The sequence below is a fragment of the Caryophanon tenue genome (assembly GCF_001700315.1).
Classification (GTDB): Bacteria; Bacillota; Bacilli; order Bacillales_A; family Planococcaceae; genus Caryophanon; species Caryophanon tenue.
On sequence record NZ_MASJ01000034.1, the window covers coordinates 1 to 55,402 of the forward strand.

Sequence of the window (55,402 nt, forward strand, 5' to 3'; positions counted from 1 at the left end):
CAGGCTCGAGCCGTACCGCAGAAAAGCCTGCTCGAAAATTTACGACGACGAAAGCAGAAAAGTGTTAGGAGAAATGACGAGATTTCTCCTAACACTTTGTTTTGTCTCAGCCTCTTTATTGTTAATAACCTTGTTAGCAGCACGTTATTAACATGTGGATAACTTATTTATTGTACGGATTGAATTCATTTGTGTACATGTCTTTCACATTCACAGAACCTTCTTCAATCGTACCATTGGCCTCTAATGTTTCTAAGAAAATCGTGAAATCTTCGTCAACGAGTAAGCCACCTTCAGCAGCGATACCTGGTGATTCGTAAAAACGCGTATTTTCAACGGCCGCTTCTTCACCACGAGCTGTTAAAATTTCAGAATATAATTCGATAACTTCCTCGCGTGGTGTTGCCTTTAACCACTCTAATGCTTTCGCTGAACCTTCTACAAACTGACGTACTGTATCTGGATTCTCTTCAATATAGTCATCACTGAAGAATAATGGCCCTGCAATAAAATCGCGCCCATATACTTCAATGTCACTTGCAATCATTTTAATGCCGCCACGCTCTAATGCTAAGTCACGTGGTAAACCGTTCATAACAACTGCATCTACTTGACCGTTACGTAACATTTGCTCTGTATTCGCAAGCGGAATAATCACTGGTGCAATCTCTTTAATTTGTTCTTCACTTAATCCATTTTGACGTAAATAGTCATTTAAGAAAAATTCATAGTGCGCACCTAATGTATTAATTCCAATATCTTTACCGATTAAATCTTCTGCTGTTTCAATGCCACTATCCTCTAACACATATAAGCTTGTCGCTGTATATTTGTCACTGCCGTAGCCGCCCATTACCGACGTAATGTTTACACCTTTTGATTCAGATTTTAATACTGCACCTGTAAAGGCACGTCCATAGTCCGTTTGACCAGTAGCAACTAACTGGATACTTTCTGGACCACCGACATAATTGCCGACACTTTCTAATTCAATATCTTCAAAGTAACCAAGTGCTTGTGCCACTTCTGGTAAATGAACAACCCCTGCTTGTACTTGATATTGTAATACTTTATCTTGCTCATCTGCGCTTGCTGCTTCATTTTCACCATCACCACAAGCGGCTAAAATTGCTGTACTTAAAATTGCTGTTAATCCAAGTGCTTTCCATTTCTTCATCGTTGCTCTCCTTCAAGTCCTATCCATATTGGTTACTTATTTATTATTTTGCGTAAGGGTTAAATTCATTTGTATATACCGTTGAAACATCTAATGAGCCTTTTTCAATCGTCCCATCTGCTTCTAGTGCATCTAGCCAAATTGTAAAGTCCTCATCACTTAACTGTCCGCCAACCGCTGTAATACCCGGTGACTGATAAAAGCGTGTATTCTCGACTGCTGCTTCTTCACCGCGCTCACTTAAAATTTTGCTATAAATTTCGATAACCTCTTCACGTGGTGTTTCCTTTAACCACTCTAATGCTTTTGCGGAACCTTCTACAAACTGTGCTACTGTATCAGGATTTTTCGCAATATAATCATCACTAAAGAACATCGCACCTGCTGTAAAATCACGACCGTACACATCGATATCTGCTACCACTTCATCAATACCGCCGCGCTCAACAGCTAAGTCACGCGCTAAGTTCGTCATAATAACGGCATCAATTTGTTTATTGCGTAGCATTTGTTCGGCATTCGCTGCTGGAATAACGACTGGTGCTACTTCTTTAATTTGTGCCTCGGTTAAGCCACCCTCACGTAAATAGTCATAGAGGAAAAATTCATAGTGCGCACCTAATGTATTGACACCAATTTTTTTACCAATTAAGTCTTGCGCTGTCTCAATACCACTACCTTCTAACGCATATAAGCTTGTCGCTGTATGCTCATCACTTCCGTATGAAGCTATAACAGAGGTGATTGGCACATCCTTCGCTTCGGATTTTAAAATCGCACCAGAAAATGCCCATCCGTAATCGATTTGCCCCGTTGCTGTTAGCTGAATACTTTCCGGCCCACCAACAAAGTTTCCGACATTTTCTAACGTAATATCTTCAAAATACCCTAGCTCCTGGGCTAAATCTGGCAGTAGTACAACGCCTGCTTGACGTTGGTACTGAACAATTTTATCTTGCTCATCCGCATTTGCTGCTTCGTTTTCTGCTCCGCCACATGCTGCTAATAAGCTCGCTGCCAAAATTGCTGTTACACTAAATGCTCGCCACTTTTTCATCGCATTTCCCCCTAAATAATTACCTCTCTTTTTGATGGATGTTGTAATCCAAGATGCTCACGTAATGTACTACCACTATATTCTGTACGGAAAATTCCACGCTTTTGTAATTCTGGAATGACAAGCTCAATAAAGTCATCAAAGCCTTGTGGATAGGTTGGTGCTAAAATATTAAAGCCATCTGCTGCTTCGTTTTCAAACCAAGCTTGCATAATATCAGCGATTTGCTCCGGTGTCCCGACTACTTCATAGTGACCACGGCCACCTGAAATGCGTTGATATAATTGACGAATCGTTAAGTTTTCTTTTCGCGCCAAATCGACGATTAAATCATGGCGACTGCCAATGCCGTTTGTTTGTTCTTTCGGAATATTTGGTAGTGGCCCATCAATATCATAGCCAGATAAATCATAGCCAAAGTTATCTGATAAACGACGTACCCCCGCATCCACTGGAATTAAATCCAGCAATGCTTGATGCTTCGCTTTTGCTTCTTCCTCAGTGCGGCCAACAATCGGAAAAATACCGGGCATAATTTTTAAATCATTATGTGTGCGTCCATATTTCGCTAAACGCCCTTTTAAATCACGATAAAATGTTTGTGCATCTTCAAGCGACTGCCATGCTGTAAATACGACTTCCGCTGTACGTGCGGCAAGTTCTCGCCCTTCATCGGATTGACCTGCTTGAACAATGACAGTATGTCCTTGCTCAGAGCGCGGCACAGTTAATGGTCCTTGTACTTGAAACCACTTACCATTATGATTAACAGGTTTTACTTTGCTTGCATCATTAATACGCTCGTTTTTTTGGTCATATACAATCGCATCATCTTCCCATGCATTCCATAATTTTGTGACAACATCCACATATTCATGTGCACGTTCATAACGAATCGATGGATGTAAGCTTGTTACATCATTATTAAAGTTTGGCGCAGCTGCTGAAGAGCTTGTGACAACATTCCAGCCTGCGCGTCCTCTGCTCAAACGATCAAGTGAGGCGAATTGACGTGCGACATTGTAAGGTTCACTAAATGTGGTCGATACCGTACCAACAACGCCAATTTTCGATGTTACCGCTGCGATAGCAGATAATAATGTAAACGGCTCAAAATGTGTATACGATGTTTGCTCAAATGAATCTTCTTCTGGATTCACTGGATTCACATGGTCCGCTACAAATACTGTATCGAATTTTGCTGCTTCCGCCTTTTGTGCTTGCTCCCGCACAAAATCAAAATTCACATATTGGTCAGCCGTTGTTGACGGGTCTAGCCACGCTGCAATATGATGACCTGGAAACATAAAGAATGCACCTAAACTTAATTGTCGTTTTGTCATATGAATCGCCTCTACTTCCTTCAATCATTTATTTAACGTAATGGTTGCTGCCAGCGTGTAAAGTAACGCTCAAGCGCAAGTAAACCGTAGTTAATCCCTAAACCTAATAATGAAATCGTAATAATTCCTGCGTACATTTCTGGAATTAAGAAGTTATATTGTGAATACGTAATTAAATAACCTAAACCTGCTTTTGCGCCAACCATCTCTGCTGCAATTAATACTAAAATTGCTGATGCACCTGCCATGCGGACACCTGTAAAAATCATTGGTACTGAAGCGGGTAAAATGACTTTGTAAAACAGTTTGAACGGTGGAATATTCATCGAACGCGCACTTTTAATGAGTAGCGGGTCGACATTTTTTACCGCCGCAATTGTATTTAATAAAATCGGGAATGTACATGCGAATAACACAATCGCAATTTTTGATGTTTCACCAATCCCTAAAAATAAAATAAATACAGGTAATAATGCCAATGCTGCTGTGTTACGGAACACTTCTAAAATTGGGTTGAATAAATCGCTAATCGTTGGATACCAACCGATTAATAAACCTAATGGAATAGCAATAACAATGGCTAATGCAAAGCCAGCAACTGAGCGTAATATACTCGCGCTAAAATGTTCCCATAAGCTCCCCGAAACAAGTAAGTTCCACCAGGCGACAACGACTTCTGAAAACGCTGGGAAGAATGCTTTATCGACAAAACCTGTTTTCGGTAAAATCTCCCACCCAATAAAGAATAAAATTAATATGATTGATTGCTTAAATATTTTTACTAAACTCGGAAAAGCTGTGCCTTTACGCCCTTGTGGACTACTCGGCTGTTGAATTGTTTTATCTAAAGTAACCATGTATGTCCTCCTTAAATGTGCGCACCTTTATATTCTGCTTCATGCAATAAGCTCCATACTTCACGACGTGCTTCCATAAACTCTGGTGTCGAGCGAATATCAGCATCTACCAGACGATTTTTCAGTGGAATATCAACAATTTTCTTTACACTCCCTGGGTTTGGTGACAGCACGACAACGCGTTGCCCAAGATAAACCGCTTCGTCAATACCGTGTGTAATGAAAATAATCGTTTTCTTCGTCTTCTCCCAAATACGTAATAATTCAGCTTGTAATGTTTCACGTGTTTGTGCATCAAGTGCCGCAAATGGTTCGTCCATTAGTAAAACATCTGGATTAAATGCTAAACTACGCGCAATCGCTACACGCTGCTTCATGCCACCCGATAGCTCATGTGGATAACGCTCCGCAAATTTACTTAAACCGACTAAGTCTAAATAATAATCTGACTGCTCTTTCCACTCTTTTTTCGGAACTCCTTTTGCTTCTAAACCGAACTCAATATTGCCACGAGCGGTTTTCCACGGGAATAATGCATATTGTTGGAACACTGTGCCACGGTCTAAACCAGGACCCGTAATTTCGCGACCATCAATTAAAATGCGTCCCTTTGTTGGTGTTGATAAGCCACCTAGTAAATCAAGCATCGTTGATTTCCCACAACCACTTGGTCCTACTAATGTGACAAACTCGCCTTCATTTACATGAAAATCTAAATTCTCAACAGCTGTAAATTCTCGAGTGGCACCTTTTTGTTTCTCATCACGCACTGTAAATACTTTCGACACACGCTCTAAGCGAATTTTCTCTGCCATGCCAATCCCTCCATTACACTGTTTGTAGCACTTCAATTTGTGCGAGCTGTTCATCTAATCGCGCTTCAATTTGTGCGTCGATTGTAAAGCCTGTTTCTGTGCGTTCAATTTGTTGGTCAACGATGTACACGCCTTGTAATACATTCGTTGCACCAATTGCTGATAATACCGGTTTTAACGCGTAGTCAATGGCTAATAAATGGTGATATGACCCACCAACTGCGATTGGTAAAATTGTTTTGCCGACTAAACCTTTTTGTGGAATTAAATCTAAGTATGTTTTTAAAATGCCGCTATAAGCTGCTTTATATACAGGTGTTAATACAATGACTGTATCTGCTTTCGCCACTTGTTCATTTGCTTGCTGAATAATTTCCGATGTGTAGTCAGCTGTAATTAATGCTTCTGCTGGTAGCTGATGCACAATAATTTCCTCTACATTTTGTGCTGTCTGTTTAATATATTGTGCAACGCCGTTAATACGAGAGCTCGTGTTATTCGCGCCGTTAATAATTAAAATCGTCATATAAAAACCCCCATTTGCATAATCCTTATTTGTTTAGTAGTATTTAGCTTAAAAAAATAAAGCATCATTGCTTTTTAAAAATTGGTCTAAATGCTTGCGTAAATTGCCGTGTCCAAACTTCATATATTTCGTTGCTGATTCTGCTGTTTGCTGTTGCGCAGCTGTTAAAAACTTCAGCATAATATGGCGTCGTTGTTTTACCTTATCAAAACCGCGCTCATACAATTGACAATCAATCGTATGAAACACCCCTTTATTTACTTGAAAATGTTGTTCACAATGTTGAAAGAAAAGTAAATCGGGCAGCTGAATGATTCGTTGAACATCCTGTTTTTGTGCCTGCATATTTATCCCCCTTTAAAGGACAGAAAAAGCTCTCCACAAATAACGCGTTTCCACTCGCCACCAATGACGATGCGTAACACTTTGTAGAGAGCCTCTAGTTTTTCTAGTTAGCTTAATTCCTATTAACTTGATAGACTTAATTTAAATTATATTTTCTGAAAAGTCAACCTAATTTTACAAAATAATTTGTTTGCGATACTTTTTCAAAACCATTTTTCACGTAAAAAGACCAGGCTTGTTCGTTTTCAGATTCAACGTCCAATGTAATTGTTGCTACATTCTCCTTACATGCCTCATCTTTCACCAATGCGATAATATATGAACCAATTCCTTGCCCGCGCATCGTCTGCTCGACAGCTAACGCGGTAATATTTAGCTCATCTTCGTAAATCGTAGTCGTAATTGTACCAACTACTTCACCTTGCTGCTCCGCTACCCAAATCATCGTTTGCTGCTGCGCTGTATTGTATTCAAGTAATTGCTCTGACTCTTCTAATGTATCGCCAAACGCTTGCTCATATAGATTTGCAACACGTGCGAAATCTGCTGGTGCATATGGTCGTAGTGTTACAGCTACCGTCTCCTGTAAACTTGCTGATTGCGTCATAAATGTTGCTTCTGAGAAGTTATAACCATAGCCACATTTTTGTAAAAACGCTTCATTATATGGTGCATGTTCTTTCGCTAACATTAACGTACCTGCTGATTGGCGTACAGCAAGTGCTTGCTCTAAAGCTTCATGTATAGCTGTACCGACACCTATCGAGCGATATAACGGATGTACAACGAGCGAGCTTTCAAATGTATGAAAACCGATTTCATCAATGGCAGATGCGGCTGCTACTAAGCGGTCTTCGTCATCATCGTATGCTAATACATAAAAGCCACTAACTCCTGCTTCTGCTGATGCATATAGATGAAGCAGCTGTTCATATTGTAAGCCATCCGTTTCACCGGCTGTCTGCGCTAACTCTGCTACTTCTTCATATGTTAAACGGTCTACCGGATATGATGCTGTTAAAATAGAAATATTCATGTTTCGTTCCTCACCTTCTGTCATGCTTTTCATTGTATGTAAAACCGCGTGACAGTACAACTAAAAACGAGTGGTGTCACGCAAATGTGACTACCACTCGTTCATTTACACCGTTTGTAACATGCTTGCATACACGCCTTGCTGTTCGACTAATTCGTCACGAGATCCTCGTTCAACCAGTTCCCCTTTTTGCATGACAAAAATAACATCCGCTTTACGAATTGTATTTAAGCGATGTGCAATAACAAAACTTGTACGCCCCTTCATTAATTGCTCCAACGCTTCTTGAATATGCAACTCAGTTACGGTATCAACACTGCTCGTTGCCTCGTCTAATAATAAGATCGCTGGATTTGCGACGAACGCACGTGCGATTGATAGTAGCTGACGCTGCCCTTGAGATAACTCATCGCCATTCGCACTTAACTTCGTATCATAGCCATGCTCTAACTTCATAATAAACGTATGCGCATTCGCCTTTTTAGCTGCTGTGATAATTTCTTCATTTGTTGCATCAAGCTTACCGTAGCGAATATTGCTCGCAATCGTATCCTCAAATAAGAACGGGTCTTGTAGCACAAATGCCATTTGACTACGCAAACTTTCACGCGTATATTGGCGAACGTCTACCCCATCAAATAAAATACGCCCTTCTTGCGCATCGTAAAAACGTGCGACAAGTTGCATAATCGTTGTTTTCCCTGCACCTGTTGCACCAACTAACGCAACCATTTCATCAGGGTTCACATTGAACGAAATATTACGTAGTGTATATGCCTCTGCGCTCTGCTCATAGCGGAACGACACATCTTCAAATGTCACGCGTCCCTTTAATGAACGTGCCTCTACACCATTATCTTCATCTACTTTTTCATCCATAATCGCAAATACACGCTCCGCCCCAGCAACAGCCGAAAGCACCGTATTAAACTGGTTCGCTAAATCATTGAGCGGACGTGTAAATTGGCGTGAGTACTCCGTGAAAATAACAATCGTCCCAACTGAAATATGTCCTTTTACAGCTAACATTCCGCCCACTGCCGCAATCACAGTAAAGCTCATACTATTTAAAAAGTTCATGACCTTTGGAATGAAGCCCGAATACGTTAATGCCCAGAAACCATTTCGGCGCAGCACATTAGACTGTGTACGAAATTCCTCTAATACTTCTTGCTCCTTTGAAAAGGCTTTGACAATTTTTTGTCCTGAAATCGTTTCTTCAATCATACCGTTTAATGACCCAACTGCTTGCTGTTGCAACTTAAAAAGTTTACCGGTACGGCGGGTAATCCAGCGCATCGCATAAAACATAAATGGCACGATAATAACCGTTAATAATGTAAGTAACGGACTTAAATAAAGCATCACAGATAATGTACCAACAATCGTCAAAATACTTGAAAACACTTGGATTAACGATGTATTTAATGTCGAGCTAACCGTTTCAATATCATTTGTCACACGGCTCATTAATTCTCCGTGCTGACGACGATCAAAGAATGGGATCGGTAAGTGCTGTAAATGTTTAAATACGTTTGTACGCATTTTATAAATCGTTTCTTGCGCAATACCAATCATCCAATAGTTTTGTAAAAACGTCACAACGGATAACGCAATATAAATGACAGCTAAGCCAATAATAAATGATTCAAGCCCTGTAAATGTTTTCGGCACAACGAAATGGTCAATGATATAACCGATTAAAAATGGCCCAATTAACGATAACGCCGAACTGAAGAAAACCATGATAAACACAATGATTAATAACATACGTTGCTCTGCTAATAAGCGCCAAATACGGCGTAATGTTTGTTGCCAATTCGATGCTTTATCTACTTTTTTCTTGTGCTGTGCTTGCTTAATTTCTTCCTTTGTAATAACAGGCTTATAGCCGAATATTTTCATGCTGTAATCCCTCCCTGTTGCTGGGATTCATAAATTTTTTGGTACAATGGTACGTTTTCATGTAATTGTTCATGTGTTCCTTGTGCAATAATACGGCCATCTTCCATTACTAAAATTTTATCCATACGCTGTGCTGTGGAAATTTTTTGTGTTACAACAAGCATCGTCGTTTGCTGTCCATCAATAGCTTCCCATAAAGCTTGTTCTGTTTTAACATCAAGCGCACTCGTACTATCATCTAATATTAATAATTGAGGCTGACGGATTAATGCACGTGCAATTGCAATACGTTGCTTTTGCCCTCCTGATAAATTAACACCCTTTTGACCAACACGTGTTTGATAGCCGTCGGGGAAGCTCATAATCGACTCATGAATTTGTGCACGCTTTGCTGCTGCTTCCACATCTTCATCACTCGCCGCTTTATCTCCCCATCGAATATTGTCTGCAATCGTTCCTGTAAACAAAATAGACTGCTGTAAAACGATGCCCATATGTGCGCGTAAATCGGAATTGCTCCACGCAGTTATCGGCTTATCATTCACGAAAATTTGTCCGGCTGTCGCGTTGTAAAACTTCGGCACTAAACTTAAAAGGGTCGTTTTCCCTGAGCCAGTCGCACCAATAATCGCTATTTTTTCACGAGGCTGTGCCGTAAAGGATACATCATGTAATACCGGCTCACTGACATCATCATATGTAAACGATACATTGTCAAAACGTAGCGCAAGCGGTTGCTCTTGTATCACTGGCGACGCTTCGAATGATTCAATATCTCCTTTAACATCTAGCACTTCTTCAATACGCTTGGCACTTGCATACGCACGCGCAAACGCTGAAATAATAAATGCAAACATCGAGAACATCGCCGTCATACGTGTTGCATAGTTGATAATGGCGACTAAATCACCGACCTCTGTAGAGCCTTGCTGTACTTGCTGTGTGCCAAACCACAATACAGCAAGTAGCGCACCATTTAAGAACAGCCATAAAACTGGCAGTAAAATTTCCATAATACGAAGCGCTTTTGTCGTATCAATTTTCAATGAACCCGCAATTTCTTCAAATCGGCTCGCTTCATATTGCCCGCGCAAATATGCCTTTACTAAACGAATTGCTTGTAAGTTTTCTTGTAAAACGCGGTTTAGACGGTCTACACGCCCTTGTACTTTGCCGAAAAGCTTCGTGCCTCTGCGCACAACAACCCATAAAAATACGACGGCGATTGGTGTCACGATTAAAAAGTAAAACGTTAACTTCGCGTCGATAAACAGCATCATGATTAAACTACCCACAACATATAATGGTGCTCGTAACATAATACGTAAACACATAAAGAACACATTTTGTACTTGTGTTACGTCATTTGTCAGTCGTGTAATTAAACTCGCAGCTGGAAACTTTGTATAATGCGCCATCGTAAAGCGCTGAATCTTTTCAAATAACGCATTGCGTAGTTCAAATGAAAAGCTTTGTGCTGCATGCGATGAAAAATAAGAGTTTAAAATACCAAATAAAAACCCTATTAATGAAACCCCAACTAATACGCCACCCCATAATTGCACAGCCGCTAAATCATTTTGCATAATGCCTTCATTAATAATTTGCGCCATAATGAGCGGCTGAATTAAATCCACGCTCAATTCCAACAGCATAAATAGAAATGCTGCTAGTGCAATCCATTTATACGGGAGTGCATATGAAAATACTTTTTTCACAATATCCCCTCTTTTTCTTTCGATTAACGAAGAATCTTTAAAATGTATTATGACACAATTTTCAGTTATCATAAAAGCATTTTTGTTTTGTATGACAGTGCTATTTTATGATTATTTCGACTCAAAGCATGCTGTATTTTTTTAACACATCATAATATTTCCTTGTTTTTGTATTTCTGGACGCTTTCCCAAAGATTTATATTGTAAGAAAGAAGGACTATTAGCATCTTTTTTCTATTTTTTTCGACATTTTAGGTATATATATTTATCGTAATGGGTATAGAATCAAAGTATTAATATCCAGCGTTTAAAATATTGTGGGTATTTTTGCTACTACAACCCGCTCACTCCAGTCACCAATACGTTATTTTATTTTTCAATACATATGTAATTTTTATGTTGATCCAAACATTTTATTTATTCTCTTCATTCTTTCTTATTTTGGCTTTAATTTTGTCCAGGAGCCTATTTTCAAAACCATTTACTATATCATAAGGAATATATACACATATGAATAAATGACAAATAGGTATTTTATTACGTTATATTTTATATTTATTTATTTTTGTAAATCAGTTTATTAAAAATAGACTTTCAACTTTTTTACGAAATTTTATTTATAATCATATATAATTACACGATAAAATTAAAAACAAAGTAAATTGTGCCTAAAGGTTAAAAAATTATTCAAAATAGCATATACTAAAGATGACTAATTATTTCAAGAGACTATAACCTATAGTATAAATTTAATAAGAAGAGGAGCCGATAAAAGATGAATAAGTCCCTAAGAAATATCGAAATCGACATCCAATTCCTATCTCAATACCCAGAGCCTGCTTTTGTTCTTACAGAAGACGGCACAATTATTGAATGGAATACTGCGGCTGAAAAAACTTTTGGCTATGATCGTATAGATATGACTACTGCATCAAAGCATGCTTTCACAACGGCATTTTCAGAAACGCTTCAGAAAAAATTATCTGAAAACCCATTCCAGTTAAAGGAATTAACAGCGGTTTCAAACATGACGCTAACGAATGCATTTGGTCAACCAATTGCATGTACAGCTATGATTTCACCGGCTAAAAATCAGCAAAAAAATGCGATGACGGTGTTTATTCAAGTAGCGCAACAGCTTACGGATGACGGCTATAAAATGCAACATTTAGAAAGCATTACATCTAGCATCGAAAAATCGTTTATGCTGACATATTTAGATGAGGATGGCTTTATTATTCACTGTAACTCACTATTTTTAAAGGTGAGTCATTGGACACCGAAACGTGTGATTAACAAAACATTTTGGCAGCTGTTCCCTGATACGAATGCGAGCGTTAAATATGCCGATGCTATTTGGGAACAATTACAGCAAGGCAATATGTGGCAAGGGGAAGTCGAAAAGATTACAAAAGATGGTCAAAGCTACTGGACGTCTTTAATCGCTGTGCCAACCGTTGCGCCTGATTCGAATGCACGTATTTATGTGTTAATTGAACGTGATATTACGACACATCACTTATTACAAGAACAACTTGAAAAAATTGCTTATATCGATACAGAAACAGGTTTAATGAATACGCACCGTCTTGAAAAGGTCATTGCAGAAAAAATTGAAATTGGCCGCCACTTCTCATTCGTTTATTTAAGCCTAGATAAATTTTATACACTGAAAGATTTATACGGGGAAGAAACGAGCCATACGATTATTTTAGAGTTTACGAAACGTATGAAAATGTATTTCCAAGACAGTACAATGGCACGCATTAATGAAAGTGACTTCGTTATTTTAACGCCATTAAGCGACTGGTTTATTCAAGGGTTCTTAACATACTTACAACAAAACCCAATTTATAATAACCAAGTGGCTGTGCCAATTTCGGTGAGTGGTGGTATGACCCGCTTCCCTGAAGACCAAACAACCTTCTCGCAAATGATGAAAGCATCCGTTGCTACAATTGCGACAGTACGTGAGGCAGGTGGCGATAACATTGTGTCATTATCAAAAGCGACACATAAAGCGTTAAACCGTCGTTCAATTGTCGAGAAACGTTTACTGTTAGCACTGGACCAACGAAACTTAGATGTTTACTACCAGCCATTAATGGACGCGCATACGAATGAAATCATCGCGATGGAAGCGCTTGTACGTTGGCATGATGAAGAAATCGGCACAGTTACACCGGATGAATTAATCCCAATTGCTGAAGAAACAGGGCTGATTAATGAAATCGGTAAGTTTATGCTAGAGAAGGCTTGCCTACAAGCGGTTGAATGGCAAGCACAAGGTTACTCATTAAAAGTAAGTATTAACTCATCTGTTCGAGAATTCCGCGACAAAAATATGGCGCAATCGATTTTAGAAACAATTGCACGTACGGAATGTCCAGTGGAGTTAATTCAATTAGAAATTACAGAAAAATTTGCACTTGAAGCGGAAAGCGAAGCGTCGATCATGTCGCAAATGCGTAAGCTAGAACAAGAAGGCATCACATTCATTTTAGATGACTTCGGCACTGGTTATGCATCATTCCGTTATATGCAGCTATTACCAATGAATGTCTTAAAAATTGACCAAACATTTATTGCGTCGATGCTGAAGTCAGATAAATCGACGCAAATCGTGAATGGTATGGTACAGTTCGGCAAATCAATGGGCTTCATTGTCATTGCTGAAGGTGTCGAAAATGAAGATCAAGTAAATATGCTAAAACAATTCGGCTGTGATATTTTACAAGGTTACTATATTGGTAAACCGGCATTACCACGCGAATTATCATCACTGTTAAATGTATAAAATAAAAAAACGAGCAGCCAATATGGTTGCTCGTTTTTATTTTTGTAGCGCTTCTTTTTTAGTTGCCATCGTTCGTCGTACAAGTTGCATGATTACTTCTGCGAAAACTAATCCCATTGCGATAGCTCCGGCAATTAAAAATACACGCGCCGAGTATTGTACACCCATCATAAAATCATTTTCCATTAAACTGCGCATTGCATTATAAGATGCGCCTCCAGGTACGAGTGGGATAATGCCTGATACATTAAATACAATCATCGGTGTTCGTAAGCTTTTGGCAAGTAAATGTGCGCTAATACCGACTACTAAGGCACTCGCAAATGATGCATGTACAGCGTCAAAGCTCGCTAATGTCGTCAAACTATAATAAATCGTCCAACTGATTGAACCGACTAATCCGCAGTAAAGCAACTTACGATACGGTGCATTAAAAATAACTCCAAAACATGCACTCGCGATAAAGCTCATAATTGCCTGCACGATATAATCCATCTGTATCCCCTCCTTAAATGAGTGTTAATGCTAACGCGATACCTGAGCCAATTGCAAAGGCGGTTAACAACGCTTCAATGCCTCTTGCCATCCCTGATGTGAAATGCCCTGCCATTAAATCACGAATCGCAATCGTAATAATAACCCCTGGCACAAGCGGCATGACCGAGCCAATAATAATCGTGTCGAGCTGTTGTCCCACACCAAATCGAACAGCAAGCGCTGCTAAAATACCGACAGCTAATGACGCAATAAACTCCGAGAAAAACTTTACTTTCGTGACATCCGTTACAAGGAGCAATACCCAATAACCAACGCCGCCTGCAATCATCGCAGCCAAAATATCCGCCCCTACACCATCAAACATCATTAAAAATGCACCACTTGCCAATGCAGCTGCCAAAATTTGTATAGTGTTCGGTAACATATAGTTTTTTGCTTCAATTTGTTTCAATTCGTCATATGCTTCTTCCAATGTTATGATACTAGAAGTAAGTTTTCGCGAAATCGTATTTACTAATGAAATGCGATGTAAGTTCGTTGCTCGATTTGGGATGGAGGTAATTCTTGTTGGTTGCGTACGACCTAACGAAAATATAATGCCTGTTGGTGTGACATAGCTTTGTGCATTTACCATACCTTGCGAGTGTGCCATGCGTATCATCGTATCTTCCACACGGTATGTTTCAGCACCGCTTTCCATCATAATACGGCCTGCTAGTAAAAAGCAGTCAATCGCAAATTCCGTCCGTTCATTATAATCCATAAGGCAACCTCCTTTTTTCCATATAGTCAAAGCAATCTTAACGAACCTTCTCTATAAAACGCAATAAAAACTTTTTCATATATATAACATTGTGTGAAACATATACAATTGAAAGGCGTGAAATAAAATAATGTTACGACGCCCATTATCAACACGGCGCAAACTGCAACTTCAAGCTTTCGCGATTTTGTGTGTTTGTTCACTGTTCTTATTCGGCTGTTTTTTACTTTTCGGAGAGGATACACAGCAACGTACGTCTACTCAAACAGAAACACCGATATCTACAGCAACAACCACGGTTACACAGCACCCTGACTATCCAACACTGTATGATGTCGTCGAAACATCAGAACAGCCACAAATACCGTATACGCTTCACTATGTAAAAACAAAACATACAGCGATTAACGCTCGTATTGACGATTATATCGCATCATTAAAGGCATCTATATCGAACGAACAGCCTATAGAGTTACAAACAGCGATTGAGACATTTAACGAAACTACGATATCGTTACGCTTCACGTATCAACGATATAGAGAGCAACAAGTAATAGACGAACAAACGATGACGATTGTGTATGAAGAGCCTAGCGGAGAAATCATTACAATTGATGCACTGTTTCAGAACAATGAAAAGGCATTAAACACACTTCAGATGCTTATGCAGCAATACGCACCTATAGGCACAACTCCTGAAGGCTTTCCGCGTCATTGGAAAGACATTGCAAACTTTACGTTAACACCATATGCGCTCAACCTTTATATGGCTACCGAACAAGGACAAACAAATCATGTTGTGGCACTTCCAATTTTAACGGTCAATGAATGGCTTGCGAAACCGTATCAACAAGGGATTGCACCACCCTTTCACACGATTGATGACAACTATGTACGTGACACTTCAAAAATGCGTGTTGCCTTAACATTTGACGACGGGCCACACCCGACTGTCACGCCACAAATTTTAGATATCCTCCAAAAATACGATGTACAAGCAACGTTTTTTTTAGTCGGTCAACGTGTTCAGCAACATCCTGAAATTGTTCAACGTATCGTTGAAGAAGGTCATGAAATTGGCAATCATACATGGTCGCATCCAAACATCACAACATTACCAATTAACGGTGTTCAGCAAGAATTTATTAAGACAAATGAGGCGATTATTGCCGCGACCAACTATGCACCGACTGTTTTTAGACCGCCATACGGAGCAACGTCGGATACGTTAGAAAAGCTCTTGCCTATTCCAAGTGTGTTATGGTCGATTGATACGCTTGATTGGCGACATCGTGACCCACAACAAACGATTGCGATTGTGAATAAGCATCTCCACAATAATGCGATTATTTTAATGCATGATATTCATCAGCCTACTGCAGATGCGCTAGAAACAATCATTCTTAATTTGCAGCATGCAAATTATGACTGTGTCACTGCGTCTGAAATTCTTTTATACAAATAACGATAAAGAGGTTGAAACAAACAAAAATATCCTTCAGCAGTTGTCGTTGCTGAAGGATATTTTTGTGCTTTTGGTGCTACGCCATATAGCGGGCACGTTGTGCAGGCATGGCTTGAGGCAAATGCGATGTTTGTCAGAAATAAGGTTCTGTCTCGGACGCTTTTATTACCACTTCACAATGATCGACGATTGATGTATCGTTTCGCGAATATTAATACCGCGTTGTGCCATCGCATCAATATATACCGCACCAGGCACAGCAATTTCCGGTGGTCGTACGCCACGCTCACTAATCGTGCCATCTAAAATCATTTGAACAACACTCGAAGCAGTTGCGCCTGTTGTGCGCGACATAGCAGATGTTGCAGACATTGGCTCTTTTTTCACTACGAGTTCATACTCATATGTGACTTGTTCGTCTGCTTTTTCACCGCTTACGATAACGCGTAGTATCGTCGCATCCGCTTCATTACCGAGCGCTAATTTCTCCTTCAATACATCGCGTGTCACATCACGAACGGGCACGAGCTGTCCGTTTACAGACAGTTGATACGCCGCATCTAAAAAACCTAAATCCGTTAATAATTTAAATTTCTCTGCATGTCCTTTGTAGCGAATTGTTTTGTACGCAAGTGTGTGGACACCTGGGAATGTGCGATGCAACGTTGAAATGCCTCCCGCTGTATAGAAGCACTCTAAAATACCAAACCCTTCAACGTAAATCGGCTCAATACCACTTAAAGAAGGCTTTAGCTTTTCTTCACCGCGCTCCACTACCATCGTCGGCTTCGTATAATGGTCAAACATACCGTCTAACGAAAATACATGCGCATATTCAAGCGGCGGTTTCGGATGAATCGGAATACCACCTACATACAGTTTAATGCTTGTTACTTCGTCCAATTTAGACGCACCGTATCCGACAAGGACATTCGTCATCCCTGGCGCTAACCCCATGTCTGGAATCATGACAATATTTTTAGCTTTTGCCGCTTCATCTAGCGCTAAAATACGGTCTGTGACACCATCAATATGTCCACCTAAATCGACTAAATGAACGCCTGTTTCCAATGCCATTTGTGCGACGACTTCATTAAACTCATAAAAAAGAGCGTTTACAACAGCTTCTCCGCTCGCAATGACGCGACGTAATTGTCCTTCGTCACGTGCATCCATTTGTACAAACTGAATTTTAGGTGAATTCAATTGTTCTAATACATCGGCTGTCACCGGCTGCTGGTCTGCTAAAATTACACGCGTTACTTGACTGCTATTCACTAAATCACGAGCAATTTCTCTCCCCATTAATCCTGCACCTAATACGACAATTTTCATACATCATGCTCCTTTCTCCCTCATGTAGATTCAAAAGCAAAATAGAAAAAACATCGAAAATTCAAATAATTTGTACTCTATGTACATTTTCTCTTATATGCGTATATTTCGCAACTACAAGGCAATAAAAAAAGCGCACAGCGAATATTTTTCACTGTGCGTTCAGTATCTCGTTATGTGAGTCGGTTTTTCGGCTTATCATCAGCTAAAAATGTGAGCAATGCTTCTAAATTTGTTGCGAGCATCGCATGACGTGCTTTAACGCTCGCACTCGCAATATGCGGTAATGCGACAACATTTGGTAATGTTAACAGCGGATGATCAAGCGACACTGGTTCCTCTTGGAATACATCTAATCCTGCCGCCCAAATATCGCCGTTTTTCAACGCTTCATATAATGCATGCTCATCGACAATCCCACCGCGTGACACATTAATAAAAATAGCGCTCTCCTTCATTTGCTTAAGCTGCGGTGCCGAAATTAAATGATGTGTCTCCGACGTGTATGGTGTTAATACCATAACAAAATCAGACTCTGCTAATAATTCGTCCAACGCTCGGTACTGAAAACCATACATTTCCTCGTCCTCGTATTTACGATTTCGGTTATGATAGAGCACTTGCATATCAAAGCCTTTTGCGCGTCTGGCAACTGCTGAACCGATGCGTCCCATCCCAATAATACCTAATGTTGAACCGGACACTTCCATTCCAGTTAAGAGCATTGGTGACCAGTTTTTCCATTTACCTGCACGTAAATAATCCGCACTTTCAACAAGTCTACGGGCTGTCGCAATTAATAAGCCAAATGCTAAATCAGCCGTAGCGTTCGTTAATACATTCGGCGTGTTTGTTGCAATAATCCCCCGCTCTTTTATTGTAGAAATGGCCAAATTATTATACCCTACCGCTAAATTTGCGACCATTTGAAGCTTCGGTGCATGCATGAGTAACTCTTCATCAATTTTGTCCTCTAACGTACTCCAAATCACTTCCGCTTCGGCTGCTTCTGCTAAAAATTTGTCACGGGGCATTGCCGTTTCGATTTCCGTCCACTCGACGACATGTGCCACTTCTCGAAGCGGTGCTACAAATTGCTCTGGAAACTTGCGTGTAATTAATAGTTTTTTCATCGCTTTCCCACCCTCAGACGATTTATTCTTTATTATGTTCTCGTTATTTTGTAAAAACCCTTTAAATCCTCGTGAAAAAGAACATGAAAATGCTATTTGACCGTCATTGTGTCAAATAGCATCTCCTTAATATGCGGTTGGTAATGTAATCGTTACTTTAAATACATCACCGTCTACATCAATATCCATCATGCCGTCATGTAAATCAACAATGGATTGTGCAATCGCTAACCCTAGCCCTGAACCTTCCGTATGTCGTGAAGCGTCGCCACGTTTAAAACGTTCTAAAAGTTCATTCGGGTCTTCTGGTAATTCATAACGCGTAATATTTTTGACGGTAATTTCTGCATGTAAATTTTCCGTTTGGCGTAATGTCACATACACACGCGTATGTGGCAATGAATACTTCGCGGCATTCACCAGTAAATTATCTAGTACACGCCACCATTTTTGTCCGTCTATATACGTAATGACCGGCGCATTTGGCAATGTCAATCTACACTCAACAGCTGCAGCATCTAACATTTCTTGTTGTTCTGCGACCGCTTGCTGAAGCAACTGCGTTAAATCAACGCGCGTGCGCTCCAGCTCCACATTACCCGTTGCCATTTTTGATACTTCAAATAAATCTTCAATTAAATTTTTCAGGCGCTGTGATTTCTTTTCAAGTACGTCCACATATTGCATACGCTCCTCATCCGATAAATTCGGTAGCTTTAGTAAATCTGTGTACGTAATAATCGACGTTAACGGTGTTCGTAAATCATGGCTTACATTTGAAATAAGTTCCGTTTTTAAACGTTCACTTTTTTGTTGTGCTTGTTGCGAGCCTTGTAACCCTTCATGTAAATCATTTAAATGTTTCGCATGTTGTGCAAAAGCCGAATGACCACGCTCCGGTATTTTTTTAGATGACCCTTCTAACCAATCGCTCGTTTGTTTCATCATGCGGTTGAGATACCCCATACGCATAATAAATAGCCCCATTGACGGAACGCCGACTAAAAAGCTCAAGAAAAATAAGAAGAAGAAAAATTCACCACCGCGTACCATTAAACCAATAAATGCTGCACCGCTCATAAAAACACAAACCAGTAAAAGCATCGTTTGCATCGCGATTGAACGCTGTAAGAAGAAATCCCCACTATTCGCTAAAAAACGGTATAACAAGCTATGGTTAATTGTTTGGCGTAGGCGTTTTTCCGTTGAAATGCTTTGAAAAATCCAACCGCTTAACGCTAAAATAACACCCGTGAAAAATAGCAGTAAGGCACTTTCTAACACGAAGGCTGCAATAGTGCCGAAACGGCTTAAATTAAATGTATGCAGTAGATGGTCAAGTAGTAATGATGCCGTAATAAATACCGCATACACCGCAATGGCCAGTCCTACAAGTTGCACATCAATGGGCCAACGCTGAATAATTTCTCTTACATAGACTGGCTGTTGCCAATCTGAACGAACAGGTCGTGCAATCGTTAATAGCATTACGCCACTTATTAAGCCACCAATGACGATAAGCCATAATAATATTTTGCCACGTTGGAACTGTTGATAGTCTAACGCCGTAATACTATCTTCAATCGGGCTTTCTAAAATACGCCATGTACCGGTATATTGTTCCACTGTTTGCAAATTATTTGAAAATGTCATGTCCGTAGCATGTTGTGTGTATGTGCCCTTACCGACATAATAATGGTTTGTGCTAAATGGACGATGATTGCCGCCATAAGAAGCACTATAAATATCATCGACTTCTTCTGAACCAACGCTTTCAAAAATTTCGCCCGTTTGCACATGTTCAAAGGCGTACGCAAAATTCGCATACGTTGCTAAAAACTGCTGGCGCTCCTCATTAAAATCTTCCATATATAAACGGACAATTTCTTGTTTATCCGCTAATATTTTTTGACGTACGTGCTCATCATCTGCAAAGTTCGTTGTAATATCATCAATTTTTGCGTCACGCTCTGTTGTTAAGCGTTGTTTGACAACATCATTTGCTTCTGTTAATAAGTCTTCGTATTGTGCTTCGATGCTTTCAATTTGCGCTTCCATTGAGCCATAAAAATCACGGTGTTTATCGATTTCCTCATCGCTAACGGTCAAATTCCGCAACAGCACTTCTTCATTTGGTGGATGCAATATAAATTGAGATAACCCTTTTTCAAATTCATCTTTTGTCGCTAAAAATGATGGTGAATCAAAGTAAGACGACGTTAAATAACGTTCTTCTGTCAATAATGCATTCACAGAGAAGAATAAAAAGGCACAGCAAATTAATGTGACCCAAATGCGGACAGTATTCGACATCATCTTCCTCCTTTTGTTGTACTAAAAACGCCAACGAATTTGTTCAATGGTTGAAGCATATGTCGTCAACGTGGTAATCGATAATTGGACCAACTCAACAGCGCCGACCATCACACATCCGATGAGTATATATTGTAACAAGCGTTTATTTTTCAATTTTATACCCCACTCCCCAAACAACTTTTAAATAACGTGGATTTTTCGGGTCTTGCTCGATTTTCTCACGAATTTTACGAATGTGAACCGCCACAATATTTTCAGCATTGTACGCTTCTTCATTCCAGACACGCTCGTAAATTTCTTGAATGGAAAAGACGCGCCCAGCATTTTTCAGTAGTAATTCTGTAATTTTAAACTCAATAGGCGTTAGCTTTACCGATACACCATCTACCGTTACATCCTTCGCTTCACTATTCAGTACAAGTCCACCTACTGCAACTTGACTAGTCTGCTCCTCGTATGTGCCAAGCTGTACGTAACGACGTAGCTGTGACTTCACACGCGCTAACAGTTCCATCGGGTGAAATGGCTTTGTCACATAATCGTCTGCCCCAATCGATAAGCCATGAATTTTATCGGTATCTTCCGCTTTTGCACTGAGCATAATAATCGGGATATTACGTTCTGCACGAATTTTAAATGTCGCTGTAATGCCGTCCATTTGTGGCATCATAATATCTAAAATAATTAAATGTATCGTTTCTTGTTCTAATAGCTGTAGTGCCTCTAAGCCATTTGATGCTTTTAATACTCGATAGCCGTCATTTTTCAAATAAATTTCGATACCATCGCGAATATCTTGGTCATCGTCCGTTACTAAGATGGTTAGTTGTGTCATATCCATCACCTCTATTATTTATTGTAGTCAACAATTCTTAATGAATGTCATATGAAATTCTGAAGATTTCCTTAAGATTAGCGTAGCACTCCTTTTACGCAAAAACGACCTTTTCGTATATAATATAAAGAAGAACGCTATAACGCGTTACTACACATGACGAAGGAGGCAAAATCCGATGTATTACAAAACAGTTGAACAAACAGCCGAGGATTTAGGGATGCCGCAGTCGCAGGTGTTAAAGTATATTTATGAAGGTCGCATTCGTGCTGTTTTTGACGGAGAACAATTTGTCATTAATAGCGCACAGTTTGATACGTACTATGAACAGCTAGAACGTATCCGTGAAGAAATTGAAATTTGGCGAAATACGCCAATTCCTGAAGACATGGATGTCAAAGACGAAGATTAATAACATCATCACAAAAAAGGGTGTCCACCTACAAGTCATGTGGACTCCCTTTTATGCTCTTTATTTTCTGCGTGATGGAAAGATTGAAGGAGGAATACATAGATGTTTATCCAATCAGAAATTGTAACAGAGTGGCTACAGCGTTTAGACACGCATAAAGCGTTCTTTACCGAGCAAGCTGCGTATCGCGATGAAACACGTACCTTTCCTGCTGAGCAACTACACTGGCTCGCAGAACAAGGCTACAGTGCATTAACATTGCCAAAACAGTACGGTGGGCAAGGATTAACGGTAAGCGATATGGTAGTCCTCCAAGAAAAGCTTGCCACATTTGATGGCTCGACCGCTCTTGCAATTGGCTGGCAACTCGGCGTTGTTGGTGATTTATTCGAACAGCATACATGGGAGGATGCCACACTGATGGCATTAGCGACGAATATTAAAGAAGGCGCACTCATTAACCGCAATGCAAGCGAACGCGCTACCGGTAGCCCTATGCGTGGCGGTCGCCCTGAAACGACAGCACAAAAAGTCGGCGATACCTGGGTGTTAAACGGACATAAAGTATTCGCCACAACATCGCCCGTTTTACACTATTTTGTTGTGAGTGCATGGGTCGAAGAAAAACAGGCTATTTGTCATTTCCTTGTGCCACATGATTCAGAAGGTTTATCACTGCAACAAACATGGAACACAGTCGGCATGCGTGCGACAGCGAGTGATGACTTGCTGTTACAGAACGTTACATTACCGCTCCATGCGCTTGTAGAAGTACAACAAGTGCCACATACAGCACGGATTAACGGATGGCTTTTACATATTCCAGCTTGCTATTTAGGCATTGCCCAAGCAGCGCGTGATTATGCACTCCACTATGCGACCACGTACTCACCAAATAGTATTCAAGGGACGATTAGCGATTTACCGAATGTCAAAACACATATTGGTCATATGGAACAGGAATTGATGGAAATGCGTCACTTCCTTTACAGCGCAGCACGTCTTTATGATGATGTACACCAGCGTCCATTGTTAACAAATGAACTCAATGCCGCAAAAACAAAGGTGATGAACGGTGCGATTCAAGTGATTGATATTGCGATGCGTATTTGTGGTGCACATAGCTTACAAATGGATTGCCCATTACAGCGCTATTATCGCGATATTCGCGCAGGTTTACACAATCCACCGATGGAAGATATGGTCGTGTTAAAACTGGCAGAAACTGCGATTGCTAATGCAAAAAAATGAAACCATTTTAAAAAGTTTTACGTACATAAGCTATGACATGATGAGGAGGAACAATAATGATTACTTCTACAACAAGCACGTTACAAGGAAAAACAATCGATACATACCACGGGGTTGTAAGTGGTGAAGCTATTATGGGCGCAAATATCGTGCGTGATTTATTTGCATCGGTTACAGATGTTATTGGTGGCCGTTCAGCAGCATATGAAGATAAATTAGTCGAAAGCCGTGAAGTGGCGATGAAAGAAATGTTAGAGCGCGCGCAAGCAATGGGGGCAAATGCAGTTATCGGCATTAACCTAGATTTCGAAACAATCGGTCAAGGTATGATGATGTGTATCGCAACAGGTACAGCTGTCACATACCGCAACGCGTAATATAAAAAGCAGTTGGAGAATCAATTCTCCAACTGCTTTTCCATTAAATCGACACCGTAAATCCGGCACGTTTCCCAATAATTTCTGCGTAATCTTCCACCATTACACTTGCTGTCGGATACATCCCTGCCCCTGGACCCGTTACCGTTAATGTACCAATATAGTTTGTCTCCATTGCGACTGCGTTAAACACGTCGTCAATTGGATACAATGGATGCTCTGGGCCAACAAGAAGCGGTGCTACTTTCCCAACGATGTCACCTTGCTCATTCTGCTCAACCTCTGCCACGTGACGATAGCGAAGACCATTTGCCTTAGCTTGCTCTAAATCAGTCGCTGTTAATGTATCAATGCCAATCACTTCAACGTCATCCCAGTTTGGTTGTTCGCCAAATGCTAAATCCGATAACACCATCAGCTTTTTAAATGCATCTTGTCCAGATACGTCATTGAATGGGTCCGCTTCTGCATACCCTAAACGTTGTGCCTCTGCTAACGCTTCATCATACGTCCAATTTTCCTGACGCATCTTTGTTAACATATAGTTCGTTGTGCCGTTTAAAATCCCTTGAATACGATGTACATCATTTACAAGTAAAATATTTTTCATCGTTTTAATGACTGGCACACCACCTGCTACAGTCGCTTCATAGCCAACGTGGACACCTTTTGTTTTCGCTAGCGCTTGAAGTTCCATACCATGTTTCGCAAACATCACTTTATTTGCCGTTACAACATGGCAACGTTGCTCAATCGCTTTCTTTAAATATGTATAGGCAGGTTCTTCGTTTACAATTGCCTCAAATACAACTTGTAATCCCTCTACCGCTAATACATCCTCATATGAATCTGTTAATAAGTGCGCTGTCCCCTCAACACGTTCGTTATTCGGGTTGCGTACTAAAATTTTTGCAATCTCTAGCTCTACTCCTAGCTTTGCTTTTAGTTCTGCACGCTTTTCATTTACGATATGATAAATTCCTTGCCCTACTGTACCAAAGCCTAAGATAGCCGCCTTAATTGTCGCCATACGTTTTCTCCTCCAACATCTCTCATTCAAGTTCGAACAATTCAAAAAATTACTTAAAGAGAATTTTACATTACTTCTCTATCATATAGCAAGGAAAATCTTCCTTAGAAAAACAACTGTCTTTTCTAGAAAGTCAAAATTTATATTATTTTCTCACTTTTATACGATAAAGGTCCGAATATGTCCTTGCCATCATGATTTAATGGACGAAATTGGATAATATAGGAGGAACTATTATGTATAAAACAAAAAGTATTACAATGAAAACGAAAAAAACAGAAACAACGCCCTATGTGGTACCCGCAAAAGATGTCATCCAGCAGTTACCACCAGCTGTACAATTACTCTTAAGTGAATGGGTGGCGCAACTTTACGAAAACATCGATACGCTACAAGCGACATTCGCTGACGAGCCGTCGCTAATTCAAAGTTATTTAGTGTACAATTTACGCGGTTCTAGAAAGCAAAAACTGTCGCTAGATGATGACCTTATCGCATTCTTTTCAAAAGTAACCTTCTCAACCTTATTAGATGAAATGGCTACGTTTTATACACACTGTACATATACAGTAGATGACAAAACGATACATTTCGGTGTCGATAAAATTGCGATTAGTAAACTCGGTGTCACGATTGAGGGTACACAAAAGAAAGTGTCACTCTCTCACCAAGCCTTTTTCTTATTACGTGCTTTAGAGCTTGAGTTCAGCCAAAAAGCAACAATACATGCACTTGTTCCATATGCACAGCAAAAAGTAGACGACAATCCACTGGATGCGCATCGTAAAATACTAGAACACGATGATATGCGAAGCTACTATATGCAATATGAACCGACGACAGCAATACTTATTTATATGTTATTCTCACGCAAATTGTTCAATGTATGCGCAAACCACTATAAATTTGAGCCTGAGTTCACAATGCTCACGGACTTCCATTTACTTAAGACAAAAGTGGTTGTCGATGCACTTTACCGAAAATATAGCATCGCGAAACAAACAACGGCTGAACAACAAATAAAAGGCTTAAAAACAAAGCTCGATGAAGCAACTACAAAGCTCGACAAACAAAAAGAACTCACAAAAAAGAAACAAGAACAGCTCGATACTTTTAAAAAGGAACAACCGACAAAAGCGACACCGTTAAAAGCAGACCCGAAAATGAAGGAATTTGAGCAACAAATTACAGCACTAAAAGCGGATTTAACAACGAAAAATAGAGAATATGATTTGCATATGCGCATGAAACAAAGTGACATCGACCGTAAACAACAAGAACTTGATGAGGTAAAAAGAGAGCGCTCGACACTTCAACAGCAAGTACATGAACTAAAAGCAATACAACAGCAAATGACACAACAGCCGACTGTTTCAACCATTGATGAATGGCTATCAATTGGTCAAGAACTACTTCAGCAAACAACTGAACAACAGCATGATGCCATTACAGCCTTTTTTGCATCCTATGTAACGCTTGCTGAACAACGCTTCGCAAAACAGCAACCTAAAAGCTCAACAACCGATGTATTCGGCTATTATGAAGCAAAATTCGGTGGACACTACATTCATTTTTTGAATGGACAAGTAGAGCGCATTAAAAATTTGCCAAACAATGTTTATTTACGCGACCAACAGTTTGTGCGCGTCACTGAAAATTTCGAGTACGTGGAGCGCTACTATCATTACTTTTATGACGGACCAGTTGTCAATCCACAAGCGTTTAGTATTGTGACATATCATGATGACAAACCATATGTATATGATGCTGGACAAATGATGCCACTAAAATTAAAAAGTGATGAGCAAGCGCGTGAAGGTCAAATTGTCGCCTTCTCTAAAACCTATGACATGCTTCGTTATTATTTAGAGGCAAACGTCAATACGCTAGACCATTACGCTGCTTCTATTAACGCAAAAGGTCATGCATTTTATTACGTGCAACAGCTTATCGGTACAGGTGCAGTCGTTATCGAGCCATTCACGAATAAGGTAACCTATATGGAATTACCACAAGATCATAATGTCCAACAATATGAAGGCTTCACGTACAGTGATGGTGAAGTCGTGCATATCTTCGGTAAGCATGGATTTTATGAACGCTCTGACTTTTATACGAAGCGCGAGTTTGCAACAATTGAGGAACTAGCGGAGCAGTGCTTTATCCGTAAAACCAATCGTGAGCTAGTCATTTTACAATACGACCCAAAAAAGTTCACACCGGTCGTAGGGGAAGTTGTGGCGATTGACGAGCATCATCGTTATTTATATCGTGAAACAACTGAATCCACAGTGGCAGAAACGATTGAACAACGTAAGCTTGCTTATATCGACCCAGCACAGCCCAAAAAAGAACAGCCTGTTTATTCAGCCGTACCAAATAACAACAAGCCGTCAATTACCGTCGTTACGAATACCACCTATGCCAATAACTATAAAGTGCATTTAGAGCCGTATTTCAATGTACAACTTGTCGATGCATTTGAAGGCGAAGCAAAAGTGATGCAAGCTGCACGTAAAGCCGAATTAATTGTGCTATGTACACAGCATTTAAACCACCCTATTTCGAAAAAGATTCAAAAAGAATTTCCAGGACGCTATTTCTTAGACCATTCTGAAGGCGGCAACTTACTAGCATTGAACTTGCAAAATCATTTCCGTTTAGCGTAAAAGGAAATTCCCGACACGGAAGGAGTTCGTGTCGGGGATTTTTGCGTGTCTTTCATTAAACAGCTTGTGTCGCGAGTAAACGGTAGTGACGAATGACATTACGTACAATGCGTTCTTCATCTGCTGTAAATGCCGGTACCGCAAATGGGCGATACACAAGCTGGAATGTGCCATATGGTAAATCCCATTCTTTCGCAGGTGCTTCAATATGCTGCTCACCTAATTCAGCGTATGCGTCATAAACCGTTTTGACTGTGTAGTCGCATGATACAGCTACCTCTTCGGTAAACGCGGAATTTCCAAAATGCTTATGCCATGCTGCGTCGACATCGGCAAGCATATATTGTAACACCTCGTTATTAATAAACGACTTTAATTCATTCACTTCATAAATAAAATAAGCGGCGATATTTTGTGCACTGTACTTGTTCGTCATTCGTTTCAACTCCTTTACTCGGGATTTGGATTTGTTAGGGGGAACAAATCATTCTGCTAATTACTGATTAGTATAAACATCCTTTGCACCATTGTCAATAATGTTTATAAAATTACTAGGTTTTAAAAGCGTATATTTTCTGAATCTTCATTAGAGCGACAGTTCCTCATATGAGAGTGGCTGTCCTCGTTCATTCGCAAATGAGCAAAATCCTTATTACACCGGCATTTTCAGCTATTCAACTTTACCTTTTGTTCGCAAATGGGCGCCATAATTTTTTCAAATACAGATGAGTACTCTACACCGAATGAGGTTTGAAAATCGCAGCGAATGAGCTATCCCTTTCATTTTCTTATGGTTTTACTAGGTTTTAAAATCCAACGGTATACACTCAGGTCATCTTTCCTGAGAAGGATTTTTTCTCGCATGAGAGAAACAAAAAACCCTCTTCTGTATAAGAAGAGGGATGGTTGTCCTCCTCTTATCTTTCAAGCTCATATGAGAACTTGTAGGAATTAGCACCGTACTAATTCGTCATTAGTCGGTTGCTGGGTATCATCGGGCCTATTCCCTCCACCACTCTGGATAAGAGTTATTGAGTTGTACGTTTCGTTGTTGAGACTTAGTATAGACCACTCATTCTCTTTATGTCAACAGAAAAATCAGATAATTTTTTATTTACGACAAGCGGACGATATCAATGACTTGGCTCAATGTAGTTGTTTTCAATTTCTAGAAGAATATATTAAGATGAAACGTAGAGATATGCTCTCTACGTTTTTATTACATATTCAAGGGGGATTTCAAATGGTACGCGATTTATTACGCGCTCACGCATCCGTTCGTAAATATACAGGTGACGTGATTCCGAAAGAAACAGTAATTGACTTAATTGAAACAGCACAAATGGCAGCAAGCTCTCACTTTGTGCAAGCATATAGTGTCATTTGGGTAACGGATGAAGAGAAAAAACAAAAGCTTGGCGAGTTATCTAAAAATGACTTCCAGTTCAAAACAGCAGGCGCATCATTTTTATTTTGTGTAGATTTCCAACGTCTTTATCAAGCTGGGAAAAAACACGGTGTCGAAATTTCAGCAGACTCTGCTGAAAATGTACTTGTCGGCGTAGCGGACGTTAGTTTATTCGCGCAAAATTTCGTCATTGCAGCGGAAGCACAAGGCTACGGTATTTGCTACATCGGCGGCGCGCGCACAAACCCTGCTGAAATTAGCGAGCTGTTCAATTTACCAGGGTACGTGTTCCCATTATTTGCGATGACAATTGGTACACCGACAAAAGTAAATGAAACAAAACCTCGTTTACCAGTAGCGGCTGTTCTACATGAAAACAGCTATAATGTTGAACAATACGATACGGTATTAGACGAGTATGATCGCATTATGGAAGACTATTATGCTAGTCGTTCATCGAATCAAAAAATATCAAACTGGACGAAGCAAATGGCCGATTATTTAGTTGAGCAAAACCGCCCGTTCATCAAAGATTTCTTAGCAACAAAAGGCTTTACGTGGAAATAAACCATTAAAAAAAAGCGCTAGGCGAATGTCTCGTTTGACATGTTACCTAGCGCTTTTTTTGTTTATTTACAGTCCATCAATTTGTAATTGTTTGACTGGTAAGAACTGCTCACCAGTTTGTGCAAAAGTCATGGTTACTGTGTCGCCTACTTCTAAATAAATAGCAAGTGGCACTGTTTCTGAGCTTACAATATAGTTATTGCCATCTGCTGCTAAAAACGATACGAGTGTAAATTCGCCCGAACGTTCTTTATATACGCGCGTTACAGCAACTGTCGCTGTTGCTTCTTCAGCGTTTGATGTACCATCTACAGTCGCCCCACCTCTACTTAATGCAGTACGGTATAAGCGTAACGCTTCATTTGGCGTTGCAGCATACGCTGAAATTTCTGGATTTGATGCTGATACAACGAAGTAATTTTGTAGGAAGCCTTTTGAATCGAGCACAGCCGTTAACCAGCTTGCTTCCCCGTAGAAATTGTATAGAATCGGCATTTCACCTTGCCATTCTTTTTCAACGAATTGACGTTCTACAATATCAAGCGCACCGCGTGAATCCATATATGACTCTTCAACATTTCCTGTATAATACGTTGCTTCACCTGTTCGCGCATTCGTTAACGCGTAACCAAGCATTGAATCAACGCCCTCTTTTGGACTTGTGAAATCTGTGAAGTAATACATATCGCCCTCTTCGTTAAAAATTGGGCTTACATTGGCTTCCGTTCCTTCATCAGACGGCAATTTTACATCTTTCTTACCGAAACGACTATTCCAATAACCATGTACATAATTACCGTAGTAGCTGTTTTGTAAACTAACCGCTTCTGGTGACACTGCGCCATCAATAAACGCCGGCACATCGGCTAATGCATATTTTGTCGTTTCGCCTGTTGCCGCATCGACCATAATGATACCTTCTACATCAAAACCGTTACGCATCGAAATAAAATTACCATACGTACGAATATAATAAGGCTTGCCATCTTCATCTACTTCTAACTGTGGGTCGCCATAAAAAATTAATGTTGGATATTCAAGTCGCATATAACGCTCTAAATTTTTGTTTAAATATGCAGACGGCACATACGTCATTTCTGCTTGAATAAATTTCGGATTCGCTGATGAGTCTGTTGCGCTCATCGTGAAATAACCAGGTGTTGTATCCCCATTCCACCATTTGAAAAACCCTGAAAACTCAACCGGTGCAATGTATACATACGCATCATTTACCTTTTGAATTTGTAAATCACCTAGCTCATAAAAACTTGTGTTTGGTACTTGGCTAAATGCCTTTTTCATTTTATTTTCTGCATATTGTGGTGGTACACTTGCTGGCGTTTGCTTTTCATCAAATGCTTTTAACTCCACCTCTTCTTGCATGCTTGCAGATTCGAATTTATCGTTTGCATTCCATAACGGTGCTGAAAAAATCGCCGCTACTAATACAAGTGATGCAATAAATAAGATCCCTTTAATTAGTTGTTCTTTTCCTTTAGCAAATAAAGCACCAACTAATGTTCCGGCAACAATAACCGGCCAAAATGCATGCCAGTTGACGTCCATCTTCGTCACGTATGCAACGATAGCTGTAATGATAAAGCTCAGTACAAAAATAGTCGCTGCCGCTGTTGTTTGTTGCTTCACTGTAAAGCTCGCTGGTTTTCGTAACGGTACAATGAGCAGCGTTAACACAACAGCCGCAATCGCAGCGTACATAAATAAATTCCCCATAACGTTCACCCTTTCTTATAGTTGTTTTACGGAAACGTTTACAAAAAGGTTTCATCTTTCTGCATGCAAAAGGATTCCGCTTCTCATATGCCGAATATATTGCGGTATAAAGGAGTTGTTCTCTCATGCGTTTACCACTACTCGTTGCCGCTCTATTTGCCGTACTGTACACCTTTTTTAACGCCTTGATTCCGGCACATCTCGACGTATTCGTGAAAATCATACCGATGCTTCTACTTATGTATACAGTATGGCGTCAACATCCTGCAGACGTATCATTTCAACGTTGGCTTATCATTAGCTTATTCTTTTGTATGCTTGGTGATGCAACAATTGGCTTTCAGTTTTTAGTCGGTTTGCTTTGTTTTTTAATTGGTCATATTAGTTATATTTATACATTTCGTAAAGTGCGTGCACGTGTTGTCCCACGCTCGGTCACACTTGTTCTGATGCTTTACGGAGCCGTTATGTTGACGGTCTTTTTTACAACGCTCATACAAGCACAGGATTATGTATTGTTACTCGCCATTTGTGTGTATATTTGCGCAATTTTAGCGATGGGGCTTACCGCCTTTTCAACGATGAACCGTTATTTATATAGCGGGGCGATTTTATTTATTATCTCAGACAGTATACTTGCTGTTAATTTATTCGTTATGCCAATTCCATTGGCACATGAACTTGTGATGCTTACGTATTACAGCGCACAATTTTGCTTTAGCTATAGCGTGTGTGATTATTCCGAATTTCGAAATAAAGTGATACAATAATGATACGATTTTAAAGGAGGCTTTTTCTTATGAAAGAACAAGTAATTGAACGTTTAATACGTTACGTACAAGTCGATACACAATCAGACTTTAATTCAACAACAACACCATCAACACAAAAGCAATTTGATTTATTACACATGCTTGAAAAAGAGCTAGCAGACATCGGTTTAACAGATATTATACTTGATGAATACGGTTATTTATTTGCGACATTACCAAGCAATACCGATAAAGAGGTCCCAACAATTGGCTTTTTAGCACATGTCGATACGACAACAGATTTCTCAGGGACAAATGTAAAACCACAACGTATTGATCACTATGATGGTGGCGACATCGTGCTCAACGATTCACTAACAATGACAGTGGCGGATTTCCCTGAGCTTGCAGGCTACAAAGGACAAACGCTTATTACAACAGATGGTACAACACTACTTGGTGCAGATGATAAAGCTGGCATTGCAGAAATTATGACAGCGATGCACTATTTAGTACAAAATCCACATATTAAGCACGGTGACATTCGTGTAGCCTTTACACCGGACGAAGAAATCGGTCGTGGTCCCCATAAGTTTGACGTCGAAAAATTCAGTGCAGACTACGCTTATACGATGGATGGTGGCCCGCTTGGCGAGCTGCAATACGAGAGCTTTAATGCAGCTGGTGTCAAAGTTACAACACGTGGTACAAGCGTACACCCAGGCTCAGCAAAAAATAAAATGGTCAATGCTATCACAATGGCTATCCAATTCCAAAATGAAATGCCCAATGATGCTGTTCCTGAAAAAACGGAAGGGTATGAAGGTTTTATTCACTTAATGAGTTTTGATGGTCATATTGAAGAAGCGAAGATGAGCTATATTATTCGCGACCATGACCGCGAAAAATTCGAGGAGAAAAAGGAGCATATGCGCCGTACTGAAAAAATGATTCAAGCAATTTACGGTGACGACGCGATTACGGTTGAAATTGAAGACCAATACTACAATATGGGTGAGAAAATCACACCGGTATTTGAAATTGTCGATATCGTAAAAGAAGCATTTGCGACATTAAAGATTGAACCACTAATTCAACCAATCCGTGGCGGTACAGACGGCTCACAATTATCATTTATGGGCTTACCGACACCGAATATTTTTGCAGGCGGCGAAAATATGCACGGGAAATACGAATATGTATCTGCGGAAACGATGGAAAAAGCGACGCAAGTTATTATTGAAATCGTACAGTTATTCGAACAAAAAGCATAATCGAGACATAAAAACCCCCCTTAGCCAATATTTGTGCTAAAGGGGGTTTTCTGCGGGATACTACGTCACATCGCGAACCCGTTTCACGCTATTTTATTTAAATGCTTGGGCAGCTTTCACTGCTTTTTTCCAACCTGTGTATAATTGTTCACGGTTGTCCTCTTCCATTGCCACTTCGAAACGTTTGTCTAAGTTCCAGTTCGATTTAATATCGTCTAGTGACTTCCAGAAACCTACTGCTAAACCTGCTAAGTACGCTGCCCCTAAAGCTGTCGTCTCATTTACTTCTGGACGCTCAACCGGCACATTTAAAATATCTGATTGGAATTGCATTAAGAAGTCATTCTTAACCGCGCCACCATCAACACGTAATGTATTTAGCGGAATACCTGAATCAGCTTCCATTGCACTTAATACATCCTTCGTTTGATATGCTAGTGACTCTAATGTCGCACGTACGAAATGCTCTTTCGTTGTACCACGTGTTAAGCCAAATACTGAACCACGTACGTCTGAATCCCAGTATGGTGTACCTAGACCAACGAATGCTGGTACAACGTAAACACCTTCTGTTGAATCTACACGTGCTGCATATGCTTCGCTATCTGCCGCCGTTTTAAACATACGTAGACCGTCACGTAGCCATTGAATTGCAGAACCTGCAACGAAAATTGACCCTTCAAGTGCATATGTTACTTTACCGTCTAAGCCCCAAGCAATTGTTGTTAATAAACCATTTTCAGATTTCACCGCTTTTTCACCTGTGTTCATTAACATGAAGCAACCTGTACCGTATGTGTTTTTTGACATACCTTCTTCATAACAAGCTTGTCCGAATAACGCAGCTTGTTGGTCACCGGCAATCCCCGCAATCGGAACTTCTTTACCGAAGAAGTTATCCGGTGCTGTTTTACCATACACTTCAGATGATGGGCGTACTGTCGGTAACATTGATGCTGGGACTGTTAAAATATCAAGTAATTCTTCATCCCATTTTAAATCATAAATATTGAACATTAATGTACGAGAAGCATTTGAGTAATCTGTTACGTGTGCTTCACCATTCGTTAATTTCCAAATAATCCATGTATCAATCGTACCGAATAATAAATCGCCGTTTTCTGCCTTTTCACGAGCACCTTCGACATTATCTAAAATCCATTTTACTTTTGTACCTGAGAAATATGCATCAATTAGTAAGCCTGTTTTATCACGGAATAGATCATTGTAACCGTTTTCTTTCAATTCTTCACAAATTTCTGCTGTTTGACGTGATTGCCATACGATTGCATTATGCACTGGCTTGCCTGTTTTCTTATCCCATACTACTGTTGTTTCACGTTGATTCGTAATACCGATAGCTGAAATTTGCTCTGGTGCAATATTACGCTCTGACAATATTTTCGCGATACATGATAAAATTGAGCTCCAAATTTCTTCAGCATTATGCTCAACCCAACCTGATTGTGGGAAAATTTGACGGAATTCTTGCTGTGCTGTGTGTACGACATGACCGTTTTCGTCAAATAATATCGCGCGTGAGCTTGTTGTACCTTGGTCTAATGCCATAATATATTGTTTAGTCATAAATTTTTTCCTCCTACTCTTCTGCTTTTGAAATTGTCATTTGCGCTGTTACAAAAATCGCTAATACAATCACTGTGAAAATCCAGAACATCGTTGTGCTATCACCGTTCCATAAGAAATCGAAGAATACTGCACCGTAAATACCACCAATAATTGGACCTACAATTGGAACCCATGCATACCACCATACAGAATCACCTTTACCTGGAATCGGTAAAATTGCGTGTGCAATACGTGGACCTAAGTCACGAGCTGGGTTAATTGCATACCCTGTAGGACCACCTAGTGCCATACCGATAACGATAATTAATACACCGACTAAAAATGGATTTAAGCCGTCTGTTATAGGGTTTGTACCTAATGCTAAAATGCCTAATACTAATGCGAATGCACCCACCATCTCTGCGATAACATTAGATGGGATATGTTTAATTGCTGGTGTTGTTGCGAATACACCAAGCTTTGCACCCTTGTCTTCTGTACCCTTCCAATGTGGTAAGTACACTAAATATACAAGTACTGCTCCTAAAAATGCACCGATTAATTGTGCTACGATATACATTGGTACGTCCGCCCATGCGAAGTTTCCAATGGTTGCAAGAGCGATTGTTAATGCTGGGTTTAAATGTGCACCACTAATACCACCTACTGCATACGCGGCCATTGCTACTGCGAAGCCCCATGCGATTGTAATCACAACCCATCCACCGCCAAGACCTTTTGACTTGTGTAGTGATACACCTGCTACTACACCGCCACCAAATAAAATCAGAATCATTGTTCCGACTAATTCAGCTGTAAATGTCGACATATAAACTCCCCCTTTATGAAATATGATTATGGGTACAAAAAAGTCCACGTCTCAAAAACCTACAAATATATTTTTGAAATATATTCCCTGTAGATTTTAAGACGTGGACTCCAATACTCAACCACAAAATGTTAACTTATTGTCATTTTATTAATTTAATTCCAATAAGTCAACGTTTTATTGCAAATTTGCCCACAATTCTGTATTTGATGTTGTAATTGCGACAGCACCCGCTTGTAATGCTAATTGTGCTTCGTCATTTGAACGAATTAAGCCACCTGTAATAATCGGGATATTCGTCTTTGCATACACTTCCTGGATCATCGCTGGAATGATACCTGGCAGTAATTCAATATAATCTGGCTGCGTCTGTTCAATTAAAGAATAGCTCTTTTCAAGTGCAATTGTATCGATTAAAAACACACGTTGAATCGCGATGATGCCGCGAGCTTTCGCTTTTAAAATAATATTCGAGCGTGTCGAAATAATTGCTGCTGGGCGTACTTCATTACATAAATAATCTGCCCCGAAATTATCTGTTTTTAAGCCATGTATTAAATCCGCATGAATAATTAACTTTTTACCATGTCGCTCAGCTTCCTGCTTTAATGAACGTAATTGTCCGATATTAACCTCAAGAATAACAATGTATTCAAATGCACTGCTGAGTAACTTATCAAACTGCTTGACGGTTCTTGCTGCTGGAATTACTGCTTGACCTTTCAATGACATGTAGAAACCCCTTTAAATAATAAATGTAAGAGCGTGGGATATAACAAAGTGGTAGGAGACATATAAATATGTCTCCTGCCACTTTTATACTTTCGTCGCTAGTACGGATTCAAATTGTACTGCTGTCCCAATGCCTTCGTAATGTATTATAACAGCTTTTGTTATTATTTAGCAGTCGTTGCGCGTGTGATTTCTTTTTCTAATTCAAAAGCATATTGCGCTTTTTGCATATCTGTCCAACCGAATGTTAACGCCATCACTGTTAATACCGCTTCTTTATGCGCTTGTACACTTGCAATATTAAAGAACATGTTCCCTGTACGACGCACGAAGAAGTCCACTGGGTGCACAACCATTTCATGCTCAATACCGTACATTAACTGTGCATATACAGCTTTTGGTAATAATTGTTGTGACACTTGTGCATATTTAAATACTTTCGGTGCATTTGAACCGTAGTGCTGCGCAAAGTATTCACCTTCTTGTTGTGTTAAACCGTATGCTGTTGCTTTTCTGCCTTGCAGTTGAATGAACTGTTGTAAGTTATCAGAGCCACCGATGTCACCACCTGAAATTCTTAAGTCCTTCGTAATACATGGGCCTGATTTTACGCGATGTTCTGATTTTAATTGTGCTGTAATCGTATTTAATACACCTTCAGCCATTTTACGGTAGCCTGTTAATTTACCACCTGCAATTGTGAATAACCCCGATTTGGATTCCCACATTTCGTCATGACGAGAAATCTCAGATGGATTTTTGCCTTCTTCGTGAATTAACGGACGAACGCCTGCCCAGCTTGATTCGATATCTGCATCTGTTACATTTACTGTTGGGAACATATAATGAATGGCATCCATAATATAATCACGGTCCGCTTGCTCAATATCCATTTCACGTTGGTCGCCCTTATAGAATGTGTCTGTTGTCCCTACGTACGTTTTACCGTCACGTGGAATGGCGAACACCATACGTTTATCTGGTGTATCAAAATATACCGCTTGCTTTAACGGGAATTTCGACTCGTCAAATACAATGTGAACACCTTTTGATAAAATTAAATGTTTTCCTTTTGGCTTTTCTTCAATTGCACGTACATCGTCTACCCATGGACCTGCTGCATTAATTACTTTGCGCGCTTGAATGTTAAAACGTTTACCTGTTAACACATCTTCGGCTACAATGCCGACGATTTTTTTCTTTTTGTTATATAAAAACTCTACCGCTTTTGTATAGTTTGATAATACTGCGCCCTTTTCAATTGCCGCTTTTGCTACTTCAATTGTTAAACGTGCATCATCTGTACGATACTCTACGTATACACCGCCACCAAGTAACTCATCTGTCTTTACAAGTGGCTCTTTTTCAACAGTTTGGTCTTTTGTTAACATATAACGGCGCTCTGATTTTTTTACCCCTGCTAAAAAGTCATACGTACGTAAGCCAACTGATGTTGAGAATTTCCCGAACGTACCGCCTTTATGGAATGGTAATAACATCCAAACCGGTGTTGTTACATGTGGGCCATTTTCATAAACGATCGCGCGCTCTTTCCCTAACTCCGCTACTTCTTTCACTTCTAGTTGTTTTAAATAACGTAAACCACCGTGTACAAGTTTTGTAGAACGGCTTGATGTACCTGCTGCGAAATCTTGCATTTCTACAAGCGCTACTGATAATCCTCGTGTTGCTGCATCTAGTGATAAACCTGCACCCGTAATACCGCCACCAATTACTAATACATCAAATACGTTGTTTTCTAATTGTTCAAATGTCATTTGTCGTTGTAATGCTGAAGCTGTACTCATCGATAAATTCCTCCATTTTTTTCGTTTGTATATACAAAAAAGAGACCTTTAAAGACACGTATTTCTATTAGAAATACGCACTTTAAAGGTCTCTCAATCCTCAAACCGAATTATTAACTTACTGACAGTTTACCGCGTTTATTTCGAAAACGCAAGCAACTCAGTCTTTTCGCTCTTTTGTGTGTTTTCGACGGTTTATATTTCCCACAACAATTAAAATCGTCCCCATTATAAATGACAGTGCCCAATAATTTGAATCATTGACACTTAAATAAATTGCAAACAATAACAAAATCGTTCCTAATAAATATTGACGCATTACACCTGAATTCACATTTCTCACCTCATATTCTATTGTACAAAAAAATAACACAAAAGAAAAAACCTAGCGTTTGGAGAAGAACGCTAGGTCGGAGTTCACACTGCCTAAAATTATGAGGGGGGTTTCAGGCAACGATATAATGAGTAAAGCAAGCTTCTGGAGAAAAGCGCTACACTCATACCTTTCACAACTGTTTTTGTGAGAAGGTGTAATCCTTATAACTAAATGATAATGCCTCTCAATTAAAAAGTCAACACATTTTCTCAATTATTTTTTCTAATTGAGAATGATAAAATAAAAACACTACGTTTGGAGAAGAACGTAGTGGTGAAGAAAATGACACTGCCTAAAATTATGAGGGGGGTTTCAGGCGTGTAACATTTATTAGGATCAGCATACTTCTGGAGAAAAGCGCTACACCCTACCTTGTCACAACTGTTTTTGTGAGAAGGAATTACCTTATGTGATAATGATAATCTTTCTCATTGAGAAAGTCAACAACTAATTGAGAATATTTTTCACTATTATTTTATTTAGCTGTTGCACGTCGATGTTGCCACATCTTCAATTGGAAATGCAAAAAACAACCAATACAAAAACCACATAATGCAATCCCTGAAGCAATTGCGACCATTGCTGCAAAACTATAGCCCATCACTGCCCATCCTGCAAGAAAGCCAATGAATGATAAAGTTAAGCATGCGATGGCAATATACGAATTAAAACGTTGCTGCTCTACATCTTCTGGTATATACGATGATTTTGGTTTACGTAAACACATCGCAGCGATGCGCATAACCGGATTAAACCCTATTAAGCCAAGTAAATTAGCGACAAGTGGCAATACTAAAATCCACGCTTGCCCTGTTATAATTGTCAGAACGCTCATGCTAAAAATAAATGCTTGATTAGCGCGAACGACTGGTCTTGGAATTGAACGAATCACTATATCCAACCTTCCTTCTTGGTTTTTTAGTAGTATAGCTGAATAGACGGCAAAACACAATAAAATAGGCTATAATAGAAACATACAAAATACATGAAGTAATAGGTGATGATACAATGCCCGCTTTAACAATGGACCAAGTACGTACATTAAACTCATATAGTATTTATACGACCGAACCGAAACGTACATTATTTACACTCGACCATATTTTAAATCGCGAGTTTTTCCACGGTGATTTTGCGCAGCTAATGCTCGGCATTACAAATGCGGCAACAGAAACAGCTGCGGTGTCACATTTCACACGTCGCTACGGTATGTTTTTTGCGATGCAATTTTATATGCTTGCCGCTTATGACGAAGTATGGGACGGCAAAGTAACAGATTTATGCTTTGATGTCACACAAGAATATGGTGTGCATACGGTAAGTATGTTTGTAAATCCAAATGATTGGCGTTACGTTGAAGAGCACGAGCGCGAAATGGTCATTAGTGATATTTTATATAAACAAGGTGCTGAAGTCGTACGCCAAATTCGTAAAACCACAACGATTTCGCCACTGACAATTTGGGAAAACTTCTTTGGCTATATCGTGTGGCATTACCATACATTACTTAGTAATCCTGGCTTAGCAGACCAAGCAATGGAAGACTTAGAAATATTAGAAGACCCTAAAGTGTGGGCACGTTTTGCTGATAAATCACTTTTTTCGGAATATACAGGTGGCAAACACCCTTCAAGCTTAATTGATGTACCGATTCGCAAAAGTTGCTGCTTCTCAAAAGATGTTCCAGGCCTTCTTGCATGTGGACATTGTCCAACAGCGTAAAACAAAAAGTACCGTTCGCAGTTATGCTGAACGGTACTTTTTTACATCGTAGAACCTTTTGCAATAAAAATCGCACCACTAATGATCAGCAGAATGCCAATCCATTGATATGTAGTAATGGACTCCTTAAATACTAGCCACGCTAAAAACATCCCTAAAATATACGCTAAGCTTTGCAGTGGATATGCGACACTTAACGGTAATTTACTGAGCACAATTACGTAAAACACCGTACCGACACCGTACATCCCAACACCACTTAAAAACAATGGGTTTATCAATAATGTGATAACATCTTGCACACTGCTTAATGTTTTACCTTGCAGGGCAAGCTTCCAACACCACTGTCCACCTACTAATAACAAAATATTTATGAGCAATAATAGATATGGCAACATTAGCGCCCTTCCTCTCGTTCACTTTCAAGTAACGCTACTCTTTGTACTAACTTTATATGCTTCTTTTGCAAATCGTATAAACGAATCGTTAAATCAAAAATAAATAATAAGCACAAGAGCACTGCCATTAAAAATAATAATGACGGGGCATAGGCAACTTGAAGCTGCGTAGCTAGCCAATCCAGCCATGTATTTTGCCACACCATCACGCCCATTAAAACGCTTAATGTAATCCACAAAATCGAATCTCGTACACCTAATCGCCCTCGTTTTACGTTACGCCAAATTATGACGTATATAAATATCATCATCACAACAGAAAATAAATATATATTCATTTATCGAGACTCCTTACTTTGACCATTCTTTTACGACAGCTAGGCTAACTTTCATCATATAATACAGCGTTTTCCAAGAATGAATAGAAGACATGCCACCTTGACGTGGACGCATTTCAACACTAATTTCATCAATGTCCCATCCTCGGCGTTGTGCCGTTACCAATACTTCTGGTTCTGGATAATCGCTCGGATAGTCATCGGCAAACGATGCAATGACACGGCGGTTTTTAATGCGGAAGCCACTCGTCGGGTCCATAATTTTCTTCCCTGTAAAGGCATAAATAAAATACGTAAAAAAGGCAATACCGATGCGACGCGACATGGCACCTTTATAGGCTGTTTTTTCTTTAAAGCGAGAACCGATAATCATATCGTGATTCGATTCTTCAATGTAGCGATACATTTTCATTAATTCTTCTATCATATGCTGACCATCCGCATCTAGCTGAACAGCATATGCGTAGTCATAACGATGTGCATATTGATAACCTGTTTGCATCGCGCCACCAATCCCTAAATTATGTGCTAAATGAACCGTATAAATTTGTGGTGTATACGCATCCACTAGCTGCTTCGTCTTGTCTTGAGAGCCGTCATTGACAACAAGCACATCAAAAAATGGCTGTTTAGCACGGAACGCTAGTACACCATCTAATGTACTTTCAATAACTTGTTCTTCGTTATACGCTGGAATAATAACGAGTACTGGATTCCTCATCGTTACGCCCCCTTTTTAGCTTACGCACAATCATAGACACTAAGAACACTGTACCGATAATCCAAAGCATCACTAACGGATAGTTATAACGCGGGAACGCGAAATAATAACTATTCAGTGCGATATTAATCGCTACATAAATCGCAATTAATAGAAACTCCGCACGGTATTTCTTTGTAAATGCCATCGTCAACCACCCAAGAATGCCAAGTGCTAATAATACTCGGTACCATATGACGACGATACTTTCTGGAATATCATAAACCGGCTTCCAGTAAAACACTGACTCCAGATAGATTATGGGCTTTAACCATAAATAGCTCTTTAGCATACTTTGTGGGTCATCTTCCCACCACTCTGCCATTCGCTTTTTCGCTTCAATGCTACGTTCATGCATACGTGCGATAATATCCGTTTCATCAGCGACACGTGCATTGCCAATAGCTTTAAATTCATCATAGCTGCCACGTGGATACCCCTCGCCTTGGAATGTGCCAAGCAGTAGCGGGTCACCGGAACCAGCTGTTAACGGGATGAAATCATCAAACACAAGCGCATTGCGTATCCACCATGGTCCCATAACAATAAGTAACGCCACAACACTCATAACTAAATGACGGCGATATATTTTCCAAGGGTAACGCTTCACTATTAAATACACAAAGAGCGCAATCGGATACAGCGCAATATTCACACGGAAGTATAGTGCTAAAAAGTAGCTGGCCATCACAAAATATAGCCATTTATCTGTTTGGTGATGTGCAAGCTTAATCGAACCATAAATTAATAATAATGTCGCAAAGGTATATACACCTTCTGTTAAATATAAATTATCGACTTGAATAAACGGTGGGAAAATCGCCGCAATGATACCGACAAGCCAACTCCACCGCTGTCCTACCCAATGTGCAGCCAATTTCATCGCAACAAATATCGTGGCACAGCCAATTAAAATATGTATGACCTTCGCTACCCATAACCCCGTATCAAGCCCAAATAACGAGAAAATAAAGGCTAATAAAAAAGGCTCTCCCGGCATTAGATGCGCTGTTGGGACATCTGGAAAATGATACGTTAACTGTCCATGTATGAGTAAGCGATTTGCACTGCTTACATAACCCATATCATCACTAGCAAGTATAAAATCCAAACCATGCTGGATTAATACACCTAGCCGCAATATAAATGCCAACAATAAAATCCCAAATGGCATCCAAATTGCTAAATTTTTCTTCATCATTGTTTTTCATTCCTTTATACATTCCACCATATTTATATGATTGTGCTGTACTGACGGAGCAATCGAGGAATAGTTTCATATTTTGTGAAAAACAATCAGCTTTTGTGAAAAACAATCAGCAATAGCTCACTTGTACACCTTGCCTTTGTAAAATAGCTGGTCTTCATTTGACATATAAAAAAGTAGTAGGCGAAATTTCATCATTTCTCCCACTACTTTTATATGTTTATGATGGCTGCCATTTGAGCAAGTAATAACGTTGATTACACTAACGCTTGTCGGAAAACTAATACGTGTTCATTGTCGTTCGCAGTGATCGCCACGCCTACCCATTGCTGTATTAATAATTGCTGTTGCTTTGTATGGTCATGTAATGCGACAAAACGATAACGCTTATAAAGGCTTACTGGACGTTCTACCAACACATAATGTGTACTTGTCGCATCGATAAGAATATACTGCTGTGCAAAATACTGCTGTAACTGTGCTACATCTTCTTTAGCTATTAAAAGCTCTTGTAATGTCAAAGTTGTCATTCGTTCGGTCCTTTCGAAAATTACTTCCTCTATTATATATAACTCCGATTTAATGACCGCTCTCTTTTGCTCGCTAAATAAAAAAAAGAAAATGCTTCGACAAATTTTCGAAACATTTTCCACATTTATTATGCTTCTGCTTTAATAGAAGCGAAGTATTCACGTACACCTTTCCAGCCAAGTACACGCGGGAATTGCTCATCGCTACGATTGTTCGGTTGGTCAAACAAAATACCTTGCCCCGTGAAATTACGTAATTGCTGTGTATTATCATCAATTAAGTAATCAGCATTCACCACTTTTTTATTCCCACAGAAAATAAAGTAGTTCGGGTCTAAAAATGGGAAGTGTTTACGTAACCAGTCATATTTTGCGGCAAAACTACCTGGTACATCCATCGCTGCTGTTGCAATATAAATATCATATTCTTCACTTAGCTCTTTTAAGACAATCGGTGCATCTTCATCTAATAATGCTAAATCACGGAAAAAGTCTGGTTCATTAATGATTTGCCAAAACTTTTTACGTTTTTCCTCGCTATGCTCACCGTAAAAGATTTCATATGCCGATAAATTTTCATTAAAATGAGCATTTGAAGCACTCACTGCCTTATCAACAAAGTTCGCTAACACTTGGTCCATATCTACTGCAATACTTTTTCTCATGTTCAACCTCCGTCATTGTCGTTTCCTCTTTAGCTTACTAATAAAAAGCACATCTAAGCAACTATTTCGCTATATTATATAATGTAGCTGCTACGGCCTGCGCACCTGTCATTAACGCTTCGCGGTCAAATGTCATATTCGGATGATGTAAGCCTGGTGCTAAATTTGCACCAACACCAATCATGGCCGCCTTTAATTCAGGTTTAGCAATCGTATAACAATGGAAATCATCGCTGCCTGGCGTATGCACATGAGGCGCTAACGCTTCTAGCCCTAATTCCTCAATAATCGCCTGCTCTGCAATCATTGCCGCTTCCTGTGACACTTCAGCACCTGGTGTGAAGTCTTCCCATTGCCATTCGATTCGTACATCAAACTGCTGCTGAAGCTGACCGAAAATACGCTCGATACGCTCCTTCATTTGTTGTAACACTTCATTCTTTTGCGCACGTACATCAATTGAAAATTCAGCAGTTCCTGCAATAATATTCACACTGCCTCCGTCTGCTACCATTTTTGTTATTTTAGCAGAGCACACTTCAAATGGGTCGATATGCATCATGCTTAATTGTTGATGCATCGTCACCAACACATCAATGGCACTTTGTCCTTGGTGTGGACGTGCTCCGTGTGCATCGACACCGAAAATTTTCCCTTGTAAAAAGTATGCAGCACCGTGATGAATGGCCGGTGCTACTTTACCAAGTGGCAGTTCCTCTTGTGGACGTAAATGCACACCAAATAAATGCGTCACATCATCAAGCGCTCCTCGCTCAATCATTGAAATCGCACCGTTGCCCTTTTCTTCTGCTGGCTGAAAAATAAAACGAATGCGCTTTGAAAGCTTGCGGTCTTTTAGTAACAATAACGCACCGAGTACCATTGCCATATTCGCATCATGACCACATGAATGATTCGCTTGCCACATACCATTCACTTCTTGCCATAACGCATCAATATCTGCACGCACTGCAATGACTTCCTCGCCCTCACCGATTTCTGCCTGTAAACCTGTCACATCATCAAAACGGCGGTACGGGATATGTAACTCCTGTAAAATCGTTGCGAGCGTATTCGTTGTCTCTACTTCCTCCCAGCTAATTTCTGGATGTGTATGAAAATGATTGAACCAAGCAAGAACTTGTGTCTCTAGTGTTTGTTGTTCAATTGTCATGCTGTTTGCCACCTTTATCGTTAGTCGTATGTCTATTATAAGCCTTTTTCATACGACAAAAAAAGATTATGCAAGCATGTCGCTCGCATAATCTTTTACAAACTTGAGAAAAAACCTGGTGGATATTGCTCTTGCTGTGTAGCTGTTGTTGTATGATACGTTTCTTCTGTCGTCATGTCCATTTCTTCTTCATCTAATAAATATGTCTCGAATTTTGAATTTGCCATATAGAACACCTCTTAAATTGTTAGAATTTTTAGATAATAACACTTTAACGTATTATGGCGCGCCTCGCAATAGATGAGCCGTCTATATCGCAAAAAACTATATAATCTATCTCACTTTAAGATGATTCAACTGGCATCTCTTTTTTTCGTCTAAAAGTTGGTTTAATTTCAGCTAATAAGATCGCAGCAAAAATTAATATACAGCCAATTACCATACGCCCCGTTAATAGCTCATGTAAAATAATGACCGATAAAATCGTCCCGAATAATGCTTCTGTCGATAAAATAATGGCAGACTTTGTTGGGTTAGCATATTGCATACCGACATTTTGGCACACGTACGCAATAACTGTACAAAATACCGCTAAATATAAAATGGCATACATTCCTTCTGCCGGTACATCCAATGTTAACTCTCCTAGCATTGCCGCTGTTACCACACTTAAAAACGCTGCCGTTATAAACTGAACAATCGTCAGTGCTAAGGCATCTTCTTTTTTCACAAATACATTCGTATAAAAAATATCAAACGCAAATGCAAGCGCGCATAAAATCGATAACATATCACCAAGATTCATCGTCATCGAGCCTTGTAATGATAAAAAGCCAATCCCAATAAGCGCAATTACTGCCGCTGAAATTTCAAAACGGTCAAATCGACGCTTATAAATGATATACGCTAACAATGGCACGAAGATGACGTTGAGTGCTGTTAAAAAAGCATTTTTCGATGGTGTCGTGTATAGCAGTCCGTATGTTTGAATAACGAACGCTAAAAATAAAATAGACCCTAGCACTGCCCCTTTCCATAACACAGCGCGTGAAATAAGTGCCAACTTTTTACGAAAGACGATACATAAAATAATCGTAGCCACTGTAAAGCGACCTGCCATTAATTGCAGCACCGTTAAATATTCTAGTCCTATATCCATGCCGATAAAGCCGCTTCCCCACATTAATGCTGTAATGAGCATTAATATCTCGCCTTTATATTTTGCCATACTGCCCCTTCTTTCTTGTTGTAAAAATCATAAAATTCAGTATAGCACTATTTGCCGAAACGCTCTATAGCAAAATCACGGCTTGCCATTTGCACAATAGAAAATGCCATTCGACAATCAAAACTGTCGAATGGCACTCCATGCGAGGCGATACACCTAACCAGTATATTACGATGCTATCGCTTGTTTTGGTGGCTTTTTGTCACGTGACATCCACTGAATAACAAATAAAACAACAAATAGCACTAAACCAATTGTGTCTGATATACCTTCTGGATAAATCAATAATAAACCTGTAATCACTGCCACAAGACGTTCAATTACATTCATCGAACGATACCAATAGCCAATAATCCCGGCACCGATTGCTAACATACCACAAATCGCAGTAAATACAACCCATACAATTTGTAATATGGTTGTATCAATCATCAGCAACGCTGGCGAGAACACAATCATATAGGGAATAATAAATGCGGCAATGGCTAATTTTGCAGAATGAATGCCCGTTCGAATTGGGTCTCCACCAGAAATACCCGATGCCGCAAAAGCTGCAAGCGCAACAGGCGGCGTGATATCTGCGATAATGCCGAAATAAAATACAAAGAAATGCGCTGATAATAATACCGCAATCGGTACAGCAGCTGGCGCTACATCAGGTGCTAATAAAACAATAATCGCAGGCGCTGCAATTGTTGATGTAATGACGTAGTTCGCTGTTGTCGGTGCACCCATCCCTAAAATAAGCGATGCAATCATAACAAAGAATAATGTTAATAAAATATTGCCACCAGCTAAATCAACAAGGCTTCCAGCTAAACTTAAACCTAAACCTGTTTTTGCAACAACACCAACGATAATTCCAGCACATGCTGTTGCGGCAACTACTGCAAGTGCTGTGCGTGCACCGTCTACTAATGCATCAACGGCTTCACGTATACCAAACTTCACATCGGGATTAATAATACCGACAACAATACAGCTTAAAATCCCATAAAGCGCTGCATGCATCACTGGCACACCAAGCATCATAATGACGATAATTAACGCAATTGGAATTAATAAATAGATTTTCTTAAAAATCATTTTGCGGTCCGGCATTTCATCATCAGTTAGACCACGTAACCCTAGACGTTTCGCTTCAAAGTGCGTCATAATCCAAATGCCCGTAAAGTAGAGGAGCGCTGGAATAGCCGCTGCTTTTGCAATTTCCCAATACGTAATGCCACGCCCGATAAACTCAACCATTAAAAATGCTGCTGCGCCCATAATCGGTGGCATCAATTGGCCACCTGTTGAAGACGAAGCCTCAACAGCGCCCGCAAAGTTTTTTTCATATCCTAGTCGCTTCATTAATGGAATCGTATACGCGCCAGACGTTACAACGTTTGCAACTGATGAACCTGATATTGTTCCTTGTAACGCGGATGAAAAAATAGCTACCTTCGCGGGTCCTCCAACTAACTTGCCTGCAACAGAAATTGCTAAATCATTAAAATACTCGCCAACCCCTGTTTTCACAAGGAATGCCCCGAATAATAAAAACGCAAAAATATATGTAGCAGATACACTAATCGGTGTCCCTAAAATCCCATCTGTTGAGTAGTACATTAAGTTAACAATACCTTCAAGTGACTGACCACGATGCGCTAAAAAGTCTGGCATATACGGTCCGGCAAATGCATAAAATAAAAAGAGCCCGGCAATAATCGTAATTGGCAAACCAACTGCGCGTCGTGCCGCTTCTAATACAAGAACAATAACGATCAGACCAACAATAAAATCGAGTGTTTCAATCGATCCAAGTCGACTAACAAGACGTTCGTAATTGAGCGTCCAGTACATCCCCGTAATAGCTGCAAGCCCAGCTAAAACCCAATCATAAATCGGTACTTTATCTTTCCGTAACGATTTCAGTGCTGGGTAAAGTAAAAAAATAAAAGTTAGACCGAAACCTAAGTGAATCGTACGTTGAATCCATGCTGTAAACTGCCCAAAAATAGCTGTATACACTTGAAATAATGAAAAGGCTAGTAATCCAAAATAAATAACTTTATTGACAGCACCAGGTATATGACGCACGTTCGATTCTGTATCATATTTTTCAAGTAAGCGCTGTTGCTCTTCAGCTGACAATGTTTCAAACTGTTCATTTTCAAGTCTTTCTTGTCGTTCTGTCATTACAACATCATTCCTTTCACACGTTCGTATAATGAAAGGTGCTGAATTGAAAAGCGATACGATTCACCACGCTGCAATTGTTCTTTTAAATCATATTGTTGTCCAGCGTAATAAAACGATAAATCGGCATCAATATCACCAATCAATACGGTAAAATCATCAATCACGGTATCGTCAAAACGAAGCGTGTACATACCATTTTCGAGTGTTAATGTTTGCCCTTTGTCCGCAGTTGCCGGCATACCAATGGCGGTTTTATCATACGTCATCTGTATGAAACGTATGGCGTCATCAGCTGTTATACGATAATACTCCCACACATCGGTTTGATGAATGGAATGCGTATAGCGTATTTGAAAAGCAATGTCTTCATCAATTAACACATAATGCATCATCGGCTGTTCCGTTCTTGTTTGTTCAAAAACGAAGGCTGTTTGTGAAGGAATAAAAATAATTGCTGCAAGTATGATGATGACAACCATAACACTATAACGCTTCATAAATGCACCTCAATTTCTTCAAAGGCGATAGAAAAGGTTTGCCCGCAAAAAACATCTTTTTGGACAAACCTTATATAATTTCGCTATTTATTGCTCATCAAAATATTTTTGAGCACCTGGATGTACATCAATGCCGATACCATCTAATGCTGTTTCAGCTTTAATGAACTCTCCTTTTGCATGTTGAATCTCACCTGCATTGCCATAAATGGCTTTCGTAATATCATATGCCACGTCTTCTGGTAAACCTTCTTTTACCGCTAACATCGCTAATACGGATACAGCTGGTACGTCTTCTGTTAAGCCATATGTGCCTGATGGAATCGTATCGACTGCATAGTATGGGTACTTATCAATTAATGCTTGTGCCTTATCCGCTGCTACTGGTACAACAACAACGTCTTCTGTTGCATTTAATGCTTCAACTGCTGCTGTTGGATAACCCGCTGTAATGAACGCTGCATCAATTTGACCTGATTGAATGCCTTCTGTTGATTCACCGAAGTCTAAGTTTTGTGCTTGAATATCATCCATTGTTAATCCGTGAATTTCTAATAATTGCTCCGCATTCGCATAGGTTCCTGACCCTGGCGCACCAACCGATACTCGCTTACCTTTTAAATCTTCAAATGATGCAATACCCGAATCAGCTAACGCAACAAGTTGTACAGTTTCTGGATAAAGTGCCCCAATCGCTACTAAATCCTCAACCGCACCTGTTTCTTCAAACATTAACTCCCCTTGTGTTGCATAATACGCGATGTCTGTTTGAACGAAAATAATTTCACCCTCATCTTTTTGAAGTGCTGTGACATTCGCCGAAGATGCTTGTGATACTTCCGCTGTCGTTTGAATACCTGTTTCATCTGAAATTAAATCTGCAAATGTCCCACCTAACGCGTAGTACGTTCCTTGTGTACCACCCGTTAATAAACTTAAAAACTTAATATCTGAGCTACCTTCTTCTTCCGTGCCCTCGTCTGACGAACAAGCTGCAAGGCCTAACATTGCTGTTGCGCATAGTGCTAAAAACCATTTCTGTTTCTGGACTTTCATACAAAAAACCCCCTTGAAAAGTAAATGACGTACTAACACATATTTTCATTCGAGCAATTTCTAGAAGATTCAACGAAATATATGCTTATTAAAAACTTTAACATAAATTTTTAGATAATTACAATAACTTATTTATCTTTTAATATTTTACAAAAATAAAAAAGCACCGAACACATTAAAACCACAGCGAAAATGACATTCGCTGTGGCTTTGTTGTGTAATAGAGAAGAGCTATATGCCCGTCTGTATTCATCTATTTTATTAGTTTAAGATTTTTAATGTTACTGTACGGCGACCCCAATCCATTGCACCATCTTGAGATGGGATGAATACGTCGATGCGGTTGCCTTTAATTGCGCCACCTGTATCTGCTGCAATTGCTTCACCGTAGCCTTCAACCCATACACGTGTCCCTAAAGGAATAACATTTGGGTCTACTGCAATTACTTTTGCACCTGGGTTAGCACGTAAGTCTGTACCGTTCGCTGTTGTACCTGAACATCCTGTGCAATACGCTGTGTACGCTGTTGCTTCTACTGTCATCGTTTGTACAGCGCTACGAGATGTTTGTTGTGCTGGTTGCGATGATGCTGCTTTTGCTTGTGCGTTACGCTTTGCTGTTTCAATTGGAGCACGTACTGAACCATTTTTTACTGTTAAAACATCACCTGCATAAATCACATGTGCAGAACGTAAACCGTTCCAGTCAACTAACGTTTGTACCGAAGTGCCATATGCTGCCGCGATGCTAGCTAAAGTGTCACCAGATTTTACCGTATACTTGCCCTCTGCTGCTGATTGTGCCGTAGATGCTTTTGTCGAGCCACCTACTTGTAATGTTTGACCTGCATAAATCATATCAGAACCTAATCCATTCGACGCTTTTAATGCGTTAACCGATGTATTGTAGTTTTGTGAGATTAACCACAAGGTTTCTCCCGATCGAACTTTATGTTCAGCAGCTGACGCGTCGTTTGATGCAAAACCTAAACCTAGTGCCATCACAGCTGCTGTTAAAAATGCCTTCTTCTTCATAATTTTCTTTTCCTCCATTTAAAAACAAATCCCGATGTTGCTCAAATTTTATGGGATGTATTTTGTAGCTGAGACTAACTTTACCGTGTTTACATTACACACGTATTACAACTCAGTATGCGGAAAGTTACAATTATATTTCATAAAAACGATGTTTTTTGCAAAAGAAACAATTCTAATTATCTAAAAAATAGACACAAAGCGTTTATACATCAACTTTTCACTATCATTTATGACTATAAAACTATATTTCAATATGTCACATTGTCACACTGTTTTGTTACACAATGTGTGAGCAGTTTTATCGCTTTTTATATTAAGAGTATGTTAATGCTCTTTAAAGAAATTGTACGGTACGCATATGACGGTCATTTTTTGGGTATAGTAATAAGAGAACAAAGGAGGAATGTATGTATGGGAATTCACCACTTTTTCACAAGCTTAAATGATTTAGAACGCATCATTCGTTGTCCAGGGCGTTTTAAATTTGAAGAACATAATGTAGCAGCACACTCTTGGAAAGTTTCACAGTATGCGATGTTTTTCGCTACACTCGAAGAAATGAACGGCGCAACAGTCGATTGGAAGTCGCTTTATGAAAAAACGATTAACCATGACTTTGCAGAAGTATTTATCGGCGATATTAAAACACCGGTAAAGCACGCAAGCCCTGAACTGAAACAAATGCTTGCCCATGTTGAGGAAAAAATGATGGAAAAATTCATTATTGATGAAATTCCAGAACAGTTCCAAGATATTTTCTTCGCTCGTATGAAAGAAGGAAAAGATGGCTCGCTTGAAGGTTTACTATTAGAGTTTGCTGATAAGCTCGACCAATTTTATGAATCATTTGCAGAGTTAAAGCGTGGCAACAGCGATAAAGAGTTTGTCGTTATTTACCGCAATGCTTTATCAAAAATTTTGCAACTGCCACTACCAAATAGCATTGCTTACTTCCGTGAAATCATTTTGCAAGACGCTATTAATGAAGAAACACATATTGATTTACAAACATTAACGCACGAAATTTTAAACGAAAATCGTTAACACATAATGCACGTGGAGGTTTTCCCAATGATGGGAAAGCTTTTTTTATACTTAAAATACAGAGCAATATCATTCGTACTTCTATGAAAATTCATTATGCATGTTACTTGACAATTTTTTTGCAAGTCACTTACTTGCTATATTCTGACACATCACGTATTATAGCTATAAAGCTACATTGTTCGTACGATATTAAGTTTTAACCTTTACATTGTAACAGGGAGTTTTAATCGTTTAGGAAATGGCGTGCCCAGACTCTTTTGACTTTGGGATAGACAGGAACTAAATTGCGAACACCCACTTTGAGGAGTGGTGGTTTAAAACTTTCTATTCATATTACGTCAATTGTAGCTTTATAACCTTATTGATACAGCAAGGCCTATAGATAACCCTCTACGGAATGCAACGTAGAGGGTTTTTTTATATGCGTTTATTGGAGTTTCTTCTATTATATATTCACACATACATATTGCAGCGTAAACTGTCATTATATGTGAGCAACACATATTTATTTTCTTTCAATGAATGTGAAGATTGTATGGCAGAAAGCGCTGTTTTTTCGACTAGTCGTTTGTTCACGGAAATAACTAATATTCTAGACAAATACTTAATTGAAATAACTCGCAAACAGTCTTATAATTTAATATGTCATGTCACAAAGATACGATTATCATATGAGCTCTTACACAATTTATAAAGGTCCCAACTCGAGTTCAAGTGGAGCAATTCCACTCTCTTTGTAATATTGTAACTAGTGCTGACTGTTAAGAAAATGAGGCTTAATAGTCTTTTATTATGTAATACAAAAAAAGTAAAGTGATGGCAAAGGAGATTTTAAAATGTCAGAGACGAAAAACCAACAGGTAGAAGTATCTGTAACACCAGAACAATTAGACGTTCTTGATCAGTTATTAAAGCCGGAAGTACAAGCTTCTTTAACAACTTTAGTGGACAACTTACCAAAGTTAGCTGAAATGACGACACTTTTAACAAAATCATATGAGTTCGCACAAGCAGTAGCAACAGACGAGACGTTAAAAAACGATACAGTTAGCGCTGTAACAGAAATGGCTGCACCAGTAGTAGGTACAGCAAAATCATTAGCACAAACTGCTATCGAAGCAAAAGACCGTGCAGATGAAAGCCAAGAAACAATTGGTATCTTCGGCTTAATGAAAATGTTAAAAGACCCTCAAGTACAAAATGCATTCCGCTTTTTCAATGCATTCTTACAAGTAAACGCTGAGCGTCAAGCCAACAAATAGGACTAGAAGGACGGAGGATTATTCAATCATGTCAAAAGAAATCGTCATCTTAGGTGCTGGTTATGCTGGTGTGTTATCAGCTCTTACAGCGCGTAAGTATTTAAATGCTAACGAAGCAAAAATCACAGTAGTAAACCAATTCCCTACACACCAAATCATCACTGAACTTCATCGTTTAGCTGGTGGTACAATTGCTGAAGGCGCAGTTGCGTTACCACTAAAACGTATCTTCAAAGGCTTAGATGTAAACTTAGAAATCGCAAAAGTAAACAGCTTTAACGTAGATGCTAAAAAAGTAGAATTATCAAATGGTAAAACTTTATCATATGACACATTAGTCGTTTCTTTAGGTAGCCAAACTGGATTCTTCGGTATCCCGGGCTTAGAGGAAAACTCTATGGTGTTAAAATCAGTTGACGAAGCAAACAAAATCCGTGAACACATCGAAGGACGCATTAAAGCATACGCTGAGTCTAAAAACGAAGCTGACGCAACAATCGTTATCGGTGGTGGCGGTTTAACAGGTGTTGAGCTTGTTGGTGAAATCGTTGATAACTTCCCGAAAATCGCTGCAAAATACGGCGTAAAATTCGAAGACTTAAAAATTAAATTAGTAGAAGCTGGCCCACGCATTTTACCAGTATTCCCATCTAACTTAATCGACCGTGCTACAGAATCATTAACAAAACGTGGCGTTGAGTTCATTACATCTACACCAGTAACGGGTGTTAAAGGTAACGTAATCGAGCTTAAAGACCGCGAGCCAATCGTAGCGAACACATTAGTATGGACTGGTGGGGTTGCGCCACTTCCATTAGTAGCTGAATCTGGTTTAGCTGCTGACCGTGGGAAAGCAACAATTAACGACTTCTTACAGTCTACATCTCATCCAGAAGTATTCGTTATTGGTGATGCTTCTGCACATATTCCAAACCCAGGTGACCGTCCAACTTACGCACCAACTGCACAAGTTGCATGGCAACAAGGTGAAGCTGCTGGTTACAATATCTTCGCTCAAATTAAAGGCGCTGATATGAAAGAATTCAGCTTCACAAACTCTGGTACATTAGGTTCTTTAGGCCGTAAAGATGCAATTGCAACAATCGGCGCTAGCAACACTCAATTAACAGGTCTTGCTGCTACATTAATGAAAGAAGCTTCTAACATCCGTTACATGACGCATATTAAAGCTTTATTCGGTTTAGCATACTAATCTTTTCAATCACGTTCCTCATTGCGTGAAAACCCGCACTTGTCTCCCTACGACAAGTGCGGGTTTATTTTTTAGCTAATTGCGTACATTCTGTAAGAAAGTGCAGCAAGAATATGAGCTTGCAAAAGAACTATTGTGTTAGGTGAAATAGCAATAAATAACAAAAGTACTGAAAAAAAATTGTTTACTCAAATAGACGGGACGACAAAAAGAAAATGGCAGAAAAAATAGCACCATTTCTTCTACCACTTTATACATAAATTATGTAAGAAAACATATCTGCTAATAAAAAAAACCGATGAACATAAAGTTCATCAGCCTATGCGTGCGAAGCGACGTCCTACTCTCACAGGGGGAACCCCCCAACTACCATC

General features: G+C 39.6%; 51 protein-coding genes and 1 riboswitch. Of the genes, 13 read left to right on the plus strand and 38 right to left on the minus strand.

All coding sequences use genetic code 11. The features are described from left to right. Positions 1–163 precede the first annotated feature (163 nt). The 10 genes from A6M13_RS12095 to A6M13_RS12140 form a co-directional block, all read right to left on the minus strand. Positions 164–1,177, minus strand: coding sequence for an ABC transporter substrate-binding protein (locus A6M13_RS12095; RefSeq protein ID WP_066546669.1), 1,014 nt, complete (start codon positions 1,175–1,177; stop codon positions 164–166). A 43-nt stretch (positions 1,178–1,220) separates the two neighbouring features. After that, on the minus strand, positions 1,221–2,234 hold the full coding sequence (locus A6M13_RS12100) for an ABC transporter substrate-binding protein (RefSeq protein WP_066546672.1): 1,014 nt from the start codon (positions 2,232–2,234) through the stop codon (positions 1,221–1,223). A gap of 11 nt (positions 2,235–2,245) precedes the next feature. Continuing rightward, positions 2,246–3,577: an LLM class flavin-dependent oxidoreductase gene (locus A6M13_RS12105; RefSeq protein WP_066546674.1), complete on the minus strand. Its 1,332-nt coding sequence runs from the start codon at positions 3,575–3,577 to the stop codon at positions 2,246–2,248. A gap of 32 nt (positions 3,578–3,609) precedes the next feature. Continuing rightward, entirely contained in the window at positions 3,610–4,434 is an 825-nt protein-coding gene (locus A6M13_RS12110; protein WP_066546676.1) for an ABC transporter permease, read from the minus strand. 11 nt (positions 4,435–4,445) lie between these two features. Next, on the minus strand, positions 4,446–5,249 hold the full coding sequence (locus A6M13_RS12115; RefSeq protein ID WP_066546678.1) for an ABC transporter ATP-binding protein: 804 nt from the start codon (positions 5,247–5,249) through the stop codon (positions 4,446–4,448). A 13-nt stretch (positions 5,250–5,262) separates the two neighbouring features. Further along, positions 5,263–5,775 (minus strand): NADPH-dependent FMN reductase, encoded by a 513-nt coding sequence (ssuE, locus tag A6M13_RS12120; RefSeq protein ID WP_066546681.1) that lies wholly within the window; start codon positions 5,773–5,775, stop codon positions 5,263–5,265. Between the two features lie 48 nt (positions 5,776–5,823). Further along, a complete protein-coding gene (locus tag A6M13_RS12125; protein WP_066546683.1) occupies positions 5,824–6,120 on the minus strand; it encodes a hypothetical protein in 297 nt (98 codons plus the stop codon). Positions 6,121–6,283: 163 nt separating this feature from the next. After that, complete coding sequence (locus A6M13_RS12130) at positions 6,284–7,156, minus strand: GNAT family N-acetyltransferase (protein ID WP_066546685.1); 873 nt, start codon at positions 7,154–7,156, stop codon at positions 6,284–6,286. A 105-nt stretch (positions 7,157–7,261) separates the two neighbouring features. Continuing rightward, the gene (locus tag A6M13_RS12135) at positions 7,262–9,061 is read right to left on the minus strand and encodes an ABC transporter ATP-binding protein (RefSeq protein ID WP_066546687.1); all 1,800 of its coding nucleotides are present in this window, start codon (positions 9,059–9,061) and stop codon (positions 7,262–7,264) included. Further along, complete coding sequence (locus A6M13_RS12140) at positions 9,058–10,779, minus strand: ABC transporter ATP-binding protein (RefSeq protein ID WP_066546688.1); 1,722 nt, start codon at positions 10,777–10,779, stop codon at positions 9,058–9,060. The genes A6M13_RS12135 and A6M13_RS12140 overlap by 4 nt, the downstream gene beginning before the upstream one ends. Before the next feature lie 775 nt (positions 10,780–11,554). On the opposite strand from A6M13_RS12140, the gene A6M13_RS12145 reads away from it, so the two are divergent. Beyond that, positions 11,555–13,576, plus strand: a complete 2,022-nt coding sequence (locus A6M13_RS12145) for an EAL domain-containing protein (protein WP_066546694.1) — start codon at positions 11,555–11,557, stop codon at positions 13,574–13,576. Between the two features lie 36 nt (positions 13,577–13,612). On the opposite strand, the gene A6M13_RS12150 is transcribed toward A6M13_RS12145, so the two are convergent. After that, complete coding sequence (locus A6M13_RS12150; RefSeq protein WP_066546695.1) at positions 13,613–14,071, minus strand: threonine/serine exporter family protein; 459 nt, start codon at positions 14,069–14,071, stop codon at positions 13,613–13,615. A gap of 13 nt (positions 14,072–14,084) precedes the next feature. Then, positions 14,085–14,837: a threonine/serine exporter family protein gene (locus tag A6M13_RS12155; RefSeq protein WP_066546696.1), complete on the minus strand. Its 753-nt coding sequence runs from the start codon at positions 14,835–14,837 to the stop codon at positions 14,085–14,087. 130 nt (positions 14,838–14,967) lie between these two features. Between A6M13_RS12155 and A6M13_RS12160 the strand changes: the two genes are divergently transcribed. Continuing rightward, the gene (locus A6M13_RS12160; protein ID WP_066546698.1) at positions 14,968–16,302 is read left to right on the plus strand and encodes a polysaccharide deacetylase family protein; all 1,335 of its coding nucleotides are present in this window, start codon (positions 14,968–14,970) and stop codon (positions 16,300–16,302) included. 165 nt (positions 16,303–16,467) lie between these two features. Here the strand turns inward: A6M13_RS12160 and A6M13_RS12165 are convergent, their stop codons facing one another. The 4 genes from A6M13_RS12165 to A6M13_RS12180 form a co-directional block, all read right to left on the minus strand. Further along, positions 16,468–17,637, minus strand: coding sequence for a saccharopine dehydrogenase family protein (locus tag A6M13_RS12165; protein WP_066546701.1), 1,170 nt, complete (start codon positions 17,635–17,637; stop codon positions 16,468–16,470). 173 nt (positions 17,638–17,810) lie between these two features. Continuing rightward, positions 17,811–18,770: a 2-hydroxyacid dehydrogenase gene (locus tag A6M13_RS12170; protein ID WP_066546703.1), complete on the minus strand. Its 960-nt coding sequence runs from the start codon at positions 18,768–18,770 to the stop codon at positions 17,811–17,813. Positions 18,771–18,896: 126 nt separating this feature from the next. Then, positions 18,897–21,083, minus strand: coding sequence for a sensor histidine kinase (locus A6M13_RS12175; protein WP_066546708.1), 2,187 nt, complete (start codon positions 21,081–21,083; stop codon positions 18,897–18,899). Between the two features lie 145 nt (positions 21,084–21,228). Beyond that, a complete protein-coding gene (locus tag A6M13_RS12180; RefSeq protein WP_066546711.1) occupies positions 21,229–21,921 on the minus strand; it encodes a response regulator transcription factor in 693 nt (230 codons plus the stop codon). A 178-nt stretch (positions 21,922–22,099) separates the two neighbouring features. Here A6M13_RS12180 and A6M13_RS12185 point away from each other — a divergent pair, with 178 nt between their 5' ends. The 3 genes from A6M13_RS12185 (at position 22,100) to A6M13_RS12195 (ending at position 23,961) form a co-directional block, all read left to right on the plus strand. Continuing rightward, entirely contained in the window at positions 22,100–22,333 is a 234-nt protein-coding gene (locus tag A6M13_RS12185) for an excisionase family DNA-binding protein (RefSeq protein ID WP_066546715.1), read from the plus strand. Between the two features lie 102 nt (positions 22,334–22,435). After that, on the plus strand, positions 22,436–23,584 hold the full coding sequence (locus A6M13_RS12190; RefSeq protein WP_066546718.1) for an acyl-CoA dehydrogenase family protein: 1,149 nt from the start codon (positions 22,436–22,438) through the stop codon (positions 23,582–23,584). A 56-nt stretch (positions 23,585–23,640) separates the two neighbouring features. After that, the gene (locus A6M13_RS12195) at positions 23,641–23,961 is read left to right on the plus strand and encodes a YbjQ family protein (protein ID WP_066546719.1); all 321 of its coding nucleotides are present in this window, start codon (positions 23,641–23,643) and stop codon (positions 23,959–23,961) included. A gap of 43 nt (positions 23,962–24,004) precedes the next feature. Here A6M13_RS12195 and A6M13_RS12200 read toward each other — a convergent pair whose 3' ends face one another. Beyond that, the gene (locus A6M13_RS12200; protein WP_066546721.1) at positions 24,005–24,991 is read right to left on the minus strand and encodes a homoserine dehydrogenase; all 987 of its coding nucleotides are present in this window, start codon (positions 24,989–24,991) and stop codon (positions 24,005–24,007) included. Positions 24,992–25,227: 236 nt separating this feature from the next. Between A6M13_RS12200 and A6M13_RS12205 the strand changes: the two genes are divergently transcribed. After that, positions 25,228–27,660, plus strand: a complete 2,433-nt coding sequence (locus tag A6M13_RS12205) for a hypothetical protein (protein ID WP_066546723.1) — start codon at positions 25,228–25,230, stop codon at positions 27,658–27,660. 55 nt (positions 27,661–27,715) lie between these two features. Here the strand turns inward: A6M13_RS12205 and A6M13_RS12210 are convergent, their stop codons facing one another. Then, the gene (locus tag A6M13_RS12210) at positions 27,716–28,096 is read right to left on the minus strand and encodes a hypothetical protein (RefSeq protein WP_066546725.1); all 381 of its coding nucleotides are present in this window, start codon (positions 28,094–28,096) and stop codon (positions 27,716–27,718) included. Between the two features lie 478 nt (positions 28,097–28,574). After that, a riboswitch (SAM riboswitch) is annotated at positions 28,575–28,688 on the minus strand. Positions 28,689–28,903: 215 nt separating this feature from the next. On the opposite strand from A6M13_RS12210, the gene A6M13_RS12215 reads away from it, so the two are divergent. Continuing rightward, positions 28,904–29,635, plus strand: a complete 732-nt coding sequence (locus A6M13_RS12215) for an NADPH-dependent oxidoreductase (protein WP_066546727.1) — start codon at positions 28,904–28,906, stop codon at positions 29,633–29,635. Positions 29,636–29,701: 66 nt separating this feature from the next. Here A6M13_RS12215 and A6M13_RS12220 read toward each other — a convergent pair whose 3' ends face one another. After that, on the minus strand, positions 29,702–31,369 hold the full coding sequence (locus A6M13_RS12220) for a hypothetical protein (RefSeq protein ID WP_066546729.1): 1,668 nt from the start codon (positions 31,367–31,369) through the stop codon (positions 29,702–29,704). Positions 31,370–31,494: 125 nt separating this feature from the next. Between A6M13_RS12220 and A6M13_RS12225 the strand changes: the two genes are divergently transcribed. Both A6M13_RS12225 and pepT read left to right on the plus strand, forming a co-directional pair. After that, positions 31,495–32,139 (plus strand): lysoplasmalogenase, encoded by a 645-nt coding sequence (locus tag A6M13_RS12225; protein ID WP_066546731.1) that lies wholly within the window; start codon positions 31,495–31,497, stop codon positions 32,137–32,139. Positions 32,140–32,168: 29 nt separating this feature from the next. Then, entirely contained in the window at positions 32,169–33,395 is a 1,227-nt protein-coding gene (gene pepT, locus A6M13_RS12230; RefSeq protein WP_066546739.1) for a peptidase T, read from the plus strand. A 93-nt stretch (positions 33,396–33,488) separates the two neighbouring features. Here pepT and glpK read toward each other — a convergent pair whose 3' ends face one another. The 6 genes from glpK to A6M13_RS12255 all read right to left on the minus strand — a co-directional run bounded on the left by glpK (position 33,489) and on the right by A6M13_RS12255 (position 39,601). After that, positions 33,489–34,982: a glycerol kinase GlpK gene (glpK, locus tag A6M13_RS12235; protein ID WP_066546743.1), complete on the minus strand. Its 1,494-nt coding sequence runs from the start codon at positions 34,980–34,982 to the stop codon at positions 33,489–33,491. A gap of 13 nt (positions 34,983–34,995) precedes the next feature. Further along, entirely contained in the window at positions 34,996–35,793 is a 798-nt protein-coding gene (locus tag A6M13_RS12240) for an MIP/aquaporin family protein (RefSeq protein WP_066546745.1), read from the minus strand. A 177-nt stretch (positions 35,794–35,970) separates the two neighbouring features. Then, positions 35,971–36,525 (minus strand): glycerol-3-phosphate responsive antiterminator, encoded by a 555-nt coding sequence (locus A6M13_RS12245; protein WP_066546747.1) that lies wholly within the window; start codon positions 36,523–36,525, stop codon positions 35,971–35,973. A gap of 164 nt (positions 36,526–36,689) precedes the next feature. Beyond that, entirely contained in the window at positions 36,690–38,333 is a 1,644-nt protein-coding gene (locus tag A6M13_RS12250) for a glycerol-3-phosphate dehydrogenase/oxidase (RefSeq protein ID WP_066546751.1), read from the minus strand. A 160-nt stretch (positions 38,334–38,493) separates the two neighbouring features. Continuing rightward, positions 38,494–38,667, minus strand: a complete 174-nt coding sequence (locus A6M13_RS16350; RefSeq protein WP_169817446.1) for a hypothetical protein — start codon at positions 38,665–38,667, stop codon at positions 38,494–38,496. 517 nt (positions 38,668–39,184) lie between these two features. Then, the gene (locus tag A6M13_RS12255) at positions 39,185–39,601 is read right to left on the minus strand and encodes a DUF4395 domain-containing protein (protein ID WP_066546754.1); all 417 of its coding nucleotides are present in this window, start codon (positions 39,599–39,601) and stop codon (positions 39,185–39,187) included. A gap of 116 nt (positions 39,602–39,717) precedes the next feature. On the opposite strand from A6M13_RS12255, the gene A6M13_RS12260 reads away from it, so the two are divergent. After that, positions 39,718–40,431, plus strand: a complete 714-nt coding sequence (locus A6M13_RS12260) for a Fe-S oxidoreductase (protein ID WP_066546757.1) — start codon at positions 39,718–39,720, stop codon at positions 40,429–40,431. Positions 40,432–40,472: 41 nt separating this feature from the next. On the opposite strand, the gene A6M13_RS12265 is transcribed toward A6M13_RS12260, so the two are convergent. From A6M13_RS12265 to A6M13_RS12320, 13 genes are all read right to left on the minus strand, one after another. Next, on the minus strand, positions 40,473–40,829 hold the full coding sequence (locus A6M13_RS12265; protein ID WP_083998353.1) for an EamA family transporter: 357 nt from the start codon (positions 40,827–40,829) through the stop codon (positions 40,473–40,475). Next, positions 40,829–41,167 carry a DUF2304 domain-containing protein gene (locus A6M13_RS12270; protein WP_066546763.1) on the minus strand — a complete coding sequence of 113 codons (339 nt, stop codon included), beginning with the start codon at positions 41,165–41,167 and terminating at the stop codon, positions 40,829–40,831. The genes A6M13_RS12265 and A6M13_RS12270 overlap by 1 nt, the downstream gene beginning before the upstream one ends. Before the next feature lie 13 nt (positions 41,168–41,180). Continuing rightward, positions 41,181–41,888, minus strand: coding sequence for a glycosyltransferase family 2 protein (locus A6M13_RS12275; RefSeq protein WP_066546765.1), 708 nt, complete (start codon positions 41,886–41,888; stop codon positions 41,181–41,183). Continuing rightward, entirely contained in the window at positions 41,851–43,128 is a 1,278-nt protein-coding gene (locus A6M13_RS12280) for an ArnT family glycosyltransferase (protein WP_066546766.1), read from the minus strand. The genes A6M13_RS12275 and A6M13_RS12280 overlap by 38 nt, the downstream gene beginning before the upstream one ends. Before the next feature lie 263 nt (positions 43,129–43,391). Then, a complete protein-coding gene (locus tag A6M13_RS12285) occupies positions 43,392–43,664 on the minus strand; it encodes a hypothetical protein (protein ID WP_066546768.1) in 273 nt (90 codons plus the stop codon). A 128-nt stretch (positions 43,665–43,792) separates the two neighbouring features. Continuing rightward, positions 43,793–44,329 (minus strand): 5' nucleotidase, NT5C type, encoded by a 537-nt coding sequence (locus tag A6M13_RS12290; RefSeq protein WP_066546773.1) that lies wholly within the window; start codon positions 44,327–44,329, stop codon positions 43,793–43,795. Between the two features lie 61 nt (positions 44,330–44,390). Beyond that, positions 44,391–45,503, minus strand: coding sequence for an amidohydrolase (locus A6M13_RS12295; protein WP_066546776.1), 1,113 nt, complete (start codon positions 45,501–45,503; stop codon positions 44,391–44,393). 95 nt (positions 45,504–45,598) lie between these two features. Next, entirely contained in the window at positions 45,599–45,730 is a 132-nt protein-coding gene (locus A6M13_RS16630; RefSeq protein ID WP_281181720.1) for a hypothetical protein, read from the minus strand. A gap of 116 nt (positions 45,731–45,846) precedes the next feature. Continuing rightward, positions 45,847–46,731 (minus strand): DMT family transporter, encoded by an 885-nt coding sequence (locus A6M13_RS12300; protein WP_066546779.1) that lies wholly within the window; start codon positions 46,729–46,731, stop codon positions 45,847–45,849. A gap of 168 nt (positions 46,732–46,899) precedes the next feature. After that, positions 46,900–48,912: a TRAP transporter permease gene (locus tag A6M13_RS12305; RefSeq protein ID WP_066546782.1), complete on the minus strand. Its 2,013-nt coding sequence runs from the start codon at positions 48,910–48,912 to the stop codon at positions 46,900–46,902. Beyond that, on the minus strand, positions 48,912–49,412 hold the full coding sequence (locus tag A6M13_RS12310) for a DUF1850 domain-containing protein (RefSeq protein WP_066546787.1): 501 nt from the start codon (positions 49,410–49,412) through the stop codon (positions 48,912–48,914). The genes A6M13_RS12305 and A6M13_RS12310 overlap by 1 nt, the downstream gene beginning before the upstream one ends. Before the next feature lie 87 nt (positions 49,413–49,499). After that, positions 49,500–50,468 carry a TAXI family TRAP transporter solute-binding subunit gene (locus tag A6M13_RS12315; RefSeq protein ID WP_066546789.1) on the minus strand — a complete coding sequence of 323 codons (969 nt, stop codon included), beginning with the start codon at positions 50,466–50,468 and terminating at the stop codon, positions 49,500–49,502. 261 nt (positions 50,469–50,729) lie between these two features. Further along, on the minus strand, positions 50,730–51,503 hold the full coding sequence (locus A6M13_RS12320) for a LysM peptidoglycan-binding and 3D domain-containing protein (protein ID WP_211270317.1): 774 nt from the start codon (positions 51,501–51,503) through the stop codon (positions 50,730–50,732). A 414-nt stretch (positions 51,504–51,917) separates the two neighbouring features. On the opposite strand from A6M13_RS12320, the gene A6M13_RS12325 reads away from it, so the two are divergent. From A6M13_RS12325 to A6M13_RS12340, 3 genes are all read left to right on the plus strand, one after another. Then, complete coding sequence (locus A6M13_RS12325; protein WP_066546795.1) at positions 51,918–52,550, plus strand: YfbR-like 5'-deoxynucleotidase; 633 nt, start codon at positions 51,918–51,920, stop codon at positions 52,548–52,550. 839 nt (positions 52,551–53,389) lie between these two features. Beyond that, complete coding sequence (locus A6M13_RS12335; RefSeq protein ID WP_066546797.1) at positions 53,390–53,815, plus strand: helical membrane plugin domain-containing protein; 426 nt, start codon at positions 53,390–53,392, stop codon at positions 53,813–53,815. A gap of 28 nt (positions 53,816–53,843) precedes the next feature. After that, complete coding sequence (locus tag A6M13_RS12340; protein ID WP_066546798.1) at positions 53,844–55,028, plus strand: NAD(P)/FAD-dependent oxidoreductase; 1,185 nt, start codon at positions 53,844–53,846, stop codon at positions 55,026–55,028. Positions 55,029–55,402: the final 374 nt, after the last annotated feature.

What these genes read in the sequence shown, in the direction of transcription:
- A6M13_RS12095 (WP_066546669.1), bottom strand. Translation starts at nt 1,177, where the DNA reads ATGAAGAAATGGAAAGCACTTGGATTAACAGCAATTTTAAGTACAGCA.
- A6M13_RS12100 (WP_066546672.1), bottom strand. Translation starts at nt 2,234, where the DNA reads ATGAAAAAGTGGCGAGCATTTAGTGTAACAGCAATTTTGGCAGCGAGC.
- A6M13_RS12105 (WP_066546674.1), bottom strand. Translation starts at nt 3,577, where the DNA reads ATGACAAAACGACAATTAAGTTTAGGTGCATTCTTTATGTTTCCAGGT.
- A6M13_RS12110 (WP_066546676.1), bottom strand. Translation starts at nt 4,434, where the DNA reads ATGGTTACTTTAGATAAAACAATTCAACAGCCGAGTAGTCCACAAGGG.
- A6M13_RS12115 (WP_066546678.1), bottom strand. Translation starts at nt 5,249, where the DNA reads ATGGCAGAGAAAATTCGCTTAGAGCGTGTGTCGAAAGTATTTACAGTG.
- ssuE (WP_066546681.1), bottom strand. Translation starts at nt 5,775, where the DNA reads ATGACGATTTTAATTATTAACGGCGCGAATAACACGAGCTCTCGTATT.
- A6M13_RS12125 (WP_066546683.1), bottom strand. Translation starts at nt 6,120, where the DNA reads ATGCAGGCACAAAAACAGGATGTTCAACGAATCATTCAGCTGCCCGAT.
- A6M13_RS12130 (WP_066546685.1), bottom strand. Translation starts at nt 7,156, where the DNA reads ATGAATATTTCTATTTTAACAGCATCATATCCGGTAGACCGTTTAACA.
- A6M13_RS12135 (WP_066546687.1), bottom strand. Translation starts at nt 9,061, where the DNA reads ATGAAAATATTCGGCTATAAGCCTGTTATTACAAAGGAAGAAATTAAG.
- A6M13_RS12145 (WP_066546694.1), top strand. Translation starts at nt 11,555, where the DNA reads ATGAATAAGTCCCTAAGAAATATCGAAATCGACATCCAATTCCTATCT.
- A6M13_RS12150 (WP_066546695.1), bottom strand. Translation starts at nt 14,071, where the DNA reads ATGGATTATATCGTGCAGGCAATTATGAGCTTTATCGCGAGTGCATGT.
- A6M13_RS12155 (WP_066546696.1), bottom strand. Translation starts at nt 14,837, where the DNA reads ATGGATTATAATGAACGGACGGAATTTGCGATTGACTGCTTTTTACTA.
- A6M13_RS12160 (WP_066546698.1), top strand. Translation starts at nt 14,968, where the DNA reads ATGTTACGACGCCCATTATCAACACGGCGCAAACTGCAACTTCAAGCT.
- A6M13_RS12165 (WP_066546701.1), bottom strand. Translation starts at nt 17,637, where the DNA reads ATGAAAATTGTCGTATTAGGTGCAGGATTAATGGGGAGAGAAATTGCT.
- A6M13_RS12170 (WP_066546703.1), bottom strand. Translation starts at nt 18,770, where the DNA reads ATGAAAAAACTATTAATTACACGCAAGTTTCCAGAGCAATTTGTAGCA.
- A6M13_RS12175 (WP_066546708.1), bottom strand. Translation starts at nt 21,083, where the DNA reads ATGTCGAATACTGTCCGCATTTGGGTCACATTAATTTGCTGTGCCTTT.
- A6M13_RS12180 (WP_066546711.1), bottom strand. Translation starts at nt 21,921, where the DNA reads ATGACACAACTAACCATCTTAGTAACGGACGATGACCAAGATATTCGC.
- A6M13_RS12185 (WP_066546715.1), top strand. Translation starts at nt 22,100, where the DNA reads ATGTATTACAAAACAGTTGAACAAACAGCCGAGGATTTAGGGATGCCG.
- A6M13_RS12190 (WP_066546718.1), top strand. Translation starts at nt 22,436, where the DNA reads ATGTTTATCCAATCAGAAATTGTAACAGAGTGGCTACAGCGTTTAGAC.
- A6M13_RS12195 (WP_066546719.1), top strand. Translation starts at nt 23,641, where the DNA reads ATGATTACTTCTACAACAAGCACGTTACAAGGAAAAACAATCGATACA.
- A6M13_RS12200 (WP_066546721.1), bottom strand. Translation starts at nt 24,991, where the DNA reads ATGGCGACAATTAAGGCGGCTATCTTAGGCTTTGGTACAGTAGGGCAA.
- A6M13_RS12205 (WP_066546723.1), top strand. Translation starts at nt 25,228, where the DNA reads ATGTATAAAACAAAAAGTATTACAATGAAAACGAAAAAAACAGAAACA.
- A6M13_RS12210 (WP_066546725.1), bottom strand. Translation starts at nt 28,096, where the DNA reads ATGACGAACAAGTACAGTGCACAAAATATCGCCGCTTATTTTATTTAT.
- A6M13_RS12215 (WP_066546727.1), top strand. Translation starts at nt 28,904, where the DNA reads ATGGTACGCGATTTATTACGCGCTCACGCATCCGTTCGTAAATATACA.
- A6M13_RS12220 (WP_066546729.1), bottom strand. Translation starts at nt 31,369, where the DNA reads ATGGGGAATTTATTTATGTACGCTGCGATTGCGGCTGTTGTGTTAACG.
- A6M13_RS12225 (WP_066546731.1), top strand. Translation starts at nt 31,495, where the DNA reads ATGCGTTTACCACTACTCGTTGCCGCTCTATTTGCCGTACTGTACACC.
- pepT (WP_066546739.1), top strand. Translation starts at nt 32,169, where the DNA reads ATGAAAGAACAAGTAATTGAACGTTTAATACGTTACGTACAAGTCGAT.
- glpK (WP_066546743.1), bottom strand. Translation starts at nt 34,982, where the DNA reads ATGACTAAACAATATATTATGGCATTAGACCAAGGTACAACAAGCTCA.
- A6M13_RS12240 (WP_066546745.1), bottom strand. Translation starts at nt 35,793, where the DNA reads ATGTCGACATTTACAGCTGAATTAGTCGGAACAATGATTCTGATTTTA.
- A6M13_RS12245 (WP_066546747.1), bottom strand. Translation starts at nt 36,525, where the DNA reads ATGTCATTGAAAGGTCAAGCAGTAATTCCAGCAGCAAGAACCGTCAAG.
- A6M13_RS12250 (WP_066546751.1), bottom strand. Translation starts at nt 38,333, where the DNA reads ATGAGTACAGCTTCAGCATTACAACGACAAATGACATTTGAACAATTA.
- A6M13_RS12260 (WP_066546757.1), top strand. Translation starts at nt 39,718, where the DNA reads ATGCCCGCTTTAACAATGGACCAAGTACGTACATTAAACTCATATAGT.
- A6M13_RS12265 (WP_083998353.1), bottom strand. Translation starts at nt 40,829, where the DNA reads ATGTTGCCATATCTATTATTGCTCATAAATATTTTGTTATTAGTAGGT.
- A6M13_RS12270 (WP_066546763.1), bottom strand. Translation starts at nt 41,167, where the DNA reads ATGAATATATATTTATTTTCTGTTGTGATGATGATATTTATATACGTC.
- A6M13_RS12275 (WP_066546765.1), bottom strand. Translation starts at nt 41,888, where the DNA reads ATGAGGAATCCAGTACTCGTTATTATTCCAGCGTATAACGAAGAACAA.
- A6M13_RS12280 (WP_066546766.1), bottom strand. Translation starts at nt 43,128, where the DNA reads ATGATGAAGAAAAATTTAGCAATTTGGATGCCATTTGGGATTTTATTG.
- A6M13_RS12285 (WP_066546768.1), bottom strand. Translation starts at nt 43,664, where the DNA reads ATGACAACTTTGACATTACAAGAGCTTTTAATAGCTAAAGAAGATGTA.
- A6M13_RS12290 (WP_066546773.1), bottom strand. Translation starts at nt 44,329, where the DNA reads ATGAGAAAAAGTATTGCAGTAGATATGGACCAAGTGTTAGCGAACTTT.
- A6M13_RS12295 (WP_066546776.1), bottom strand. Translation starts at nt 45,503, where the DNA reads ATGACAATTGAACAACAAACACTAGAGACACAAGTTCTTGCTTGGTTC.
- A6M13_RS16630 (WP_281181720.1), bottom strand. Translation starts at nt 45,730, where the DNA reads ATGGCAAATTCAAAATTCGAGACATATTTATTAGATGAAGAAGAAATG.
- A6M13_RS12300 (WP_066546779.1), bottom strand. Translation starts at nt 46,731, where the DNA reads ATGGCAAAATATAAAGGCGAGATATTAATGCTCATTACAGCATTAATG.
- A6M13_RS12305 (WP_066546782.1), bottom strand. Translation starts at nt 48,912, where the DNA reads ATGACAGAACGACAAGAAAGACTTGAAAATGAACAGTTTGAAACATTG.
- A6M13_RS12310 (WP_066546787.1), bottom strand. Translation starts at nt 49,412, where the DNA reads ATGAAGCGTTATAGTGTTATGGTTGTCATCATCATACTTGCAGCAATT.
- A6M13_RS12315 (WP_066546789.1), bottom strand. Translation starts at nt 50,468, where the DNA reads ATGAAAGTCCAGAAACAGAAATGGTTTTTAGCACTATGCGCAACAGCA.
- A6M13_RS12320 (WP_211270317.1), bottom strand. Translation starts at nt 51,503, where the DNA reads ATGAAGAAGAAGGCATTTTTAACAGCAGCTGTGATGGCACTAGGTTTA.
- A6M13_RS12325 (WP_066546795.1), top strand. Translation starts at nt 51,918, where the DNA reads ATGGGAATTCACCACTTTTTCACAAGCTTAAATGATTTAGAACGCATC.
- A6M13_RS12335 (WP_066546797.1), top strand. Translation starts at nt 53,390, where the DNA reads ATGTCAGAGACGAAAAACCAACAGGTAGAAGTATCTGTAACACCAGAA.
- A6M13_RS12340 (WP_066546798.1), top strand. Translation starts at nt 53,844, where the DNA reads ATGTCAAAAGAAATCGTCATCTTAGGTGCTGGTTATGCTGGTGTGTTA.